Source organism: Roseomonas sp. CECT 9278, assembly GCF_918698155.1.
Classification (GTDB): Bacteria; Pseudomonadota; Alphaproteobacteria; order Acetobacterales; family Acetobacteraceae; genus Neoroseomonas.
Genome location: NZ_CAKKLX010000006.1, coordinates 55,119 through 110,478 on the forward strand (window position 1 = coordinate 55,119; position 55,360 = coordinate 110,478).

Genomic DNA, 55,360 nt, shown 5'->3' on the forward strand with positions numbered 1-55,360 from the left:
GACGCGCGCGCCGGCGAGCAGTTCATCCGGGCTGCGGCCGGACAGCTTGCCGTAGTCGGGGAAGGAGGCGACGGCGAACAGCACATGGCCGTCCGCCGCATAGGCGTGGCCGTTGGCGATGAGGCGTTCGATCAGCGCGATCATCTCGGCGATATGGCCGGTGGCGCGCGGTTCGACGTCCGGTGGCAGGGCGCCGATGGCTTCCATGTCGGCGTGGAAATCGGCGGTGGTGCGGGCGGTGATGGCGGCGATCGGCTCGCCCGATTCCCGGGCGCGCGCGTTGATCTTGTCGTCCACGTCGGTGATGTTCCGCACGTAGCTGACGCGCGGGAAGATCCGCCGCAGCAGCCGCGCCAGCACGTCGAACACCACGACCGGGCGCGCGTTTCCAAGGTGGGCGAGGTCGTAGACCGTCGGGCCGCAGACATACATCCGCACATGGGTCGGGTCGATCGGCACGAAGCGGCGCTTTTCGCGCGCGGCGCTGTCGTGGAGGAAGATGTCTGTCATGGCGGTCCGTCAGCGGCGATAGGTCGGGGGCGTGGCGCAGGCGCGCGGGGAAGGACCTTCCCCGCAAGGGCGGTTCAGCGACAGAGCGCGGACGCGAGGAGCCTGGACGCGGACATGGATTGCTTTGTGCGCCGAACGGGCGCGCGGTTCAAGCGCCCGATGACAAACGCAGGCGCAGCGCCGCGCGGTCGCGCCCGATCAGCGGCAGCAGGGTGGCCAGGTCCGGGCCGTGTTCCTCGCCGGTCAGGGCCAGGCGCAGCGGCAGGAACAGCCCCTTGCCCTTGCGCCCGGTGCTGGCCTTGAGCGCGCCGGTCCAGCCGCCCCAGGTGGTGCCATCCCAGGGTTCGGGCGGCAGGGCAGCGAGCGCGGCGGCGAGGAAATCCCCCTCCCCGTCCTGCACCGGCGGCACGATGCTGCCGCGCACGATGTCGAACCAGGGCCGCGCCTCGCGCAGCAGATCGAGGTTGCCGCGGATGGCCAGCCACCAGGCCTCGTCCGCGCCCTCGGGCAGGCGGTCGCGCATGCCGTCGAACGGCGCCTCGTGCAGCACGCGGCGGTTCAGCGCCAGCATCTGGCGCGTGTCGAAGCGCGCGGTGGCGTGGGAGACGCGGGTGATGTCCCATTGCGGCGCGAGGGCCGCCGGCAGGCCCGGCACCGGGTCGGTCGATGTGCCGAGCGCGGCCAGGTATCCGGCCAGCGCGGCCGGCTCGATCCCGTCCTTGCGAAGGTGGCGCAGCGAGATCGACCCCAGGCGCTTGGACAGCGCGCCGCCATCCTGGTCGGTCAGCAGCGGCAGGTGCGCGAAGTTCAGGTGCATCGTGTTGCCGCCGAGCGCGGCATACAGGTCGAGCTGGATGCCGGTATTGGTGACATGGTCCTCGCCGCGGATGACATGCGTGATGGCCATGTCGAGGTCATCGACCACGCTGGTGAAGGTATAGAGCGGCGACCCATCCGCGCGCACCAGCACGGGGTCGGAGATCGCGCTCAGCTTCACGCTGCGCTCGCCCAGCACCAGGTCGTGCCAGGCGACCGTGCGCGGCGCGAGCTTGAAGCGCCAATAGGGCTGCTTGCCGTTGGCGATGGCGCGCTCGATCTGGTCGGGCGTCATGCGGAGCGCCTCGCGGTCGTAGAGCGGCGGCTTGCCCTCACGCCGGCGGCGTTCGCGCTTGTAGGCGAGTTCTTCCTCGGTCTCGAAGCAGGGATACAGGCGGCCGGCGGCCTTCAGGGTTTCGGCGGCGGCGGCGTAGCGGTCGAGCCGGTCCGACTGCGCCACACGCTCATCCCAGTCGAGGCCGAGCCAGCGCAGATCCTCCTCGATCGCCGCGGCGAATTCGGGCTTGGAGCGTTCGAGGTCGGTGTCGTCCAGCCGCAGGATGAACGCCCCGCCATGCCGGCGCGCATGCAGCCAATTGGCGAGGGCCACGCGCGCATTGCCGACATGCAGCAGCCCGGTGGGAGACGGCGCGAAGCGGAGTTTCATCGGTTGGGATCGATCGCCTGGTAGTCGGTGTCGGCACGCCTGGTGGCCGGGGTGGCGATGCAATGCGCCAGCCAGGCCTGCAGGTCGAATCCCGGCGCGATGGCGTATTCGCCGAAGGACAGGAAGGCGTCGCGCAGGGCGTCAGGGGTGGCGTATTCGGCGCGCAGTGCCTCGACCTGGTCGCGCACGAAGCGGCGGGCGTATTCGGCGGCGGCCTCGGCGGTGGCGAAGCCGTCGATGGACCATTCCTCGTCGGGGTCCTGATAGTGGGCGAAGTCGCCGCAGAGCACGCTGTGGCTCACGCCTCGTCCTCGTCGGCGTCGTCGTCCTCGTCGCGGCGGGGGTCGAGCGCGCGCCAGTCGCGGTCCTCGGCATCGCGCACGGGCTGATCGGCAAAGTCCTTCAGTTCCGACCGGCTGACCCAGCCATCATCGCCCGCACCCAGCACCTCGGCGTCCTCGCCAAAGGCGAACCAGGCGTCGAGCACGGCCTTGGCATCCAGGCCCGGGGCGCGGCAGCGTTCGACGGAATCGCGCACGTAGCGGCGGGCGAAGGCGTTGGCGTGCTCGATGTCCTCGAAGCCGGTGACGGTCTCGACCGGGTCGGAGCCGTTCGCCCCCGACATGTCCATGATCTGCACGGCGAGGTCGCCATCGCCGGCCGGCGCATCGCCGCTCACGACACCAGCGCCGTGAAGCCGTTGGTGATGGGATGACACCCGGCCCGGGCCGCGGGCCTCGGGCCAGTCTGACACAGAGACGACACGAGATTACCCCTCGGGGTCGCGGAATGCGCCGCGCCATGCGCGTCGCGCATGGCGGCCATGCGCGGGACGCAGGGACCACTCAGGACCCGAGGGATTGACAAAAGGCCGCAGTGGATGGTAGGATGGTGGGGCCGGGCGGCCCAACCACCACCCGGGGAAAGAGGAGAGACCACCTTGGACACCGCAACGCTCACCGTGCCCCGCACGCAGCCTGACCCGCAGGAGGCCCTGAACACGCTCATGGAGGATAACGACCTCATTCCCATCGAGGCGTTCATGGCCTTGGCCGGCTTGGCGCGCAAGACCTTGAGCAATTCTCCCGGCCGCTACCCTCGGCAGGTGCGCCTCGCGAATTCCTTCTTCATGCGGCGTTCCGAAGTGGACCGCTGGGTCAAGGCGCACATGGCGAAGGGCAAGTCGTGATGGACGTGCACGCCCCCACCCGAGTTCCGGCTTCTCTGCACGCCTTGGCCGTGAACCTCATGGCCCCCGTGCGCGACCTGGGTTCCGAAGCGCAAGTCGCGAGGCTGTCGGACAAGGACGCCGCGGCTATCGCCCTGGCCGTGGCCAACATGGCCAGGGTCCTGGCGCGCATCACGGACCAGGAGCCGGCGTCGTGAGCGCGCGCAAGAAGACCAGCGCCCCCGTCTGCCCGTGGTCGCTCATTCATCCCGCCCTGGCCGGCGCGCGCGCGCTGCAGACCGGCGAGGTGCCGGCCGGGTTCTACTGCTACGCCTACGTCATCGGGACCGTGCCGGTCTATGTGGGCAAAGGCACGGGTCCGCGATGCTGGGCGCACGCCCGGTGGTGTGAGGAAGGCAAGAGCGCTGCCGACTACGGCAACCCCACCTTCATGGCCGCGCTGATTGACGCGGACATTGAGCCGGTCGTGCTTGTCCTGCGAGAGGGTTTCGCGCACGAGGCGGCGTGCGAACTCGAGAAGGCCATCATCAAGGCCATCGGTAAGCGCATCGACGGAACGGGGCCGCTGTTGAACGTGCTGGACGGCGGGGATGGGTTCACACCGGAAGATGCGGCAGCGTTTGGGCGGAAGACCGGGCCGGCGAACGGGCGGAGGTCTGGTCGTCTCACCGTCGAACGCGGCACCGGTATTCACGTCCCTGGCGCGGCATCACAAGCCGGTGTTGCCGGCGGGCGCGCCACGGGCAGGCGCAATGCCGACGCTAAACTGGCAGCATCGGGCAACAGCAACGCGGACCGTGTTCGCGCCCTTCGTCTTTACGCCAACGGGTCCACGGTCGAACAGGCACGGCTGTCATTCACGGGCGAGCCGACCACCCGCCAATCCTTGATTTTGGCCCTCGACGAACTGCTATGGCCCCTTACCTGGGTCGAAGTAACACCCACTGAACGGTCTGCCATCCGCAAGCGCCGGCTGGTCGAGCGCAAGGCACCATTTGACAGCGAAGCGACCTACGACAAATGGCGCGCGGCGTTCGTTGTTACCAAGCGCGAGAAAAATGCGGCCAGGATGGCCCGCGCCCGCGTTGAGGGTCGAACGTGGGGCCAGCGCAACCCCGAGGCCCTGCGTGATATCAAGCGCAGGGGTGAACACAAGCGCTACACTCGCAAGCGCGCCGAGCGCGACGCGCAGCACGCCGCCGAGGGTCAGCAGCCGTGACCTGGGCCACCGACAACCCTCAAGACTTCCACACCCGCGCGCGCTGCGAGGTCTGCATGTTCTTTGCAGATGTCAGCCACGTCAACGACCGTGGTGAGTGTAGGCGCTCGCCCCCCGTAACCTACGTGGTCGAGGCCGTTGCGGAAGATGCATTCCCCACAGTTGGTCCCAGACAGCGCTGCGGTGAATTCTACCCATCACCCGAAGACTGGGACGGCGGGTCGTGACCGAAGTCGAGTTCCAGGCCGCGGCGTTACGCGCCTACGCGGCCGGTGGGCAGGTCAAACTCATAAGCCTGGCTATTCCCGGACGCCCCATTAGCAGCCGTGCCGCACGGTTGGTCCTGGATGGCGCTCTGTGGAGGCCGGCCTGGGCGTTGCTGACCGACGCCGAGCGCGAAGCCATCATGGCAAGGCGCGCAGCCGCCCGCGGCCTCACGCTAGATGACTACTCCGAGTGGCTCGCGCGGTGGCGGGGTCGCCTGCGCGCGAAGGGCGTCATCATGAGCAAGAACAGGAGGGCGCGCATCAAAGCAGAGCAAGCAGCATCCCAACACGCTTGAGGCCGCAGAGGTTACCCCCTGCGGCCTTCTATTCACGCAACCGGTTGGGCGCCAACCCCACCAGCAAGGAAACTACCGATGACAGACGATAGCAGGCCCGACGACGACGGGCAAGAGCCGAGCGAGAAGGTCACGCCCGGGAAGCCGCCCCGAATGAGCAAGGCCAAGGCGCTAGCGGCGCGCGACAACGAGTTGCGCACGAACAAGGAAGGCAACGCCATCCCCTGCGCACACAACGACAACATCATGGTCGCGCTCAAGATAAACGCGCGCTACCGCTACAACGAACACACCAACACCATCGAGTTGCTGGGCCTCAAGGGCAAGATTGGCACGCTCGACATCGGCGCAGCCTGGGCGTCGGTCAGGGACGGCATCGTTGCCACCATCGTGGGCGCGGTGTCCACGCTGTTCAACTACACCATCACGGTGGAGAAGGTTTGGCGCGCGATGGCGCAGGCGGCCGAGGCAAACAAGTTCGACCCGGTCAAGGAGTGGCTACGCTCGCTGCCACCGTGGGACGGCGAGGACCGCATTCCAGGGCTGCTCACGGCCCTAAAGGTCGAGCGCACGCCCCTAGACGAAGCCATGGCGCGGGCGTGGTTCTGCGGTCTGGCCGCACGGGCCTTCAAGCCGGGCACCAAGTTTGACGGGGTCATCATTCTGGTCGGGCGCGAGGGCGGGGGTAAGTCCACCTTCTTCGCGTCGCTCGTGCCCTACAAGGAGTGGTTCACGGACAGCATGAGCGTGAAGCAGTTGGAGAACCCCAAAGAGGCCGGCATGTGCGGCGCGGGCTGTCTGGTCGTGGAACTGGCCGAACTATCGGGCATGCGCATAGCGGAGGCTGAGGCTCTCAAGTCCGCCATCACCCGCACGTCCGACAAGTTCCGGTTTCCGTGGGGACGCACCTTCATGGACGTGCCCCGCTACTGGGTCCTTGCCGGCACCACCAACAGTGAAGAATACCTTCGCGACACGGGCGGCAACAGGCGGTTTTGGGGTCTCAAGACCGCGTCGCACACCACGAACCTGATCGACATTCCGTGGGTGGTCGAAAACCGCGACCAGTTGTGGGCGCAGTCCCTGCACCGCTACCAGGAACTTGGTCACGAGGCCCTGGTCCTGCCCACCGAGTTGGTCACGGCGCAGCAGGAGCGCGCCGCGGACGCCGTGGTCACGACAGCCTGGGATGACCAAGTGGCGGAGTGGCTGGGGTTCCTCGACGCGCTTGAATGCAAGGACGGGTCGGGTCCTGTCGGTCACGATGCCTGGATTTCGAACGGCAAACTGCTCGAGTTCCTCAAGATCGAGCGGGGCCAGGGCTTTCCGGATAACGAGGTGTTCCGGGTGAAGGCCGCGCTGTCACGGGCCGGGTTCAAGCCCCTGCGCCCCACGTCCGTTACCAAGGAGGTGCAGGCTTTCACGGGGGCCGAGAAGCCTCGCGTTCTGGTCCGGGGCGACGCGCGCACGGCCCGGCTGCTCGACCTCCAAAACATTCCGGTGGGGGGTAATTCGGGCACGGACCCGAACGGCAAGGCGACGGTCAGCACCCTTCACGGAATGCGCCTCCGGAAAGGCGAGTGAGGGGCTTGTGGAGGGGGCGGAGCGCGGGGGCTGTTATCCCGGAGCGGGGGGGCGGAGCGGGGCCTGTTAGACCGGAGCGGGGGGGGCCGGGGCGGCGGCCACGGTTCCCCCACGACACCAGCGCCGGGGGTGCACGTCCCCCGGCCGCTCCGATCCCGCTCCGGCCCCGCTCCACCATAACCGGCTGGCCAGAGGCGGCCACGGAGGCCGGCCCTCCGACCGCTCCGACCACTCCGACCTCTCTCTCTCAGAGGGGGGGAGAGAAGAACGAGAGGGCGGTCCGCGTCGCCCCCGGGGGACGATCGGGCGCGCGAGGGCGGAGCGTCGGAGCGGTCGGGCCGTGCGCGCAGCCTCTTCCAGCCGTGCAGCGCCTCCTCTATACCGTGCGCGCAGCCTCTTCCAACCGTGCAGCGCGCTGGCCTGGGTGCGTGCGGCGGCCCGGGACCCTGCCGTCGCCGGCCTCCTGGGGGTCTCCCGCGGCGCGCGGCGCCCGCCCGCCCCCTCGCCGCCCGGCGACCGGAAAAGGCCGTCCGTCCCCCGTCCCGCGCGAGCGACGACCCCGCCGGTCAGAGGCCGACCACCTCCTCCCCCCGGCGCACCTTGCCCCGCAGGACGTTCCCGAGGTTCATCCGGAACTGGCCGGTCTTGAGGTGCGCCCACCTCCCCGCGTCGATCGCATTCCGCGCCGCGAGGTCTTCCAGGGCTGCCCTCAGTTCCGGCCCGGCGAGGTTCTGGCAAACCCGGCCGAGAGCCAGGGCGACCTCGTCCCCGTTGGACGTGCGACCGGTCTCGTCCTTCACATACCTGGCCCTGAACTTCGCCATCTGACGGGCAAGGGCTGACTGGCCACCCTCCTCCTCCTCGGGTTCCGGGTCTTCCAGGTCGCCGGGCTGCCCGCCCTCGTGTTCGCCGTTCTGCTCAAGGTCCGAGGCGAGGTCGTTGTATTCCTCATAGCCGGCCTCCTCGAGCATGTCGGCCGCCGCTTGCAGCGCGGCCTTCGGGTTCTCCGCGGCCGTGATGATGACGTCCTCGAAACGGACGACCACCTGCCCGGCCTCCTCGGTCAGGGTCAGGCCGAGACGTGCGGCGCGGGCTGCGGTGGCGTGATGGATGGCCATTGGTGTTGCTCCTGGTCGGCGTGATTGCCGTGCCAGTATAAAACCACGCCGGAACCTCCCGCATAAGTTCTCGCACTCAGTGTTACTTGCAGACTGACCTTGCGTTCTGCGCAACCTTGCGTTCGAAACTTGAGGGGGGAATGTTCGAAGCGGTGACCCCCCTATCCCCAAACCACCGGCCCCTAAGACTTGTGTAGGCTGTCACCCGGGGCACTCGAACTATAGTTCGCGTTACTCGACACAACTCGCCCTATTCTGCGCGCCATCTTGACACACTCAAAGAACTGTGCTAGACTGTCATGCCGGTCCCACGGACCTGCGCGAACATCATCCGGCGGGTGCTTAGTGGCCTCCCTGGCTAAGCGCCCGCCGGATGGCCGCAACAGGGAACCCCTCGCAATGTCAGCCTCCCAGACTGCAACCGCCGCCCCCCGCCCGGCCCCTATCTCGGAGTCGGAATGGTTCTCGAGGCAGGGTTTTCCGCCGCTTGATGCGGATAGCGCCGCGCGCACGGCCGTCCTGTTCCGCAAGTGCAGCGAAGCCGGGGTCGTGCCGCAGCCCTTGCAGACGGGCGGTGCCCACCATTCCGGCGCAGGCCCCTTGGGCGCTTCGCCCAGAATTGGAATCATCCTTCCGGCCACCGCCACCCGGCCGCAGACCCCAATTCTGTGCCTGTTCGCCTACCGGACGAACCGGCCCATTCCGGGGAGCAAGGAGGCGCAGGTGACCTCGGCCGAAGCCTCGATGGTGCTTACGCATATCGACGCGCAGCGCGTCTATGACTTCGATGATGCGTGTGCCCACCTCGACGAGGCAATCGCAGCGGGCGCCCGACCGATCGACCTCCCGCCCGTGCCGCGGGGCACCATCCTGTCGGCGCCGGTCACGCCGCCAACCATTATCACGCTGCTGGCCTCGCTGCTCGAGGAACAGCGTGCCGGCAGCACCCTCCTGCGGCAGGTGCTGGCGCAACTCCAATGGAATGCCGGCGCTCCACAGCCCGGCGACACGGACGAGGAGTTCAACTGATGTCCGACATCTTCCGTGCGCCGGGCAAGGCGAAGCCGCACGTCAAGCACACCTCGGCGCAGGTGCAGCGGTCCGTGTCGTTCACCGACCTCGACCGCTTCCGTGATGGCTTCCTTATGTTCCTCAAGCAGATGAACACGGAGAAGGCTGCCCTTGAGCGGGCGCAGCACACCATCATCACGGGCCGGATCGCCGCGCTGGAACGCGAGGTCGCAGAACTCAAGGCGAGGAGCAAGTAACGATGACGATGGAATACACGCGCGGTGCGGGGGGTCTGCTCGCGAAGGCCGCTTCCCTGTTCGCGAAGGAACCGCCCACGCCCACGCCGACCCCGCCGGGTCTTGTGAGCCGTGAGCGCGCCGTGCGCCTCCGTGATGCCGCCGCGATGAAGGTGGGCAGCATTCGTGAAATGCAGGCCAAGTTCGCCAAGTCGCTGGCCACCGCGGAAGCCGACCTCTGCAACGCGCAGATGCACCTGGACCGGCTGGACGAACACGAGGCCGCGGCCCGTGTCACCGCCCGGGCCGTGGTGCCGGCGCCGTGACCGACGACCCCGGTGGCACCGACATCGTTGTCGATGTCAGGCCCATACTCACGCTGATCACCGAGGGCTTCTTGCGCACCGAGCGCCAGAGCCGTGACGAGGCCGCCGCCGCCACGGCGCACCTGCCCGCGGACGTGCGCGCGGCCGTCGAGCATCACCGCCGCCAAGTCATGGACGCCATCGTGGCCGACGCCTTCAAGCACGTGGTCAAGGCCCTGGTGACGTTCAGAGAGACCGGCGCCCCGCCCACGCAGCCCGTGCTGCCCAACCCGCCTATCCCGGACCCGCCGCCCGGCAGTTCCATCAACTGAGGAGCGCGACCTATGGCCACCGCAGACCTCGTCATTGCCTTCGACGCCCGCATCGGGAACCTGGAAGCAGCGCTCAAGCGAACCGAGAGCGCGCTGCGTCGCACCGAGCGCACGTCCGAGAACGCCAGCCGCGCAATCGGCAACAGCATGTCGAGCGCCACCAGCCGTGCGAGCGCCGCGTTGGCCGGCCTGGGTCGCAACCTCCTAGCGGTCACAGCAGGCTACATTGCCCTCGACAAGGCCATCGGGGCCATCAGCAACGCCATCAGCCAGACCACGGCCCTGGCCAACGCCAGCCAGTCGCTGGGCGTCAGTGCGCGCGATCTGCTAGCCTTGCAAGGTGCCTTCCAGGCCGTGGGCGCCGACGCCGACAAGGCCACCGATGTGCTAGGCGAATTCCGCCTTGCGGTTGCCGAGGCCAGCCGCGGCGACGAGGCGAAGAACAACATCTTCGCGACGCTGGGCGTCGCGTTCCGCAACATCGACGGTTCGGCCCGTGACACCTCGCTTATCTTCGACGACCTGTCGTCGGCATTTCGCGAAATGTCCAGCGACACCGAGCGCCTGGGCGTGGCGATGCAACTCTTCGGAGAAGACAACGCGCGCGTCGCCATTGCCGCGATGGCGCAACTCGGAGACACGCTGGCTTCCACGCAGACGAGGTCGGAGAGGTTCGGCGTCTCCCTCGCCACCGATGCCGTGGACAGCGTTCGGCGCCTGAGCCTCGCGTGGGACGACCTGGGCTCCGTCATCAACACCGCCATAACGAATGCCATCGCGTTCGTCACGCCCGTGATTGCGACCTTCCTCGACTACATCACGAATGCCATCGCGTTCGTCATCAACAGAATTGAGGACATCGTCGGCACCTTCCGGTTGGTGGGCCAACTGTTCAACATCATCCCCACCTCGCCACTCGAGGCCGCGACCCGGCGCGTCACGCAACTCGACAACGCGATGCAGGGCCTGTTGCAGCAGGAACGGCGCCTGCTTGAGGCCCAACAGAACGCCAGCAGGGACCCGGACTCGTTCGCCGCGCAGCAGAACGCGGTGCTTCTGGCAGACGTCCAGGCCCGTGCGCAGGCCACGACCAACGAACTGGCCACCGCGCGGCGCGAACTCGCCGGGCTGCGCCGCGACGCCTCCCTGCCCCTACCACCCAACGCGCCGCAGACGCCCACGGCCATCGGCGGAGGCGGAGGTAGCGCGTCGCGCGCCGTGGATGAACTGGCAGCCGCCGCGCAGCGCCTGTATGACCAGACCAGGAACCCGTTGGAGAACTTTAACGCTTCCATCGCGCGAACCTTCGAACTGTTTAGCAGCGGCCGGCTTTCGGCCCTCGGCGGCATCGAGACCGTCACCCGGGCCGTGGAAACCTACGCCACGACGCTCAGCACGTCGCTCACGCAGGGTGGCGCCAGCGCCGAGCAGGCCCGCGCGAAGGTGGATGCCGCCCTGGCCGCGATGGGAGAGAGCCTCGCGGGTAGCGGCCTGTCATTTGAGCAGTGGCAAGCAATCGCGAAGCGCGCCACGGATGCCGTGGCGAGCGGTGCGCAGTCCACGGCGACCGCGCTGCAGAAGGCGAGCGACAGCGCCGCGGAAGCAATCGACGGGCAGTTCAGCGCCACGCTGGCCGCACTTGGCACCGGGGCCGTGTCATTCGAAGATGCATGGAAGAAGACCCTCTCAAGCATCCTGAGTTCGGTCATCGACTTCGTCTACAAGATGACCATCCAGGCGGCCATCCTACAGACGCTCAAGGCAGCCTTCAATGCGTTCGGTGGGGCCATCGGCACGCCACCGCCGGGCAGCGGGGGCAGCACGGGCCAGGGCCGCGCCTTCGCGGGCTTCCCTGCGGAGGGTGGCGACGGCGGCGGGGGCGTGGCGCGCGCGCTGTCCTTCGGAAGCGAGGGCGGCACCATCGGGCGCGGGCTGGTAATCCCGGACCCGCAGGCCCGCGGCGGTGGCGACGTGAACATCGTCGTGAACAACACGGCACCAAACACCAGGGCGACCGCAACCGAGCGGACGAACAGCCTGGGGGGCCGCGAGATTGAAATCGCCGTGGTGGCCCTTGTCCAAGATGCGATGGCCAAGGGCCAGATGGACGGCGTCATGCGGCAGTCATTCGGCGTTGCGCGCCGGGGGGCTATCTAGCCCCCCATCCTCTCCGTGAGCGCGGCCAGCACTTCGGCCTCATTCACCCGGCTATAGACGCGCAGCGTGGTGCTGGTGTTCCCCGTATGGCCGCTGAACCTCTGCACGACAGGCAGGGGCACCGAATTCATAAGCCATTCCGTGATGACCATGGCGCGCAGGTCATGTGCGGTGTTCTCAAGCCCGAGCCGATCGAACAGACGCCGGATGCGCATGCTATAGACCAGCGTGCGATGCGGCCATGCCCGGCCCCCGCCCGCGTCGATGCGCCTGTTGACCAACTCCGCAAGGTCCAGGCCCCGGATGACGGGCAGGGGGATGATGGCCGCCTTCGGGCCTCGCGGGTCTTTTCTCCGGACCGCCTGCGCGCGGCCGTCCGGACCGTGCCGCGTCTCCGCCGAAAACTGCAGAGCCTCCCCCATGCGCAGAGGGAGGTGCGCGAGCAGGGTTATCAGGTCCCTTGTCTCGTCGTCCCGGGCCGCCGCCGCCGCTTCCATAGCCTGCGCGAAGGTTATCCGGGCCGTGCGCACCTTGGACCGACCTATCAGGCCCATCCCGGTTGCCGTGGACCGCGCCTCCTCGAGGGCGTTCACATTGACAGGTAGGTTGCGGGCGTCCTTCGCCCCGCGCATGGCCGCGGTCAGATAGGACAGGAACGACGCCCGGGTCGCAGGTCCCCGACCTTCCATGTCCTTCAACCAGGCTATTACCCTGGTCTTGCTCAGGTCGCGCAGCGGAACGAGGCCAATCTCGCGCCGGATGACGGCGAGGGTGTTCTCCTTATTCTGACCCCATGCCTTGCTGTCCGCGAAGTCTGCAACATAGCCGTCGATGGCGTCTGCCACCGTGCGCGCCGGCCCTGCACGCCCGACAACCTCACCTCTGCGAATGCCGGCTTCTGTCGCCGTTATCCACGCCTGAGCGTCTGCCTTCGTGCTGAAAGTTCTAAACTGCGACTGCCCGTCGCGGCGCACAGCCGCGGTCCAGGCCCCCGACCTCTGCCTCAGACTTCCCATGCCTTGCCCCTCCTGCCCGGCGCCGACCCCTGTGTCGTGACACGCCCCGGACACAAAAGACCCGGGCGTGTCAGGGCACAAGTGGGTCAGGCGAGGACGCGTCGGGAGGAGGCGTTACCCCAGCGAGTGTTCGGAAACCCTTGATGGCGGGCCGTGCCGGGCGTGTCAAGGCCGCGACGGGCACGGGCAGGAGGTCAGCGAACGAGAGCGGTGAAGCCGTTGGTGATCGGATACCGCCGGTCGCGGCCAAACGCGCGTGCGGTGATCTTCACCCCCGGCGGCGCCTGGCGGCGCTTGTACTCGGCGCGGTCCAGCAGCTTCCACACGCGCAGCACCAACGCGCGGTCATGGCCGTCGGCCACCAGCGCATCGACGGATTTCTCGCCCTCGATCAGCCCTTCCAGGATGGCGTCCAGCACCTCATAGGGCGGCAGGCTGTCCTGGTCCTTCTGGTCGGGGCGCAGTTCGGCGGACGGCGGCTTGGTGATGACGCGATCTGGCATCACCAGCCCGGCGGGGCCAAGCCCGCCTGCCGGCACATGCGCGTTGCGCCAACGGCACAGCGCGAAGACCATGGTCTTGTAGACATCCTTCAGCACCGAATAGCCGCCCGCCATGTCGCCATAGATGGTGGCGTAGCCGGTGCTCATCTCGGACTTGTTGCCGGTGGTCAGCAGCATCGATCCGAACTTGTTCGACAGCGCCATCAGCGTGACGCCGCGGATGCGCGACTGGATGTTTTCCTCGGTGATGTCGGCCGGACGGTTGCCGAAGGCCGGCGCCAGCATGGCCCCGAAGGCCTCCATCGCCGGGCCGATGCCGATGGTGTCGTAGCGGATGCCGAGCAGGCGGGCGCATTCCGCCGCGTCCTCCAGGCTGTCGGCGCTGGTATAGGGCGATGGCATCATCACCGCATGGACGCGGTCCGCCCCCAGCGCATCGACCGCCACAGCGGCCGAGATGGCAGAATCGATGCCGCCGGACAGCCCCAGCACCACGCCGGGAAAGCCGTTCTTGTTCACATAGTCCCGCAGGCCGAGTGTCATCGCGCCATAGACCTGCCCGAGGCTATCGGGCGTGCGCGTGATCTCGCCCGGCGTGCAGACCAGGCGATCGCCCTCGCGCCGCCATTCGGTCACTACCACGCGTTCCTCAAACATCGGCAGCAGCTGCGCCAGCGACCGGTCGGGGTTCAGCACGAAGGACGCGCCGTCGAACACGATCTCGTCCTGCGCGCCCACCTGGCCGAGGAAGACGAAGGGCAGCCCGGTCTCGACCACGCGCGAGACCGCCAGCGGCAGGCGCTGGCAGTCGTGCTTGTCGGCTTCGAAGGGGGAACCGTTGACCGAGAGCAGGATCTCGGCGCCGGTCTCGCACAGCGTCTCCGCCACGGTCGGCAGCCACCAATCCTCGCAGACCATCAGCCCGATCCGGAAGCCTCGGAAGGGAACGGGGCCGGGCACCGGGCCGGCGTCGAACACACGCTTTTCGTCGAACACGCCGTAGTTGGGCAGTTCGTGCTTGGCGCGGCGCGCGGCGATCCGTCCGCCATCGAGCAGGAAGGCGGCGTTGAACAGCTTCCCGCCATCCTGCCAGGGGCCGCCGACGATCAGTCCCGGCCCGCCATCCGCGGTCTCGGCGGCCAGTTCGGCGATGACCTCCGCGCAGGCGGCGACATAGGCCGGCTTGCGGACCAGGTCCTCGGGCAGATACCCGCCCACCGAGAATTCCGGCGTGACCACCAGGTCGGCGCCCAGCCGCGCCCCCTCGGCCCGCGCGGCGCGGATGCGGTCGGCATTGGCGCGCAGCGCGCCCACATGCGTGGTGTTGATCTGCGCGAGGGCGATCTTCAGCGTGTCGGCCATGATGGCGGATAGATAGAGCAACCCGCGCGCCCGCGTCAGGGGGGACGCCGCCCGATCCCCACCAACATGCCGGCCGAGACCATCAGCACCGCCAGGATGCCGACCGGCGGCAGCACCTCCCCCAGCAGCGGCCAGGCGGTCAGCGCGACCAGGGCGGGCACCGCCGCGCCGATCATGGTCGTCGCGGTCGGCCCCAGCGCCGCGACCGATCGCGTGTAGAGGATGCCCGCCAGCACCGAGGCCCCTGCCCCCTGGAACGCCGCCTGCGTCAGGATCACCGTCCAGGATGCCTGCGCCAGGCCCGAGGGCAGGAACAACCACCAGATCGGCAGGAAGATCGGTGCGGCCAGCAGCCCGATCGCGATGGTGGTATCGAGCGCCGGCAATGCCCAGCGTTGCACGAGCAGCGTATAGACCGCCCAGCTCGACACCGCCGCCAGGAACAGCAGGTCGCCCCGCCAGGCACCCTCCCAGGCGCCGCTCGTGGTCCAGGCCAGCAACACGCTGCCCAGGCAGATGACGCCGAGCCCCGCCACCCGCCGCAGCGTCAGCCGCGACTGACCGAGCGCGGCGCCGAGCAGCGCGGTGACGGCAGGCAGGCCAGCCGCCATCACCGTCGCGCCATGCGCTGCCGGCGCCAGCTGGTACCCGGCATAGGCGCAGAGCGGGAAGCCAAAGCCGGCGAAGACCAGCACCGCCGGCAGCCGGCGCGGCGCGATCCGCGGCCGGCCATGCAGGGCCAGCAGCGGCAGCACGCAGACGAAGGCGCCGAGGTAGCGCAGCATCGCCACATCCCAGGGCGTCAGCCCGTCGCGGACGATGAAGCGCGAGACCAGGTGGAAGCTCGCCCAGACCAGCAGCAGCAACCCGGCGCAGAGCCAGCCGATGCGCCGTTCGCGCGCGCTGTCGGTCTGGCTTGGCGAGGTTCAGCCCTCGACGCGCGGGCCGGCTGGGGCGACGGATGCGCCGCAGGGCGCCGGCCCGGCGCGGCGCACCACCCTCATGCGTGGCCGCCGTTCTTCCGCCGCGCCTCGCCATGGCGCAGCAGGAACTCGCGGCCGACCTTCACGCGCGCGGCGCCGTCATAGTCGACGATGTCGGCGGTGGCGTAGGTCTCGCTCCAGACATCGGGAATGAAGGACCCGGTGCCGACCACGTCGATCGGCGCGCGGGCCTCGTGCATGACGCGGCACTTGCCCACGCCGAAGCCGGAGGAGGCGACGATCCGCACCTTGGGGAAGCCCGCTTCGTCCAGCGCCTCGCGCATCCGCCACACCGCAGCGGCGGAGACACCGGTGCCGACCAGGTGCCGCAGCTCCGTCTCGCTGCGGTAGCGGCGGATCGCACCGGGCGCGTGGCGTTCCAGCACGGCGTAGGATTCCGCCGGGTCGAGCCCTTCCAGGAACCGCCCGCCATGGGTGTCGAGCCGCATCGCGAGCCGGCCTTCCGCGGCGAGCGCGGGAAAACGGTGCGCCACCGCGAGCCCGTCGGTCACCTCCCGCCCGAAGTAATCCACCAGCACCGTCAAGGCCTCGGTCGGGAAGGCCTCGTGGAACATCTCGGCGGCCCGCACGGTGGACCCGGCATAGCCGATCAGCGCATGCGGCATGGTACCGCGCCCGGCATTCTGGCCGAACCAGTGCGCGGTGGCGTCGTTGGCATTGCCGATGAAGCCGCGGGCGCCCTCGGCCTGGGCCGCGCGGGACCCGACGGCGGCGGCATAGGCCATCATCTCCTGCATCTCGGCGCCGGCGCAGTGCCGCGCCTCCATGGCCAGGAACGCCACGCCCGGCAGTTCCAGGCACATCTGGTAGGCGTTGTGCGCGGCGACGCAGGCCGCGCCCAGCTTCTGCAGCAGGATGGTCTCGAGGTCCGCCAGCGCCACGAAGGACCCGGTCACATACAGCAGCGGGTCGCCCGCGCCGACCCACTGCCCTTCCTCGTGCATCAATTCGATGTCGATGTCGGCGCCGCGCGCCTTGGCCACCGCGCGCAGCCAATCCAGCATCAGCCGTGGTGCGGAGACCACCGGCCGGCGCAGGAACACCGCATAGGTCACGCGCGCATCGCCGAAGCGCTGCACGATCGCCTTGGTGCGGTTGAAGTAGGAATCGGTCCGCGCGGCGATCACCGCATCGGCGGTATCGGCCGCCGGCGCATCGGGCGCCGCGCGCCGCGGCACCCCGGTGGCCAGCGCGGCACCGAGCGGGGTGCCGCCCAGCGGTGGCGGCTTGTTCACTGCGCGGCCTGGGCCGGCGCCGCCTGCCCGGCCGACCTGCGCGCCTTCAATTCCTCCGCGATCAGGAAGGCCAGTTCCAGCGACTGCTCGGCATTCAGCCGCGGGTCGCAGAAGGTCGCGTAGTTGGCGGACAGGTCGGTCTCGGACAGCCGGTGCGCACCGCCCAGGCATTCGGTCACGTCGGAGCCGGTCATCTCGACATGCACGCCGCCGGCGATGGTGCCCTCGGCCTCGTGCACGTCGAAGAAGCCGCGCACCTCTGCCAGGATGGAATCGAAGACGCGGGTCTTGTAGCCGGCGACCGTCGTGGTGTTGCCGTGCATCGGGTCGCACAGCCAGGTGACGTTGCGCCCGGCCTTCTGGACCGCGCGCACCAGCGGCGCCAGCTTGGCCTCGACCTTGTCGTGACCCATGCGGGAGATCAGGGTCAGCCGGCCCTTCTCGTTCACCGGGTTCAGGATTTCGGTCAGGCGCACCAGCTCGTCCGCATCCATGGACGGGCCGACCTTCATGCCGATCGGGTTCTTCACGCCGCGCAGGAATTCCACATGCGCGCCGTCCGGCTGGCGGGTGCGGTCGCCGATCCACAGGAAGTGGGCCGAACAGGCATAGGCATCGCCGGTGGTGGAATCCACGCGGGTCAGCGCCTGCTCATAGGGCAGCAGCAGGCTTTCGTGGCTGGTGTAGAAATCCGTCTCGCGCACCTGCGGCAGGTCGGACATGCCACACGCCTGCATGAAGTTCAGCGTCTGGTCGATGCGCGTGGCCAGGTCCGCATAGCGGCTGGCCAGCGGGCTGCGCTCGACGAAGCCGAGGTTCCAGCGGTGCACATGGTGCAGGTCCGCATACCCACCCGTCGCGAAGGCGCGCAGCAGGTTCATCGTGCCGGCCGACTGCATGTAGGCGAATTCCATGCGCGACGGGTCGGGGATGCGCGCCTCGGGCGTGAAGTCGGGGCCGTTGACGATGTCGCCACGATAGGATGGCAGGGAGACGCCGTTCTGGGTCTCAGTGTCGCTGCTGCGCGGCTTGGCGAACTGCCCCGCCATGCGCCCGAGCTTCACCACCGGCACCTGGCCGCCGAAGGTCAGCACCACGGCCATCTGCAGCAGCACGCGGAAGGTGTCGCGGATGACGTTGGCGGTGAAGTCGCCGAAGCTCTCGGCGCAGTCCCCGCCCTGCAGCACGAAGGCCTGTCCATCGCCGGCGCGCGCGAGCGCCGCCCGGAGGCGCCGGGCCTCGCCTGCAAAAACCAGCGGGGGAAATCGCGCGATCTTCCCTTCCATCGCGGCAAGCGCCGCCTGGTCCGGGTAGTCCGGCACCTGCCGGATCGGCATCGCCCGCCATGATTCGGGGCTCCAGCCTCGCGCGGTCATTGTCTGGCACTCTCCTCCATGAAAGCCCGCCACCTTAGCCGCGCGGCCGGGGATGGGGGAAGTGCGGCGTCCGTGCGAGGCTTGCGGGGCCGCCATGAGAGGACGCCATGGACCACAACGACGCTGTCGCAATCCTGATGCAGGGGGCCGTGCAGGCCGGCGAGATCCCGGGGGTGGTGGTCGCCGCCGGCGGGCGGGACGAAGCGGGCTTCGTCGCCGGGTATGGCCTCCGCCGGCTGGGCACGGACGATGCCATGGCAGGGGATACGGTGTTCTGGATCGCCTCCATGACCAAGGCGATCACCGCGACCGCGGCGATGCGCCTGGTCGAGGCCGGGCGGCTGTCGCTCGATGCCCCGGCGGCGGAGGTGCTGCCGGCGCTCGGCGCCGTGCAGGTGCTGGAGGGCTTCGACGCCGCCGGCCAGCCGGTGCTGCGCGCGCCCCGGCGCCCGGTCACGCTGCGGCACCTGCTGACCCATACCTCCGGCTTCGCCTACGACATGTGGAGCGCGGAGATCCTGCGCTTCCGCAAGGCCACCGGCACGCCATCCATGAGCACCTGCCGCAACGCCGCACTGAACCTGCCGCTGCTGTTCGACCCCGGCGAGGGCTGGCACTACGGCATCGGCCTCGACTGGGCGGGCAAGATGGTCGAGGCGGTGACCGGCCAGCGGCTCGGCACGCATATGGCGGAGACCATCTTTGGCCCGCTCGGCATGACCGACACGGCCTTCAAGCTGCGACCCGACATGCGCGCCCGCCTGGCGGGCATGCATGTGCGCGCCGCCGATGGCGCCCTGGCGCCGATCCCCTTCGAGACCGAGCAGGACCCGGAATTCGATACCGGCGGCGGCGGGCTGTATTCCACCGCCGCCGACTACATGGCCTTCGCGAGGATGATCCTGAATGGCGGGCGGCATGGGCGGGAGCGGTTGCTGAAGGCCACGACGGTCGCCGAGATGGCGCGCGACCAGATCGCGCCGCTATCGGTGCAGCCCATGGTCAGCGCGCTGCCCGCCGCAACCCATGACGCGGATTTCTTCCCCGGCCTGTCCTGCGGCTGGGGCCTGTCGTTCCTGGTCAACCGCGCGCAGTCGCCGCAGGGCCGCGCGGCGGGCGGGCTGGCCTGGGCGGGGCTGGGCAATACCTTCTACTGGATCGACCATGGGCGCGGCACGGCGGGGGTCTTCCTCAGCCAGATCCTGCCCTTCTTCGACGCCAAGGCGGTCGGCCTGTTCCGCGGCTTCGAGGCACGGATCAACGGCCTGGCGTGAGGCGCCGATGCGGCGGGCGGCGGCTACTGCGCCGCCTGAACCACGCCGGCCTCGCGCGTGCGGGTGCGCAGCGTGACGAATTCCTCGGCGGCGGTCGGGTGGATGCCGATGGTGCGGTCGAAATCCTGCTTCGTCGCGCCCATCGCGATGGCGATGCCGATGCCCTGCATGATCTCGGCGGAATCCTCGCCGAGCATATGTGCGCCCAGCACCTTCTGCGTGCGCTGGCAGACCACCAGCTTCATCAGCGTGCGCCGTCCTTCCCGCTTGCTGATGGTGTGGCGCATCGGCGTGAAGCGCGTGGCGTAGATGTCCACCGGGCCGATCCGCGCCGCGTCGGTCTCCGTCAGGCCGACCGTCGCGATGGGGGGCGACATGAACACGGCGGTGGGCACGTTCTCGTAGCTGGCGCGGCGCGGGTTGTTGCCGAACAGCGTATCGGCCAGGGCGTGGCCGACGGCGGTGGCCATCGGCGTCAGGTTCACCCGGTCGATCACATCGCCGATGGCGTAGATGTGCGGCACCGATGTGCGGTGTTCGTCATCCACCGTGACCGCGCCCGCTTCGTTCGTCGCCACGCCGGCGGCGTCCAGGCCAAGCCCCGCGGTGTTCGGCGCGCGGCCGGTGCAGAAGAACACCGCATCGGCCTCGCGCATGAAGTTGTTGGACATTGACACCATCAGGTGGCCGTCGACCTCGGCGATGCGCGTCGGCGCGACATCGGGGTTCAGGCGCATGCCCTGCGCGGCCAGCGCCTCGGCGGCCGCGCCGCGGACATCCTCGTCGAAGCCGCGCAGCGGCAGGGGGGCGCGGTACATCAGGTCCACCTCGGAGCCCAGCCCCTGCAGGATTGTGGCGAATTCCACCGCGATGTAGCCCGCCCCGATGACGATGCTGCGCCTGGGCAGCGCCTTCAGCGTGAACAGGTCGTCCGAGACCAGGCCGAGCTCCGCGCCCGGGATGTCGAGGCGCAGCGGGGTGCCGCCGGTCGCGATGACGATGCGTTCCGCCGTGACGCGCTGGCCGCCGACATCGAGCGTGTGTGCGTCGATGAAGGTCGCGCGCGCATCGAAGGAGGTGACGCCCGCGCCCGCCAGCAGCTTGCCGTAGATGCCCGACAGGCGCGCGACCTCGGCATCGCGCGCGGCGGCAAGCTTGCCCCAGTCGTGGCCGGCGACCGTGATGTCCCAGCCGAAGGCCGCTGCATCCTGCGCCCAGGCGCCGTATTCGGCGGCGTTCACCATGATCTTCTTGGGCACGCAGCCGACATTGACGCAGGTGCCGCCCCAGAAGCGTTGCTCGGCCACCGCCACGCGCGCCCCGTGCCCCGCGGCAATGCGCCCGCAGCGCACGCCGGCCGAGCCGCCGCCGATGACAAAAAGGTCGAAATCATAGGCGGCCATGGTGCGCTCCGTGTCTTGCAGGGCAGGATATCGGCAGGATGGGGCGGAAGGCCAATGGGGCGCCCGGCATGGCTGCCGCGCCAGGCGTGCGGACCGACACATTCGCGCCACGCCCTTTGGTTCAGACTGGCCCGACCATCGACCGGAGACCCACGATGCGCCGCCTGCCCGCCCTTGCTGCCCTGATGGCCTTTGGCGCCGGGCCGGCGCTCGCCTGCGCCGTGCCGACCAGCATCGAGATCCGCAACGAGACGCGCCAGCCGGTACACCGCCTCTGGATCAGTGACGACACGCAGGCTGGCTGGACCGATCCGGGCGGGAACCGCCTTCCCCCGGCCGGGCTGGCGCCGGGGGCCTCGGTGACGCTGGCCATGCCGTCCTGCATGGGGCTCTATGTGCTGACCGCCACCTTCGCCGACGGCACGCAGCAGCGCCACCCGGGCCTGGACGCGCGCCGCATCCGCGCGCTGTCGCTGCGCTGAGGATCAGCCGGCGGGCCGGCGCGGCACCACGATGCGGACGGTGAAGACCTGCACCTCCTCGCCATGCTGGTTCAGGGTGCGGTTGCGCGTCAGCACCGCGCCGCGGTCGGGGCGGGAGCGGGACGGCAGCACCTCCAGCACCTCGATGTCGACGCTCAGCCGGTCGCCCGGCCGCGTCGGGCGCGGCCATTGCAGGTCACCGCCGCCGCCGATGATGCCGCCGGCGATGGTGCCCATCGCCTCGGTCACCAGGCGCATGGTCATGGCCGCCGTGTGCCAGCCGCTGGCGGCATGGCCCTGGAACAGCGGATGCGCCTTCGCGGCCTCGGGATCGGTGTGGAAGGGCTGCGGGTCGTAGCGGCGGGCGAAGTCGATGACCTCGGCCGCGTCCACCGTGACCGGGCCGGCGGTGAAGCGCCGGCCCGGGGTGAAGTCCTCGAGGTAGAGCGCCTCGTTCACGTCCCGATGCCACCCAGCGCCAGGTACTTCACCTCGAGATACTCCTCGATGCCCATGTGGCTGCCCTCGCGCCCGAGGCCGGACTGCTTGAAGCCGCCGAAGGGCACCTCGGCGGTCGAGATGATGCCCTCGTTGATGCCGATGATCCCGTATTCCAGCGCCTCGGCCACGCGGAAGATGCGGCCCACGTCGCGCGCGTAGAAATACGAAGCCAGCCCGAACTCGGTGTCGTTGGCGAGCTGGATGGCTTCTTCCTCGGTCTTGAAGCGGAACAGCGGCGCGACCGGGCCGAAGGTTTCTTCCCCGAAGATCTTGGCGCCACGCGGCACGTTCGCCAGCACGGTCGGTTCGAAGAAATTGCCGCCGCGGGCATGGCGATGGCCGCCGGTCACGATGGTCGCACCCAGCGCCAGCGCATCGGCGATGTGTTCCTCGACCTTCGCCACCGCATCGGCGTTGATCAGCGGGCCCTGGGTGACGCCGTGCTCCATCCCCGGGCCGACCTTCAGCTGTTCCACCGCGGTCTTCAGCTTCGCGGCGAAGGCATCGTAGACGCCGTCCTGCACCAGGATGCGATTGGCGCACACACAGGTCTGCCCGGTGTTGCGGTACTTCGACGCCATGGCGCCCAGCACCGCCTGGTCGAGGTCGGCGTCGTCGAACACGATGAAGGGCGCATTGCCGCCCAGTTCCATCGAGGTCTTCTTGATCGTCTCGGCGCATTGCGCGAGCAGCACGCGGCCCACTTCCGTCGATCCGGTGAAGGACAGCTTGCGGATGATGGGGTTGGCGGTGAGCTCGCGGCCGGTCTCGCCCGACGGCCCGGTGATGACGTTGCACACGCCGGCCGGCATGCCCGCGCGCTCGGCCAGCACGGCGATCGCCAGGGCGGAGAACGGCGTCTGGCTCGCCGGACGGATCACGCCCGTGCAGCCCGCGGCCCAGCCTGGGCCGGCCTTGCGGGTGATCATCGCACTCGGAAAATTCCACGGCGTGATCGCGGCGAAGACGCCGATCGGTTCCTTCATCACCAGGATGCGGCGGCCCTTGGCGTTCTGCGGGATGGTCTCGCCATAGACGCGCCGGCCTTCGTCCGCGAACCACTCGATGAAGGACGCGGCGTAGACCACCTCCCCCTTCGCTTCCGCGAGCGGCTTGCCCTGTTCGGCCGTCATGATGGCGGCGAGGTCGTCGGCATTGGCATGCATCAGCGCCGCGAGCTTGTGCAGGATGACCGCGCGGTCCTTCGCCAGCATGGCGCGCCAGGCCGGCCAGGCGGCATTCGCGGCCTCGATGGCGCGGCGCGTCTCGGCGCGGCCCATGGCGGGGACGCTGCCGATCACCTCCCCGCTGGCGGGGTTGCGCACGGCGATGGTCTTGCCGCTGTCGGCCTGCACCCAGGCGCCGCCGATGTGGTTCGCCTGGCGGAAAAGATCGGGATCCTTCAACGGGATCTTCGCGATGGCGTCGAGCATGGCTGGCCCTCCTTCGATTGCCCCGAGGATAGGCCGCGCGGGGGGCGGTGTCAGCCTCGCCGCCTTGCGCGCCACGCCGGCGCGGTCATGATCGCCGAAATCCAGGAGGAAACGCCGATGGCGGGTCGCGATGCGACACATGATCCCGCACTGCGCAGCTGGGTGGCTTCGGCCCAGGCGCCGGGGATCGACTTCCCCATCCAGAACCTGCCGCTCGGCGTGTTCGGCACGGATGGCGGCGCCGCGCGTTGCGGGGTGGCGATCGGCGATGCCATCCTGGACCTGAGGGCGGCGCATGCGGCGGGGCTCGTCGCCACGCCGGCGGCGGCGGCGGATACGCTGGGCCCGCTGATGCGCGAGGGGCGCGGCGCATCAGCCGCGCTGCGCGCCGCGGTGTCGGCGCTGCTGCGCGATGGCGCGCCACCGCGCCCCGAACTGCTGGTGCCGATGGCCGCGGTGCGAATGCACCTGCCGACCACGGTGCGCAACTTCTCCGACTTCATGGCGAGCTACGACCATTGCGCGCGCCTGGGCGTGCGGCGCGACCCGAAGAACCCGCTGCCGCCGGCCTTCCGGCATTTGCCCGTGGCGTATCATTCGCGCGCCTCCTCGGTGCGCGTCTCCGGCGAGGACGTGGTCCGCCCGCATGGCCAGTGGCAGCGCCAGGATGGCAGCGTCCATTTCGGACCGACCGAGGCGATGGACTACGAACTCGAAATGGCCGTCTGGATCGCCGGGGAGAATGCGCTGGGCGAACCCGTCACGATGGCCGCCGCGCCCGACCGCATCTTCGGCTATGGGCTGCTCAACGACTGGTCGGTGCGCGACGTGCAGCGGTGGGAAATGCCGCCGCTCGGCCCGTTCCTCGGCAAGTCGGTGTCCACGTCGGTGTCGCCCTGGATCGTGACGGCGGAGGCGCTGGCCCCCTTCGAGACCGCCGCGCCCGTGCAGGACCCGCCCGCCCTTCCCTACCTCGACAGCGCGTGGAACCGGTCGAACGGCGCGCTGTCCGTGCGGATGACGGCGGCGATCGTGACGCCGCGGATGCGTGCCGAGGGCACCGCGCCCTTCATCCTGACCGACACGCAATTCGCCGCCATGTACTGGACCGCGGCGACCATGGTCGCGCACCACGCGACCAATGGCTGCAACCTTCTGGCCGGCGACCTGCTGGGCAGCGGCACCGTCTCCGGCCCCGAGGAGACGGCGCGCGCCTGCCTGGCCGAGATCGGCCTGACCGGACCCGTCACGCTGCCGAATGGCGAAACGCGCAAATGGATCCAGGATGGCGACGAGATCGTCTTCCGCGCCCGCGCCGAGGCCCCCGGCGCCGTGCCGATCGGCTTCGGCGAATGCCGCGGGATGTTGCTGCCCGCCATCGCCTGGCCGGCGTAATCAACAAAGGGAAACGTCACCCATGGCCCGTGGCATCGTCGACATTTCCGTCGCGCTGAAATCCGGCATCGCATCGGACCCGCCGCGTTCATTGCCGGAGATCGAATACCTCGACCACAGGATGACCGCGCCCGGCATGGCGCAGGAATTCGGCATCCGGGAGGACGAGCTGCCCGAAGGCAACTACGCCGCGGTCGAGAAGGTGAAGCTCAGCACCCACAACGGCACGCACCTCGACGCGCCCTACCACTTCTTCCCGCGCATGAACGAACGCACCGTGCCCGGCGGCGAACCATCCTGGCGGATCGACGAGATCCCGCTCGACTGGTGCTTCCAGCCAGGCGTGAAGCTCGACTTCCGGCATTTCGACCACGGCTATGTCGCGACACCCGGCGACGTGCAGGCGGAATTGAAGCGCATCGGCCACACGCTGGCCCCGCTCGAGATCGTGGTGGTGAACACCGCGGCCGGCGCCCGCTACGGGGAGGATGACTACATCCACTCCGGCTGCGGCATGGGCAAGGCGGCCACGCTGTGGCTGCTGGAACAGGGCGTGCGCGTGACGGGCACGGATGGCTGGTCCTGGGATGCGCCCTTCTCGCTGACGAAGAAGAAGGTGCAGGCCACCGGCGATGCCGGGCTGATCTGGGAAGGCCACCGCGCCGGGCGCGAGATCGGCTATTGCCACATCGAGAAGCTGTCGAAGCTGGAAACGCTTCCCGCGGACGGCTTCATGATCGCGTGCTTCCCCGTGAAGATCCATCGCGCCTCGGCGGGTTGGACGCGCGCCGTCGCGATCATCGAGGAGTGAGAGACATGCGCCGCAGCCTGCTCGCCCTCGCCCTGCTCGCGCCCTTCGCCGCCGGCGCGCAGACATTCCCGGACCGGCCGATCACCATCGTCCTGCCCTATGCGCCCGGCAGCGCGTCGGACGCCTATGGCCGTGCGCTGGGCGAACACTTCACGCGGCTGATGGGCCAGCCGGTGGTGCTGACCAACCGCGACGGCGCCTCGGGCGTGGTGGGCATGCGCTTCGTCGCGCAGTCGGCGCCGGACGGCCACACGCTGGGCCTCACGCCGGTCACGCCGGTGGTGGTGCAGCCGCACATGGTGCGCAACCTCGGCATCGGCCCCGACAGTTTCGCGCCGGTCTGCGGCACGAACGAGAACATCATCGGCGCCGTGGTGCGCGCCGACAGCCCGATCCGAGACCTGGCAGGCCTGGTGGCGGAAGGGCGGCGGCGGTCGCTGACCTTCGGCAGCCCCGGGCCGAATTCGCTGCCGCAGCTGGCTATGGTGCGCGTGACGCGCGCGACGGGCGTGGAGTTCAGCCATATCCCGTTCCGTGGCGACCCGCCGCACCTGAATGAATTGCTGGCGGGCCGCCTGGATTTCTCGGCGGCGGGCGTCGCCTCGGCCAGCGGGCTGATCGAGGGCGACCGGCTGCGGCTGATCGCGGTGTTCTCCGCGCGCCGCCATCCCGACTACCCCAACGTGCCGACGGCGCGTGAACAGGGCATCGACGCGCAGCAGCTGAGCCAGGTCGGCATCTATGCGCCGCGCGGCACGCCCGAGCCGGTGATGGCGCGGCTGGAGGAAGCCTGCCGCACCGGCACGCAGGACGAGGCCTTCCGCCGCGTGGCGGCAACCCGCCGCGTCCCGGTGAACTTCATGTCCCGCGCCGATTTCACCGCGATGGTGCAGTCGGAATACGAAGCCTATGGCCGCATCCTGCGCGACCTCGGCGTCCAGCCCGAGTAACGGCGAAAAATAGAAGGGGGTCCGGGGGAATTCACTTTCCCCCGGCCTTTCCATTTCTATTCGACGGTCACGCTCTTGGCGAGGTTCCGTGGCTGATCCACGTCGGTCCCCTTCAGCACCGCGACGTGGTAGGCGAGCAGCTGCACCGGGATGGTGTACAGGATCGGCGCGGCGAAATCGCCGGCGTTGGGCAGCGTCACCACCCGTTCGGCGAAGCGTGACAGCGGCGCGGCGCCGGCCTCGTCGGTGAAGACCATCACGCGTCCGCCGCGCGCGGCGGCTTCCTGCAGGTTGGATGCGGTCTTCTCGAAGAGCGGCCCGGACTGGCACAGCGCGATGACCGGCACGTCCTTGTCGATCAGGGCGATGGGGCCGTGCTTCATCTCGCCCGCCGCGTAGCCCTCGGCGTGGATGTAGCTGATCTCCTTCAGCTTCAGCGCGCCTTCCATGGCGATCGGGAACAGCGCGCCGCGCCCGAGGAACAGCACGTCGCGCGCCTGCGCCACCTGTTCGGCCATGGCGCGGATCTCGGCGTCGCGTTCCAGCACGGCGGCGGCCTTGGCGGGGACTTCGAGAAGTTCGGCGGTGAGCTCGGCCTCGGCGGCCGCCGACAGCGTGCCGCGCGCGCGCCCGAGCCCGATCGCGAGACACGCCAGCACCGCGAGCTGCGCGGTGATCGCCTTGGTGGACGCGACCGAGATCTCCGGCCCGGCCACGGTCAGCACGGTTGCGTCGCTCTCGCGCGCCATGCTGCTTTCGGGGACGTTCACGATCGACAGGATCTTCTGGCCGCGCTCGCGCAGCATCTTCATCGCCGCCAGGTTGTCGGCGGTCTCGCCGCTCTGGCTGATCATGATGGCCGCGCCGCCCTCGGGCAGCGGCGGGTCGCGGTAGCGCAGTTCGCTGGCGACATCCGCATCGACAGGGATGCGCGCCACCTGCTCGATCCAGTAGCGCCCGACCAGGCCGGCCAGGAAGGCGCTGCCGCAGGCGCTGATGGTCAGCCGCGGCACGCGCGCCGCATCGAAGGGCAGCGCGGGCAACGACACCGATCGGGTCGAGGGTTCGAGATACTGCTGCAGCGTGTCGCCGAGCACGACGGGGTGCTCGTGCAGTTCCTTCTCCATGAAGTGGCGATAGTTGCCCTTGCCGACGGCCGCACCCGACACCGCGGTCAGCTTCACGACGCGTTCCACCACCGCGCCGCCGGCATCATGGAAGACCGCGCCGGTGTCGCTCACCACCGCCCAGTCGCCTTCGTCGAGATAGGCGATGCGGCGCGTGAGCGGGGCCAGCGCCAGCGCGTCGGAGCCCACGAACATCTCGCCCTCGCCAAAGCCGACCGCCAGCGGCGCGCCCTGCCGCGCGCAGATCAGCTTGCGCGGATGCCCGGCGAAGACCATGGCCAGCGCGAAGGCGCCATGCACGCGCGACAGCGCGGCGGCAGCGGCGTCCTCGGGGGTCGCACCCTGCCGGAGATGCCAGTCCACCAGGCGGGCGAAGGTCTCGGTGTCGGTCTCGGTCTCGAAGACCTGGCCCTTGGCTTCCAGCTCGTCGCGCAACTCGGCGTGGTTCTCGATGATGCCGTTGTGGACGACCGACACGCGCGCGGTGCCGTGCGGATGCGCGTTGCGTTCCACGGGTGCGCCATGCGTGGCCCAGCGGGTATGGCCGATGCCGGTGGTGCCGGTCAGCGGGCTGGCATCGAGCACGGCCGCGAGGTTCGACAGCTTGCCCTCGGCGCGGCGGCGGTCGATGTGGCCATTCACCAGCGTGGCGATGCCGGCGCTGTCATAGCCGCGGTATTCAAGGCGGCGCAGCGCCTCCAGGATGCGCGGTGCAGCCGCTTCGCGCCCAACGACGCCGACGATGCCGCACATCAGTTCTGCTCCTTCGCCGCCGCGGTCCGCTCCGCACCGTCGCTGCGTTCATCCGGCCGCGCCGGCCCCTTGCCCTTGAACCCGCGCCCCGCGAACACCGCCTGCCGGCCGCGTGCGATCGCCAGCGCATCGTCAGGCACGTTCGAGGTGATGACGCTGCCCGCACCCACCAGCGCGCGCGCGCCGACCTTCACGGGTGCGACCAGCGCGGTGTCGGAGCCGATGAAGGCACCCTCGCCGATCTCGGTGCGGTGCTTGTTCACGCCGTCGTAGTTGCAGGTGATGGTGCCGGCGCCGATGTTCGCCCCGGCGCCGATCGTCGCGTCGCCCAGATAGGCCAGGTGGTTCGCCTTCGCGCCCGCGCCGAGCGTGGTCGCCTTCAGCTCCACGAAGTTGCCGACATGGGCGCCGGGTTCCACCACCGTGCCCGGGCGCAGCCGCGCATAGGGGCCGATGACGGCGTCGCGCCGCACCACGCAGCCTTCCAGGTGGCTGAAGGCGCGGATGACCGCGCCGTCCTCGATGCTCACGCCGGGGCCGAAGACGACGTGCGGTTCCAGCGTCACGTCCGGGCCGAAGCGGGTGTCGTGCGAAAGGAACACCGTCTCGGGCGCCATCATCGTCACGCCGGCGTCCATCGCCGCGGCGCGCAGCCGCGCCTGCAGGGTCGCCTCGGCGGCGGCGAGTTCGGCGCGGCTGTTGATGCCGCGCAGCTCGGCTTCCGGGGCCTCGACGGCACGCACGCGCTTGCCCTCGGCGCGCGCCAGGGCGATCACGTCGGTCAGGTAGTATTCGCCCTTGGCATTGTCGGGACGCACGGCCGCCAGCCAGCGCGCCATGTCGGCCGCTGCGGCGCAGACCACGCCCGCGTTGCACAGGCCGATGGCGCGCTCGGCCTCGGTCGCATCGGCCCATTCGACGATGCGTTCCACCATGCCGTCGGCGCGCGTCACGACCCGGCCGTAGCGCCCTGGGTCGGTGGGGCGCATGCCCAGCAGCACCAGTTCGGCCTCGGCACGCGCCGCCAGCAGGCGGCCCAGCGTCGCCGCGCTGACCAGCGGATTGTCGCCATACAGCACCGCGACATCGCCATCATGCCCGTCCAGCAGCGGCACGGCCTGCAGGGCGGCATGCGCGGTGCCCAGGCGTTCGCGCTGCACCGCCACGCCATGCGGCGCGACCGCGGCCTCGAGATCGGGCATCTGGGGCCCGACCACCACCACGACGCGCCCGAAGCGCGCCTCGACCGCCGCCAGCAGGTGGCGGATCATCGGCCGCCCGCCCAGCGGATGCATGACCTTCGGGCGGCTGGAGCGCATCCGGGTCCCGAGACCCGCGGCGAGGATGATGGCGGCGGCAGTCATGCCCCTCCGGTAACGCGTCGCGCCGCGCCGCGTCCAGCGCCGCGGCGGTCAACATGCTTTGCCGCATGTGTCCGGGGCGGTTCCCAGCGCGCCCATTCGGCGCTACGCCCGGCCCATGACGAAGATCGCCGTGTTCGACCTCGATGGCACGCTGGTGGACAGCGCCGCCGACATCCATGCCGCGCTGGACCGGCTGGTGGCCGCGCGCGGACTGCCGGGCTTCACCCGCCCCGATGTGATCGGGATGATCGGCGATGGCGTGCGCGTGCTGGTCACGCGGGCGCTGGCGGCGCGCGGCCAGGCCTTCGAGGAAGCGGCGCTGGCCAGCTTCATGGCCGACTACGAGGCCGAGGCCGCCGTGCTGACCAGGCCCTTCGAGGGCATCCCGGCGGTGCTCGATTCGCTCGCCGCCGACGGCTGGCGCCTCGCGGTCTGCACCAACAAGCCGGAGGCCGCGGCGCGCAGGCTGCTCGATGCGCTGGACCTGTCAGCCCGCTTCGCCGCGCTGGGCGGGGGCGATTCCTTCCCGGTCCGCAAGCCGGACCCGGGGCACCTGCGCGCCACCCTGGCCGCTGCCGGCGCCGGGCACGACCGCGCCGTGATGATCGGTGACCACCACAACGATGTCCGTGCCGCCGCGGGCTGCGGCGTGCCCTGCATCTTCGCCGGCTGGGGCTACGGCGCCGCCCACATGGCCGAAGGCGCGCCCGTCGCGGCCACGCCCGCCGACCTGCCCGCGATCATGGCGACCTTGGCGCGCTGACCCGGTCCGGCACCGGCGCGGGCACCACGGCACCGACGCGCTGCAGGTCGAGCCGAAACGCGCCGAGGAAGGTCGAGGGGAATTCGACCCGCAGCGGCAGCGGCGGCTGGCCCGCGCCGAGCACGGCCAGCCAGGCCTCCGCCTGCCGCGGCCGGCCCGCCGAGGCGGGATCGTCGCCGCGGCGGAACCCCGCCACCAGGCGGCTTTCCAGCGCGCAGTGCAGTGCCTCGCCGGAAATGCCGCGCATCGGCGGCGCGGCCACGCCGATGGTGCGCGAGGTCCATTCCAGCTTGCGCCGCCCATCGAAGATCGCGCCCTGGATGTCGCAGCGCCCGGTTGCCGCCACGTCGCGCGACAGCCGCAGCAGCGCCGACAGGCCGTCGATCGTGCCGGCGGCCTGTTCGGCGCTGACGGCGATCCGGTCGGGGCCCTCGGGGGGTTCCAGCAGCGCCAGGCGCGGCGTCCCGGCCAGGTATTCCATGACCGTGCGGCGCGGCGTGCCGCGCCATTCGCCATCGGTGCGATAGCGGGCGGGCAGCACCTGCGGGCCGCGCAGCCCGCCCTCGGCCTCGGCGATCTGCTCGCGCGGCAGGAACAGCCGCCCGATGCCGCGCGCGCGCGACACCGCGGCCAACCGATACCGGTCGCCCGCCTGGTCGATGGTGATGCGGATGTCCATCACCGGCACGCCCATCTGGCTGACGACGTAGTCCGCCGCGATCGGATTCGCGCGTGCCGGTGCAGCGACCGGCACCAGCCCGGCAAGGACAGCGAGGATGAGTTTGCGGACCATGCCGGGAGATTGGCGTGCGCGGCGCGCCAGGCAAGGGCCTGCGCTTGACACCCGCCCCCCTGCGCCCCTATTCCGCGCTCCCCGGTCGGGCGCGTAGCTCAGCGGTAGAGCATTCGCTTCACACGCGAAGGGTCACAGGTTCAATCCCTGTCGCGCCCACCAACTTTCCTTGTTCCCTCAGACGCCGGGCGGCCCGCATCCGCGGGGGTATGGCTTGTTCCCTCAGGCGCCGGGCGGCCCGCATCCGCGGGCCTTGGCTTCGCGCCGCTTGATGGCGTATGGGCGGCGACTGGTGGGTTGGGCGCGGTCGCGCCGTGCGCTCCCGGCCCGAGGCAGGCCTCGGGCCGCTGGGGTTTCGGCGCGCGCACGTCCCTTCCCACAACACACGGCCCGGGACAGGCCCGGGCCGTGGTAGATCTCCGCGGTGCCGTGCGGCGTCAGCGCGCGGGCTGGGCCGGGGCGCCGGGCTGGCCGGGCTGGCCGGGCATCGGGCGGTCGCCGCGGCCTTCCGGGCCGGAACGGCGCAGCTCGTTCCGCTCCAGCGCGCCGTCGGCGTTGCGGTCGGCGGCGCGGAAGGCGGCCTCGGCCATCGGGCGCAGTTCCTCGAAGGTGACGCGGCCATCGCCGTTCACATCGATGAAGCGGAACATCGCCGCGCCGCGTTCCTGCATGCGCTCGCGCATGGCCTCGGGCGGGCCACGGCGGCCGGCCGGCCGCTGCGCCTCGTAATAGGCGCGCACCTCCTCGATCGTGACGCCGCCATCGCGGTTGGCGTCCATCTCGGTGAAGCGGGCCTGCAGCCAGATCACGCCTTCCTCGCGCGTCACGCGGCCATCGGCATTGGTGTCGGCGCGGGCGAAGGCCTCGCCCATCGCGAAGCCGCCGCCGCGCGGGCCGCGATGATGATGGCCGGGGCCGCCATCGCGCCCCACGCCCGGGCCGCCGGGGGGCGGGCCACCGGGGGCCGGCTGCGCCATGGAGACACCCGCCGTGCCGGCGGCCAGCGCCGCGGCCAGGGCCATCATCGTCGTCGTCTTGCGCATGATCTGCGTTCCTCTCGTTCCACGCGGCCAGTCGCCGCTGAGGGGGAACATGCGCGGTTACTGTAACAGCGGCATTGCCCCCCGGGTCGCGGGGGGTGAGGAAGAGTAACGCCCCCTGCCCGCTACGGCGTGCCGGCGTCGCCCAGATCCCACCACATGCCGGCGAAGGCCAGGATGCCCTCGCGCGCCGGGGCGATCAGCAGGTGTTCGTCCGGCCCGTGCTGCTTGCAGCCATTGTAGGAATGCGGGACCCAGACCAGCGGCACGCCGAGGTGATCCACGAACACATCCCCCGGCAGCCCGCCCGAGGCATTCGGGATGATCTGCACAGGCTTGCCGAGCGTCCGTGCCATCGACGCCTGCGCCCAGCGCACCCAGGGATGGTCCGGATCGGTGCGCGAGGCCGACATGCGCGTGAAGCTGGTCTCGACCGCGACATCCTGGAAGCCGTGTGCGTCCAGGTGGTCGCGCACCGCCTGCGCGAAGGTGAAGGGGTCGCTGTCCACGGTGTAGCGGATCTGGCAATGCGCGCGCGCATCGGGCGCCACCGCATTCACCGGGTTCTCCGGCCGGCCCGAGATCATGGACAGCACGATCAGGCTGTTCCAGCCGTAGATCTTCTCCGCGCTGGTCAGACCGGGTTCGCCCCAGCCTTCGTCGATGGTGGCGGCGTCGCCGCCGCCGCCGACCGGGCAGCCGGCCAGCACCGCGCGCACCGAATTCGGCATCGTCGGCGGCAGGATGCCGCGCACCAGCACGCGCCCGTTGCGATCCATCATGGAGGTCAGCGCATGCGCCAGGATGATCGCCGGGTCGCGCGTGAGCCCGCCCCAATGCCCGGAATGCACCCCGCCCGGCCGCAGCTTGATCACCAGGTCGAAATGGAAGGTGCCGCGTGTGCCGGTGGCGATGGTCGGCACGCCAGGCTCCACGCGCGGACCGTCGGAGGCGATCAGCACGTCGGCGGCCAGTTCATCGGCATGCGCGGCGACGAAATCACGCAGGCCCTTCGACCCACGCTCCTCCGCCATCTCCAGCACCACCTTCACGTTGAAGCCGAGCCTGCCGCCGCGTTCGGCGATCACCGCTTCAAGTGCTGCGATGTTCAGCGCGTGCTGCCCCTTGTTGTCGGCGGTGCCGCGGCCGTACCACTGGCCGTCCTCCTCGGTCAGCACCCAGGGCGTGAGGCCGGCGCGCCACTGGTCCTCCAGCCCGCGCACCGTGTCGCCATGCCCGTACAGCAGCACGGTCGGGCGCGAGGGATCCTCGATGCGCGTGGCGGTCAGGATCGGGCCGAAGCCCTCCAGCGGGTTCGGCCGCACCTGGACGGCGAAGCCGAGGCGTTCGAGCCAGGGCCCGATCGCGCCATTGAGGTAGCGGTCGAGATCGGCGGCGTGCTTGTCCTCCTGCGCGGTGGAGGGGATCGCGACCAGGTCGGTCAGCAGGGCCTTGAAGCCGCCATTGTCGAAGAAGGTGGCGGCGCGCGACAGGGCGCCTTCGCGGGTGGGCATGGGGCGGCTTCCTCAGACGATCTGGTTCACCAGCGCGCTCTCGCCGCGCTGCAGCCGGGCGATGTTCTCGACCATGAAGTCGAGCACATTGTCCTCGTACATATGCGTCTCGCCGCCGGTATGCGGCGTGACCAGCACGTTCGGCATGGCCCAGAGCGGGCTGTCGGGCGGCAGCGGCTCGTCCGCCGTCACGTCCAGCGCGGCGCCGACGATCCGGCCTGCCTGCAAGGCCGCGATCAGCGCCGGTTCGTCCACCACGCGCCCGCGCGCCACGTTGATCACCTGCGCGGTGGGCTTCATCGCCGCCAGCGCGCCGGCATCCACCAGCCCGCGCGTCTCCTCGGTCAGCGGGCAGGCCAGGATCAGGAAATCCGCGCGCGGCAGCAGGCCCTTCAGATCGCGGAAGGAATGCACCTCGTCGGCGCCCTCGGCGCCGCCCGCGACATTCTGCCGCACGCCGATCACCTTCATCCCGAAGGCCTTGCACAGCCGCGCGATGCGCCCGCCGATGCGCCCCAGCCCGACCACCACCACGGTCTTGCCGCCGGCCTCGTCCTCGCGCTTGGCGAAATCGCCCTGCATGCCGCGCCAGATGCGCTTCGCCTGGTTGTCGCGCGCCTCCGGGATGCGCCGCAGCAGCGCCAGCATCAACGCGACGGCGTGTTCGGACACCGCATTGGCATTGATGCCCTGCCCGCTCGCGAGGCGAATGCCGGCCGCCTTCAGCACCTCGCGGTCATACTGGTCGGTGCCGGCCGAGCAGGACTGCACGAAGCGAAGCCTAGGCGCGATCGTCGGCAGGTCGTTGCGCCACATGCCCGAACACACCAGCACGTCGGCCTGCGCGATGGTGGCGTCCAGTTCGTCTCGCGAGCGTGCCTCGATGAAGCGGATACCCGTGTTGCGCGGCGCGAAGCGGTCCCCGAAGCGATAGGCGACATGGGCGAAGCAGACGGTCAGTTGGTCGCTCGGCGGCAGCATCTCGGCGGGTCTCCCGGGGGTCGTGGTCGGGCGCGACCCTGACCCCGGGCGGGATGCGGCGCAAGGGGCCGGCGGCGTGGCTCAGCGCGTCCGGCTGGTGGCCGCCGTGGTCGATCCGCCGCCGCTGCCCCCGCCGCCCGATCCACCCCCCAGCACGACGGCCAGCGCCGCCGCGCCGGCCAGCCCGACCGCGGCGGCGATGCTCGGCCCGGTCAGCGTATCGCCCTGCGGGGTCGCGACGACGAAGCGCTGCTGCGGGCGCGCCGGCGGCGCCAGGGTCGATCGCGGTATTGCCTGGCTGCGCGGGCCGATCACCACGCCCGACCCGCCCGGCACCACCACGGTCTGGGTCTGCGCCGCCACGGGAAGGGGCGCGAGGAGCATCAGGCCGAGCGGGGGTGCGTATCGCCACATGGTTGAAAAACAGTAAAGCATCACGCGCGATCGGCGCAATGGCGTCGGTCAGCTGCTCCGCGGAAAGGCGTGCCACACCCCTTCGCGGGCGCGGTCGGCCACTTCCTGCGCCAGCAGGCCGAGCACCGCTTCGGTCGCCCGGCCGGGCGCACGGTCCGGTGGCAGCGCGAGCACGACCTGGCGGCGGATACCCGGCCGTACCAGCGGCGCCACGGCGATGCGCCCTTCCCGTTCCTCCCGCGCGATCGCCGAGCGCGGCAGGATCGCGAAGCCCAGGCCGCATTCCACCAGGTCCTTCAGCACCAGGAAGGAATCGGCCTCGTGCCGCAGGTTGAGCGGGATGCGCGCGCGGGTCGCCGCGGCCTCGACGATGGCGCGCAGCCCATGCGGGCGGGAGGGCAGCACCAGAGGCCGCCGCGCCGCCGCCGCCAGCCCGACCGGCGTGTCGGGCGCCAGCCCGCTGCCCGGCGGGCCCGCCAGCACCAGCGATTCCACGAAAAGGTCGCGCACCGGCAGGTGCAGGTCCGCCGCGGTGCCGTACAGCAGCGTCGCATCCGTGGCACCGCGCTGCACCCATTCGATGAGGTGGCCGGTATAGCCCTCGACGATGCGCAGCGAGACCTCGGGATGCGCTTGGGCGACGCGGCGCGTCAGCGGGCCCGCCAGCACCGCCGCGACCGTCGGCATCATGCCGAGCGCGACCTGCCCCGCCACCGCGCCGGACAGCGCGCGCAGCTCGCCGATCGCGCGTTCGAGCTGTCGCATCGGCCCGCCAATGCGCGCGAGCAGCTCACGCCCCGCCTCCGTGAGGTCCATGCCGCGGCCATGGCGGGTGAACAGCGCGAGGCCCGCCTCGGCCTCCAGCAGCCGGATCTGTCGCGACAGGGCGGGCTGGGCCAGGCGCAGGCGGTCGGCGGCGCGGCTGAGCGAGCCGGCCTCGGCGATCTCCCGGAAGGACCGCAACTGCCGCAGATCCATCATCGTCCCCCTTCGCAGATTGCGATGGATGCTATCGCCGCTTGCGAATTCCGCGAAGGCCATCGCGCTGCCACAACCCAGGCCATCGAAGCGGGCGGGAGGAGGAATTTCCATGGATGGCGACACCGCGGCGGGTCTGGTGGCCTGGCCGGATGCGATCTTCGCGGAGCTGCGCCGCTGGCAGGTGCGCCAGGTGGCCTATGTGCCCGATGGCGGCCATGCCCGGCTGATCCGCGCCGTGCATGCGGACCCAGCCATGCGCGCCATCCCGCTGACCACCGAGGAGGAAGGCATCGCCGTGCTGGCCGGCGCGGCGCTCGGCGGCGATCGCGGCGTGCTGCTGATGCAGTCCTCCGGCGTCGGCAACTGCGTGAACATGCTCTCGCTGGTGAAGCAGTGCCGCTTCCCGCTGCTGGCGCTGGTGACGATGCGCGGCGAATGGGGCGAGTTCAACCCGTGGCAAGTGCCCATGGGATCGACCACCGAGGCGGCCCTGCGGTTGATGGATGTCGAAGTCCGCCGCGCCGACCGCGCGGAGGAGGTGGCCGAGACGGTCGCCGCCGCGGCGCGGATGGTCTTCGAGGGCGGCAGCGCGGTGGCGGTGCTGCTCGGCCAGCGGCTGGTCGGCGCGAAGGTATTCTGAGGGAGATGACGATGCTCGACAGGCGGGATGTGGTGGCGCGGCTGCTGGCCGATCGTGGCGCGGCGCTGGTGGTGACCGGGCTCGGCGCCGCGACCTATGACGTGGCGGCGGCGGGCGATGATGCGCGCAATTTCTACCTCTGGGGCGCGATGGGTGGTGCGGCGCTGGTGGGGCTTGGCCTGGCCTGCGCGCAGCCGGATCGGCCGGTGGTGGTGGTGACCGGGGATGGCGAGCAGCTGATGGGCCTTGGCGCCTTCGCGACCATCGCCGTGCAGGCGCCGGCGAACCTGACCGTCGTGGTGCTGGACAACGGGCTCTATGGCGAGACCGGCGGGCAGCGGAGCCATACCGGGCGCGGCGCCGACCTGGTGGCCGTGGCGCGCGGCTGCGGCATCGCTGACGCGACGCGCATCGACGACATGGCGGGCGTCGAGGCCCTAGCCGCCGCGATCCGGGCCGTTGGTGCGGCGCCGCGCGTCGCGGTGATCGGCATCGACCCGGCCGAGGCGCCGCGCGTGCTGCCGACGCGCGACGGCGGGCTGCTGCGCACGCGCATGCAGGCGGCGCTCGGCGTCGCCGCCTGAGCGCCTTGCAAGGCGGGCGACCGAAGCCTAATCCCTCGGAGACGGGAGAGAACCCATGGACATGCACATGCCGACCGACGATCACGCCGAGATCCGCGAGGAGGTGCGCAAGCTCTGCAGCCGCTTCCCCGGCGAATACTGGCGTGAGCTCGATGCCCGGCGCGGCTACCCCACCGAATTCGTGCAGGCGCTGACCGAGGCCGGCTGGCTCTCGGCGCTGATCCCCGAGGAATATGGCGGCTCCGGCCTGCCGCTCTCGGCCGCCGCCGCGATCCTCGAGGAAATCCACGCGGCCGGCTGCAACGCCGCCGCCTGCCACGCGCAGATGTACATCATGGGCACCATCCTCAAGCACGGCAGCGCCGAGCAGAAGGCGAAGTACCTGCCGCGCATCGCCACCGGCGAGCTGCGCCTGCAGGCCTTCGGCGTGACGGAACCCACGTCTGGCACCGACACCACCTCGCTGCGCACCTTCGCCAAGCGCGAAGGCGACAAGTACATCGTCAACGGCCAGAAGATCTGGACCTCGCGCGCCGAGCACTCCGACCTGATGCTGCTGCTGGCCCGCACCACGCCCAAGGACCAGGTGGCCAAGCGCACCGAGGGCCTGTCCACCTTCATCGTCGACATGAAGGCCGCGCTGGGCAACGGGCTCACCATCCGGCCGATCCGCACGATGATGAACCACAATTCCTGCGAGGTCTTCTTCGACAACATGGAAGTGCCGGCCGAGAACCTGGTCGGCGTCGAGGGCAAGGGCTTCCGCTACATCCTCGATGGCATGAACGCAGAGCGCCTGCTGATCGCGAGCGAAAGCATCGGCGACGCCAAGTGGTTCATCAACAAGTCGGTGGAATACTCCAAGCAGCGCGTGCTGTTCGGCCGCCCGATCGGCCAGAACCAGGGCGTGCAGTTCCCCATCGCCAAGGCCTATGCCCAGATGCGCGCCGCCGAGGCGCTGATCCAGAAAGGCCTGCAGAAGTTCGAGGCGCACCTGCCCTGCGGCGAGGAAGCCAACATGGGCAAGATGCTCGGCGCCGATGCGGCCTGGGCGGCGGCGGAAGCCTGCGTGCAGACCCATGGCGGCTTCGGCTTCGCCGAGGAATACGACGTCGAGCGCAAGTTCCGCGAGGCACGGCTGTACCAGGTGGCGCCGATCAGCACGAACCTGGTGCTGTCTTACATCGGCGAGCACGTGCTGGGGATGCCCAGGAGCTACTGAGATGGCGGGCCTGCCCGTCGCCATCGCCTACGATTTCGACGGCACGCTGGCGCCGGGGAACATGCAGGAGCACGTCTTCCTGCCGCAGCTCGGCCTCGACAAGCGCGCCTTCTGGGCGCGCGCCAACGCGCTGGCCGAGGAGCAGCAGGGCGACCCGATCCTGACCTACATGCACCGCATGCTGGTCGAGGCGAATGCCCATGACATCCCGATGCGGCGCGCGGACTGGGCGGCGCATGGCGCGGGCATCACGCTGTTCCCCGGCGTCGAGACCTGGTTCGATCGGGTGAACGCCGCCGGTGCGGCGCGCGGGCTGGCGGTCGAGCACTACGTGGTCTCCTCCGGCCTGCGCGAGCTGGTGGACGGCACGGCGATCCGCCGGCATTTCCGCGCGGTCTTCGCCTCGGGCTTCCTCTATTCCGCCTCGGGCGTGGCGGTCGCGCCGGCCATCGCGGTGAACTACACCACCAAGACGCAGTACCTGTTCCGCATCAACAAGGATGCGCTGGACCTTGCCGACAATGCGGCGGTGAATGCCTTCGTGCCGCAGGGCCAGCGTCGCGTGCCCTTCCCGAACATGATCTTCGTCGGCGATGGCGACACCGACATCCCCTGCTTCCGCACGGTGAAGGAACAGGGCGGGCATTCGATCGCGGTGTTCCCCGAAGGCGATGACGGCCGCGCAGCACGCACGCGCAAGCTGATCGACGAAGGGCGCGTGCACTGCGCGGTGCCGGCGGACTACCGCGAGGGCGGGGACCTTGAGCGGCGAGTCCTCGCCGTGCTCGACCTGCTGGCCGCGCGCGAGCGGGTGCGCGGGGCATGATGCGCGCCGCGCCGGCGCCGGCCGCGCCCGCCCGCGCGCAGGATTGCGCCAGGGCACCGGCCGCTGCCGAGGCGCATCGCAGCATCGCGGCCGCCGGCACGCGCGCCCCGGCGCCGTCTCCGCGCGGCACTCCGGCCCGCGCGGCGCGCCGCGTCACCGACCCTGGCGATACCTTTCCCCATCCCTGGCCCGACACGCTGCTGCCGCTGGCCGCCGCCCGCGAGGGCACCTGCCCCACAGAGAGCCAACGCCCATGACCGCCAACCTGCCCCTCAAGGGCCTCCTCGTCGTCGCCATGGACCAGGCCGTGGCCGCGCCGTATTGCGCCTCGCGCCTGGCGGATGCCGGCGCGCGGGTCATCAAGATCGAACGGCCCGAGGGCGATTTCGCCCGCGGCTACGACAGCGTGGCGAATGGGCTGTCCTCCTATTTCGTCTGGCTGAATCGCGGCAAGGAAAGTGTGTGCCTCGACATCAAGGCGCCCGACGACAAGGCGCTGCTGGAACGGCTGATCGGCAAGGCGGATGTGTTCATCCAGAACCTCGCCCCCGGGGCGATGAAGCGCGCGGGCTTCGGCAGCGCGGAATTGCGCGCGAAGCATCCGCGCCTGATCACCGTCGACATCTCCGGCTATGGCGAGGAAGGCGACTACGCCAGCATGAAGGCCTACGACCTGCTGGTGCAGGCGGAATCCGGGCTGGCCTTCGTCACCGGCCGCGCCGAGGGGCCGGGCCGCGTCGGCGTCTCGGCCTGCGACATCGCCTGCGGCATGCATGCCTATTCCGCCGTGCTCGAGGCGCTGCTGTCGCGCGCCATCACCGGCCAGGGGCGCGGCATCGCCGTCTCCCTGTTCGATGGCATGGCGGATTGGATGTCGGTGCCGCTGCTGCAATACGAGGGCACCGGCCGCAACCCGCCGCGCATCGGCCTGGCACACCCTTCCATCTGCCCCTACGGCGCCTTCACGACGAAGGACGGGCACGAGGTGCTGATCGCCATCCAGAACGAGCGCGAATGGGCGTCCTTCTGCGCGAACTTCCTCGACGAACCCGACCTGCCCAAGACCCCCGGCTTCACGGTAAACAACGACCGCGTGGCGCATCGCCCGATGGTGGACGCGCATATCGCGCGGATGTTCGCCGGCCTGACGCGCGACGAATGCGCGGCCAAGCTGCGGCGGGCGAATACCGCCTATGGCTTCGTGAATGATTGCGGTGGCCTGCAGAAGCACCCCGCGTTGCAGCGCGCCCCGGTGCAGACCGAAAAGGGCCCGGTGCAGATCGCCCTGCCGCCGGCGCGGCTGTCGGATGGCGCGCGGCCGCTCGGCGCCGTCCCGTCGCTCGGCCAGCACACCGCGGCGGTGCGGGCCGAATTCGCCGCCTGATCAGCCCGATCGCCGGAAGAAGGCGAAGGGGCCGCGCGGCGGCGGGATGTTCACCGCCGGCTGCGGCGCCGGCGCCGGGGCGACCGGCCGCCCGACCATGATGATCGGCGCCTGGCGATAGGCGTCGAGCCCACGCCCCTGCCCTGCCCCCCCGCCACCCGCCGGCAGCGGGATGATGCGCGCGCGGTCGCCGCCATTCGCCAGGCCGGTCGCGCCGCGCGCGGCGGTCAGCGCGGCCAGGGCCATGGCCTCGGCCGCCGGGTCGCCGCCGGGGCCCCGCTGTTCCTGCGCCCAGGCGGCCAGGACGCGGGCGCGATAGGGCTCGGCGCGCTCCGGCGTCTGGGAATGATAGTGCCCGGCGGCGCGCGCCCAATCCTGCCGGGTCGCTTGAAGTTCGCCCAGGAAGCGGGCGGCATAGCGGGCATTGGTCACGGGATCGAAGGCCTGTTCCAGGCTGGGAAAGGCGTTCGGGTGGTGGTGCAGGTTCACCTGCATGCAGCCGACATCGATGATCCGCACGCCGCGGGACTGGAGTTGCCGCACCTCGGCAATCGCTGCCTCGCGCGTGGGGAAATACATGCCGCGGCCCTCGGCGTTGATGGTCCAGGGCCAGGGGGCGTAGCGGCCGGTGACCGGGTCGCGGCGGCCGGATTCCACGCGGCCGATGGCCTGGAGCAGCCCGGCGGGGATGCCGGCCTCGCGTTCCGCCACGCCGATCGCGGCGCGGCAGGCCAGGCCCGGGTCCGGCGCGACGGCGGGGTTCGCGGCAGCCGTCGCCGGCGCCAGCAGCATGGCGGCCGCCGCGATGCGGCGCAGCGCGGCACGAATGCGGCACCGGCCGCGCGCCCCGGGCAGGTCGATGAATCGGGTGGTGGCAGGGCTTCCGGCAGGCGGCTGGGGGCGACGCATGGATGCGGTAGGGCAATGGGCGTGCCACGCAACAAACATGCGTGGGCATAGGCTGGATCGCTTTTATGCTGCGCTGCAAAAAACCTCTTGCGGCGCCTCCGGCGCCCACCTATTTTCCCTGAGGCAGCGGTGAGGCCTTGCCTCCCTCTGCTTTTCTTGGACGTTTCCTCCCTAAACTTGGCGGTGCCTTCGGGCACCGCCTTCTTTTTTTCCGGGTCATGGGAGCATGGGTTTCTCCGCCCATGCTGCACTGCATCACGGACGCAGGAAGGCCCAGTCCGTCTTCGCCAGCGCCCCGATCAGGCCGGTCATGTTGCGCGTGAGGGGCATCAGCCCGGCGGCGCGCTCGATCCGTCCCTCATCCATGTAGAGCGCGCGGGCGATCTCGATCTGCAGGGCGTGCGTGCCCTCGCGCGGGCGGCCGTAGTGGCGTGTGACATACCCGCCGGCATAGGGATCGTTGCGCCGCACCCGATAGCCGAGCCCGCCCAGGATTTCCTCCACCAGGCGGGTCGCGCGCGGGGCGCAGGCGGTGCCATGCGCGTCGCCCAGCACCATGTCGGGCGGGTTCGCCGCCTGGGCCGGGTGGGCGGGCATGGAATGGCAATCGACCAGCAGGCAGACGCCGAACCGCGCGCGGGTCTCGGCGATCAGGGCGCCCAGCGCGGCGTGATAGGGCTCCCAGCAGGCGCGGATGCGGGCCTCGGCCTCGGCGAAGGACAGGCGGCGGCGATACACCGTCTCCCCGGTCGCGACGATGCGCGGGATCGTGCCGAGCCCGGCGCCGACCCGCGGGCTGGACGTGTTCACCCAGGGCGGCAGCGGCCCGTCGAACATGCCGGGGTCGAGCTCCCAGGGTTCGCGGTTCACGTCGCACCAGACGCGCGGGAAGGTCGCGGCGATCAGCGGCGCGCCATGGGCGGGGGCCGCGGCGAACAGCTCATCGACGAAACTGTCCTCGCTGCGGCGCAGCGCCAGCGGCGCCAGGCGCGCCTCCGCCACCAGCTGCGCCGGGTAGTCCTGGCCCGAATGCGGGGAGGCGAAGACCACAGGCATCGTCTGCCGCGCCGGGCGGGTGATGACGATCGGCTCCGGCGCGGGGGACAGGGTCTGGGCAGGCAGGTCCATCGGCTTCCGACCAAACCATAGCGCCCGCGCCGTGTCACGCGGCACGCGCCGGGGGCGCCCCCGGCGGGGTTAGCGAAATAGTCAGCAGCGCCTGCCACCTTGCGCGCGATGTCCGGCAAGACACGAGGCGGAAAGGGCGGCGGCACGATCGTGATCCGCCGCGAGGAAAGCGGCGAGGGCGGTCACCATGGTGGCGCCTGGAAGGTCGCCTATGCCGACTTCGTCACGGCCATGATGGCGTTCTTCCTGCTGATGTGGCTGCTCAACGCCACCACCGAGGAACAGCGCCGGGGCCTCGCGGATTATTTCGCGCCGACCAACCTGCTGGCGCGGTCGGTCTCGGGTTCCGGCCAGCCCTTCGGCGGGCAGACCCCCAATGACAGCGGCAACGTCACCTCGACCACCGGCGCCACCACGCTGCAGCCAGGCCAGGTGCCCGTGGTGATGGACATCGAGGAAGACGACACCGACACGCCCGCCCGCCCCATGCCGCGGCGCGAAGGCCCCGAGGCGCGCGAGGATGCCGAGGACCCGCGCCTGGTGGTGCAGACGCCGCCCGGCGCCCATGCCGGCCCCGAACAGCCGCGCGGTGGCCCCGCCGAGACGCCCGCCCCCGAAGCCCGCCCGGAATCGGTGGGCGAGGCCGAACTGCGCCGCGAACTCGCGAGGCGCGAACGCGAAGCCTTCGAACAGGCCGCCGAGCAGATCCGCGAGGCGATCGCCGCCGACCCTGCCCTGGCCGACCTCGCGCGGCAGATGCTGGTCGAACAGACCCCCGAAGGGCTGCGGATCCAGCTGGTCGATGCCGAGCGCCAGCCGATGTTCGCGCTGGGCGGTGCCGCGCCGAACGACCGTGCGCGGGCGCTGCTGGCCCGCGTCGCGCAGGTCGCCGCGCGGCTGCCCAACCCGATCGCCGTCGCCGGCCATACCGACGCCACGCCCTTCCGCGGCGGGGGCGAGCGCAGCAACTGGGACCTCTCGGCCGAACGCGCCAATACCACGCGCAGGCTGCTGCTCGATGGCGGGCTGCCCGAAGCGCGGATCCGCTCCGTCACCGGCAATGCCGACCGCGACCTGCTGCTGCCCGACCAGCCCAACGCCGCGGCCAATCGCCGCGTCTCCATCACCCTGCTGCGCCTGAACCGGGAAGAACCCGCACGATGACAACCATCATCGGCATCGTCGTGCTCTTCGTCATGGTGTTCGGCGGCTACCTGCTGGCCGGCGGAAAGTTCGACATCATCATCAAGGCGCTGCCCTTCGAGATGATGATGATCGGCGGCGCGGCGGTGGGTGCCTTCCTGTCGTCGAACTCGATGCACGACGTGAAGCACACGGTCGGCGGCTTCGGGAAAATCATCAAGGGCGCGCGCTTCCACAAATCCGACTACGCCGAGATCCTGTCGCTGCTCTATTTCCTGGTCCGCCTGGCGCAGACCAAGGGGCCGATGGCGCTGGAGCCGCATATCGAAAAGCCCGAGGAAAGCGCCGCCTTCCAGAAATTCCCCAAGATCGCGGCCAACCATCATGTGGTGATGATGATCTGCGACTACCTGCGCATGGTCGGCATGAACGCCGACGACCCCCACCAGATCGAGGATGTGATGGGCCGTGAGCTGAAGAAGGTGAAGGAGGAGGAGATGCACCCCTCCCACGCCTTGCAGGGGGTGGCGGATGCGCTGCCGGCGCTGGGCATCGTCGCGGCCGTGCTCGGCGTCATCAAGACCATGGCGTCGATCAGCGAACCGCCGGCGGTGCTGGGCAAGATGATCGGCGGCGCGCTGGTCGGCACCTTCCTCGGCGTCTTCCTGGCCTATGGCATCGTCGGGCCGATGGCCACGCGCCTGAAGGGCGTGGTGGACGAGGAAGCCCGCTACTTCGACGTCATCAAGGCGGTGATCGTGGCGCATCTGCACGGCAATGCGCCGCAGGTGGCGGTCGAGACGGGGCGCAAGCTGGTGCCCTCCGCCTATATGCCGACCTTCCAGGAACTGGAGCAGTCGCTGCAGGAACTCCAGATCGCCTGAGGATCAGCGTAGCGGCACCTCGGCCGTCTTGTCGGCGTGGTCCTGCTGCGGGTCGATGCCGAGCAGCATCTTCACGCCGGCAAAGACGTTGTTCTCGTTCAGCCAGATCTCCGCGCGCTCGGCATCGAGGCGCAGCAGCACCAGGTTCGGGTCGTCCTTGCCGCCTTCGAACCAGGCGGCGATGAAGCGGTTCCACAGCCGGTCGATCACCGCCCGGTCGTTGTCGACCGCCAGGCTGCCATGCACCGTCGCGAACAGGTCATGGCCCTTCGACACGAAGGTCGCGATCGCGCGGTCGCCGCGGCCCAGCGCCTGCACAACGCCGTTATCCTTCGACGCGAAGAACCAGATCGGCCCCTGCGGGCCTTCGATCTGCGCGGTCATGGGGCGCGCATGCCCGTCCTCGACGCCATCGAGGCCGATCATCATCGTCATGTCGGAACCGAGGCTGTCCCAGAACTTGGCGCGAAGCTCGGCAGGGGTGGGCATGGGCGCGGTCTCCGGATTGTGTGGGGCTGAAACACGCCGGGCAGGGCCAAAGTTGCGCGCCCCCACGACAACCCGGGGTTGCGGAATGCCGCGCGGGGCGTAGCCTCGCCCGCGCAGGCGGAATGCCGCCGCAGATCGGAGGAAACGATGTCAGGACCCATCCCGACCCGCCGCGCGGCCGTCGCCGCGGGGCTTTCGCTGGCTGCGCTCGTCACCCCCGCCGCGGCGCAGCCTGCCGCGCGCGCCGCCGCCCCCGCGCAGCGCCGCCCCGCCGGGCCGGACCTGGTGCGCGGCTTCTCCCGCGCCCGCCTCGCCGCCTTCAACGAGGCGCTGCTGGCCGAGGGGCAACGGGGCTCCTACCCCGGCTGCGTCGCCGCCATCAGCCGCAATGGGGAGATCATCCACCTCGAGGCCTATGGCCACCTGGATGCCGCGCGCACCAGGCCGATGACGCGCGACGCGATCTTCCTCCAGGCGTCGATGACCAAGCCGATCACCTCGGTCGCCGCGATGATGCTGGTCGAGCAGGGGAGGATGAAGCTGTCCGACCCGGTCGCGATGTTCCTGCCGGAGCTCGCGAACGTGAAGGTGGAATTGCGCCGCGAGGGTCAGCCGAACGAGGAAGTGGCGCCCACGCGCCCGATGACCGTGCAGGACCTGCTGCGCCATTCCGCCGGCTTCGTGTACCCCGACAGCGCGACATCGCCCCGCATGCGGGAGATGTACACCGAGGGCAACATCACCGCCTCCAGCGGCCCGATCACCGGCGACGAGATGCTGCGCCGGCTCGGCACCATCCCGCTGGCGCACCAGCCGGGCACCATGTTCCTCTATTCCATCGCGACCGACGTGCTGGGGCTGGTGGTGGAACGCGTGGCCGGCCAGCCGCTCGACCGCGTGTTCGTGGAGCGCATCACCGGGCCGCTGGGGATGCGCGACACCACCTGGTTCGTCGATGCCGCGCGGCGCCCGCGCATCGCCGAGGCGCTGGACAGCGACCCGCTCAAGGCCGGCATGTGGCGGTCGTACCGCATCCTGGAGAACGAAGCCGGTCGGTCGTATTTCAAGGGCGGCGCCGGGCTGGTCTCGACCGCGGCGGACTACATCCGGTTCTCGACCATGCTGGCGAATGGCGGCGTGTTCGAAGGGCGGCGGTATCTCTCCGCGCCGGTGGTGAACTACATGATGTCGAACCACATCCAGGGCATGGGCGGATCGCCGACGGCCTCCACCGGGCCGGGCTACGGCTTCGGCCTGGGCTTCGGCGTGCGGCTGCAGGATGGCGTGGGCGTCGCGCCCGGCAGCACGGGGGATGCGATGTGGGCCGGCGCCTGGGGCACGTCGTTTACCATCGACCGGGCGGAGGGGTTGGCCGCGGTGTTCATGGCGCAGGGCCCGTCGCGGCGCGGCCAGACGCGGATGCTGTTCAAGAACCTGGTCTATGGGGCGATGGTCGAGAGCCAGCGCCGGTAGCGCGCGCGGCGGGGAGGGTTCGCGCCCTCCCCGCCTGTTTCATTTCACGCCGTAGACGGTGCGCGCGGCCTCGGGGCTGACCAGCCCGTCCTCGACATCGCGCTGCACCAGCGCGGGGTCGCGGTCCTGCGGGCGGCCCATGCCGCCGCCGCCGGGCAGCTTCAGCAGCAGGCGCCGACCCTTCGGGATGACCTGGAAGCCCTTGGTGCGCAGCACCGTGCCGTTGGCGTCGTTCATGCCGACCCAGCCGGCCGCGCCCTCGCCGCCGCCCTCGCGGCCCTTGGGCGCATTCGCGACGCGGTCGAAGATGGCGTTCACGGCGAATTCGGCATCGCCCTTCGCACCGATCTCCATCACCTGGCCAAAGCCGCCGCGCGTGCGGCCGGCGCCGGCCGAATCAGGGCGCAGCTGCTTCTGCCAGAAGATCACCGGCGCGACATTCTCGGTCGCCTCCACCGGCATGGTCCGCACGCCCGAGGGGAAGGCCGTGCCGTCCAGCCCGTCCTTGCCCGGCCGCGCGCCGGTACCGCCGGAATTGAAGGTGATGATCTCGAAATCCTCGGTCTCCGCCGCCTGGCCGGAGACCTGCGAACCCCCGCGCAAAGGCGGGTTCCACAGCGCGGAGGAGCCTTCCGCATTCACCCGCCCCGGCACCGCCTGGTGCAGGCAGCCCATCATCAGGTCGGGCAGCAGCTGGCCCACCACATGCCGCACGCTGACCGGATAGGGCCGCGGCGCGTTCAGGATGCAGCCTTCCGGGATGATCATGTGGAAGGGCGAGAGCGAAGCCCAGTTGTTCGGGATCTCGGGCGCGACCACGCACTTGATCCCGAAGCAGGAATAGGCGCGGCAATAGGCCGGCGGGACATTGATGCCGCGGTTCGACAGGCCGGATGTGCCGGCGTAGTCGACCTCGATCCGGTCGGCGTGGATGGTCATCGCGGCCTGCAGCGTGACCGGCGCCTCGTAGCCGTCGGACTTGATCGACCCGCTGAAGGTGCCGCGCGGCAGCTTGGCGATCTCCGCCAGCGTCGCGCGCAGGCTGGCATCGAAGATGTACTGCGCCAGGTCATCGAGCGTGGACATCTCATACTCGTCCATCATCTCGACCAGCCGCTTCGCCCCCGCGTCGTTGCAGGCGCACAGGGAGTAGATGTCGCCTTCCAGTTCCACCGGCGTGCGCGAGCCCGCGCGGATGAAATCGAAGAAGGTCTCGTTCGGCACGTTGCGGTCGAAGCACTTCACGATGGGGATATAGAGGCCTTCCTCGAAGACCGACCGCCCCTCCGGCCCCATGCCGAGCCCGCCGATGTCGATGATATGCGCCGTGTTCGCGAACAGCCCGACGATCTTGCCCTTGCGGAAGGCGGGCGTGACGACCGTGAGGTCATGCAGGTGCCCGGTGCCGAGCCACGGGTCGTTGGTGATGTAGTGGTCGCCCGGCTGCATGGTGTGCGCGGGGAACTTCGCGAGGAAGTGACCCACGCTTTCCATCATGGAGTTCACATGGCCGGGCGTGCCGGTCACCGCCTGCGCCAGCATCCGCCCCTGCAGGTCGAAGATGCCGGCCGACAGGTCGCCCGCCTCGCGCACCGTGGTGCTGAAGGCGGTGCGGATCATGGTCTGCGCCTGTTCCTCGACCACGGCGATCAGGCGGTTCCACTGGATCTGCCGCTGGATCTGCGCCAGCGCGCCGGTTTCCTTCATCGTGCGATCTCCTGCGTCAGTTCCAGGTAGCCCAGCCCGTCCATCCGGCAATTCCAGCCAGGCCCGACCAGCGTGCTGGTCTCGGCCTCGGCCACGATCGCCGGGCCATGGATGGCCGACCCCGGGACGAAGCCGTCGCGATCATAGACCGGCCATTCCGCCACTTCGCCGGTCGCGGTGTCGCGCACCGTGTGATGGCGCACGGGCTTCGGCGCGGGTGCCGACTGCACCGGCGCGGCGGGTTCGACGGCGGCTTCCACCGTGCGGACGGTGACCGCGAAGGACAGGATCTCGACATCCGATCCCGGCACCGGGCGGTCGTAGAAGCGGGTGTATTCCGCATCGTAATGCGCGCGGATCTCCGCCACGTCGTCATGCGTCAGCGCGCGCGTGGGCAACGGGACGGAAATCTCGTGGCCCTGGCCGACGTAGCGCATGTAGGCCAGGCGCGTTTCCTCGATGGCCGCACCGTAGGAGCCCTTCGCGACCACCTCCGTCGCCTCCGCCGACATCGACGACAGCAGCCCGTTCACCGCCGCGACATCGAAGGTCCCGAAGCGCTGATACAGCGACTTCACCACCTCATAGGCCACCGGCGCGCGCAGGAAGCCGATGGCGGAGCCGACGCCGGCGCCAGAAGGCACCAGCATGCGCTTCACGCCGACCTTCTCCGCCACGCGATAGCCATGCACCGGCCCGCCGCCGCCGAAGGCGATGATGACGCGGCCCTCATAGCCCTTGCCGCTCTCGATGGCATGGACGCGGGCGGCATTGGCCATGTTCTCGTCGACCATCTCGACCACGCCGAGCGCCGCCATGTCGGCCGACAGGCCCAACTTGCCGCCGACATGTTCGGCAAGTGCGGCGCGCGACTGCACCGGATGCAGGCGCAGGGAGCCACCGGCGAACAGGTCCGGCTCATAGCGGCCGAGCGCGAGGTTGGCATCGGTCACCGCCGGATGCGTGCCGCCGCGGCCATAGCAGGCCGGCCCCGGATCGGCGCCGGCGGATTCCGGCCCGACCTGGATGCGGCCCATGCTGTCGACCTGCGCGATCGACCCGCCACCGGCGCCGATCTCCACCATCTCGATCACCGGGATGCGCAGCGGCAGGCCCGAGCCCTTCTTGAAGCGGCCGACGCGCGCGACCTCGAAGGTGCGCGATGCCTGGGGTTCGAATTCGTCGATCAGGCAGACCTTGGCGGTGGTGCCGCCCATGTCGAAGGAAAGCACCTTGTCGAAGCCGCGCTGCTTGGCGACGAAGGCCGAGAAGATGGCGCCACCCGCCGGCCCGGATTCCACCAGGCGGATCGGGAAGCGCGACGCGGTCTCGATGGTGGTGAGCCCGCCGCCCGACAGCATCAGGAACAGCGGACAGGCCACGCCCGCCGCACGCAGCCCGGTCTCGAGCCGGCCGAGATAGGTCGCCATCAGCGGCTGCACATAGGCATTGGCCACGGTGGTGCTGAACCGTTCCCATTCGCGCATCTCGGGCGAAACCTCGGAGGACAGCGAGACCGCCATGCCCGGCCACATCTCGCGCACGATCTCGGCGGCGCGGCGTTCATGCGCCGGGTTCACGAAGGCATGGAGGAAGCCGATCGCCAGGCTCTCGATCCCCTCGCCCCTCAGGAATTCCACCTGCGCGCGCAACGCGGCCTCGTCCAACGGCACCAGCACCTTGCCGGTATTGTCGAGCCGCTCCGGCACGCCCACGCGCCAGCGCCGGCGCACCAGGGGCTGCGGCAGGTCGATGTTGAGGTCGTACTGGTCGTAGCGCGCCTCATTCGCCAGCGCGAGCACGTCGCGGAAACCATCCGTCGTCAGAAGCGCGGTGCGGGCACCCTTGCGCTCGATGATGGCGTTGGTCGCGAGCGTCGTGCCGTGGATGACCAGCGAGAGATCCGCCGGCGCCATGCCGGCCTTGGCCAGCACCTGGGCGACGCCTTCCAGCACGCCCTTCTCGGGTGCCGCGGGCGTGGTCAGCACCTTGGTGGTCCAGCGCTGGTCGCCGAGTTCGATCGCGAGGTCGGTGAAGGTGCCGCCGATATCGACGGCCAGGCGTGCTTTGGACATGTCGGAGGTCATGCTTCCTGAGAAAGGGCCTGCGCGCCATGCACGGCGCGCGCCAAGGGAGGTTCAGACGAGGCGGACCGGCAGGTCGGTCAGCAGCATGCAGCGCGGCGCATGGGTCATGCAAAGGGCGGCATCGTCACCGCTGCAACGGCCTGGGGCGGGGCAGGCCGAGGACAGTGGCGGCTCGTCCCCGGCGACCGCGACGACGCCGCAGGCCTGCACCCATCGGAAGCCGCGGGCGATGCTACTGCGCGGCCTGCGCCGCCCACTTCTGCACCACGGCGCAGGCGGCCGCGAAATCCTCCATGCGCATATCCTCCTTCGGGTTGTGGCTGCCGTGCTGGTTGCGCACGAAGATCATGCTCGACGGCACGCGCGCCTCGGCAAAGGCGGCCGCGTCGTGGCCGGCGCCCGAGCCGATGTCCAGGTGGCGGATGCCCAGGCCATCGGCCGCGCGCTTCAGCCCGGCGCGGATGCCCTCGTCCATGATGGCGGCGCGCGAGCCGGTCTCTTGGCCACAGTCGAAGCGCACGCCGTGGCGCGCCTCGATCTCGGCGATGAAGCGGTGCAGCGCCTCGAACATCAGGTCGCAGGCGCGCGGGCTGACGCTGCGCACATCCAGCGAGAAGGTCGCCTCGCCGGCGATCTTGGTGAAGCCGGCCTCGGCCGTGGTGGCCATGGTGCAGAAGGTGCAGACCAGCACATGGCCGAGCGCGTCGAGCCGGCACCATTCCTCATCCATGCGGTGCACGAGTTCCGCCAGGGCGGCGGCGGCGTCGCGGCGGTATTTCCGCGGCGTGGCGCCCGAATGGTTGTATTCGCCGACCACCCGCGCGGCGCGCAGCCGGCGGCTGCCGGGAATGCCGGTGACGATGCCGATCGGCACCTGCTCGGTATCGAGCACCGGCCCCTGTTCGATATGCAGTTCCAGGAAGGCGGCGACGTTGTGCGGGCCGATCGCGTGCTCGCCGCGCGCCACCGCATCGGGGTCGAAGCCTTCCTCGCGCATGTGGTCGGCGAGCGACCGCCCGGAATCCTGCCGCGCGATCGCCAGGCCATCCGGCTTCATCAGCCCCAGCGACATGCGCGACCCGGGATAGGAGACCGGGAACCAGGCGCCCGCTTCCTCCGCGCGGATCGCCATGACCGTGATGTCGCGCCCGGGGGTGAAGCCCGCGCGCTTCATCCCCGCCACCGTCGCCATGCCCGCCAGCACGCCCGCCGCGCCATCGTAGTTGCCGCCCTGGCGCACGGAATCGAGGTGACTGCCGATGATGACGCGCTTGGCGGCGCGATCCGCGCCCGGCAGCGTCATGTACATGTTGCCCGCGACATCGACGCTGCTCTCGAGCCCGATGCGGTCGGCCGCCGCGCGCACCAGCGCATGGGCCATGCGCTCGCCGGGGCCATAGGCCTCGCGCGTCACGCCCTCCCCGTCGCGGCTGCCGGCGCGCAGGCCGTCGAACAGCTCGGCGGCCAGGTCCATGTCGGGGGTCAGGTTCGGCAGCATCGGGATCACCCTTCGCAGGAAAGCCGTGCGCGACGGTCGCGCACGGCCGGCCGGACTCTCAGAGCATGCTCCGCACGCGCCCGCCATCCACGCGCACCATCGTGCCGGTGATGTAGGCACCCGTGGTGCCGGCCAGGAAGGCTCCCATCGGGCCGTATTCGCCGGGTTCGCCGACGCGCCCGATCGGCACTTCCTTGCCCGCGCGCGCGATCTCGGCATCGACCGAGGTGCCGGCCTTCTCGGCGCGCACCGCGGCGGTCTGGGTGATGCGGTCGGTGCGGATCGACCCGGGTGCGAGGATGTTCATCGTCACGCCATCCGCCGCCACTTCGGCCGACAGCGTCTTGAGCCAGGCCCAGATCGACGCGCGCAGCGTGTTCGACAGCGCCAGCGTCGGGATCGGGTGATGCATGCCCGACGACCCCACCACGATCACGCGGCCGAACTTCTGCGCGCGCATCGCCGGCATCAGCTTCATGGTGATGCGGATCGGCGAGACGACGATGTTCTGGAACCACTTGACCAGGTTCTCCTCCGTCATTTCGGAGGCGGTGCAGACCGGCGGGCCGCCATGGTTCAGCACCAGGATGTCGACGCCGCCCATCGCCTTCACGGCGGCATCGGCCAGCTTGTCCATCTCGGCGCTGGAGGACACATCGGCGGCGACCGTCATCACGCCCTGCGCGCCCAGTGCCTTGAGCTCGCCGGCGGCTTTCTCCATCGCCGCCACGTCGCGCCCGCTGATGGTCAGCACCGCGCCCTCGGCCGCGAGCGCATCCGCGATCGACCGCCCGAGGCCCTTGGCCCCGCCCATCACCAATGCGCGCTTGCCCTTCAGACCAAGATCCATCTGCCCGTTTCCTCAATTGCCGTGGAACCGGGCCGGACCCTGCCCCCTCGGTCGCCCCCTGGCAAGACGCGGCGGGCCGCGCTACCACCGCCCGGCCCCAACGAGATCATGCAGGAAGCGTTCCATGGCAAAGCCGGTCGTCCTCGTCACCCGCAAGCTGCCCGATGAGATCGAGGCGCGCCTGGCATCGCTGTTCGATGCGCGGCTGAACACGGCCGACGACCCGTGGTTCCGCGACGGCGCCGAGATCGCGCGCCGCGCGACGGAAGCGGGCGCCGCCGGCGTGCTCTGCGCCGCCGGCGACCCGATTAATCCGACCACCATCGCCGCGCTGCCCGACAGCGTGAAGATCGTCACGACCTTCTCCGTCGGCACCGACCACATCGCGCTGGATGCGTGCAAGGCGCGCGGCATCGCCGTGACCCACACGCCCGAGGTGCTGTCCTTCGCCACCGCCGAGACCGCCTTCACGCTCATGCTCATGGCTGCGCGCCGCGCCGGCGAGGGCGAGCGCATGGTGCGCGCCGGGAAGTGGGAGGGCTGGGCGCCCACGCAGCTCATGGGCGTGACCTTGCAGGGCAAGACGCTCGGCGTGCTGGGCTTCGGGCGCATCGGGCGCGAGCTGGCCGACATGGCGCGCGGCATGCAGATGACCATCCACTACCATGACGTCCAGCGCGCCGCGCCCGAACTGGAAAAGGGCGCGACCTTCCACGCGAGCGAGGACAGCTTCCTGCCGGCGATCGACGTCATCTCCATGCACGTCCCGGGCGGCGAGGCCACGCGCAAATGGCTGAACGCCGCGCGCATCGCCAAGATGAAGAAGGGGGCCATCGTCATCAACACTGGCCGCGGGCCGTCGGTGGATGACGAGGCGCTGGTCGCGGCACTGACGTCCGGCCACATCCGCGCCGCCGGCCTCGATGTCTATACTGCCGAACCCAAGGTCGATCCCGGCTACTTCGCCCTGGAGAACGTGGCGCTGCTGCCGCATCTCGGCTCCGCCACCATCGAGACGCGCGCCGCCATGGGCGAACGCTGCATCGTCAACCTCGACGCCTTGCTCAACAAGGGCACCAACCCGCCGCACCGCGCCGCCTGAAGGACAACGCCACCATGCTGTTCGACTTCGACAAGATCCCGCACGACCAGGCCTACAAGCTGTGCGTCGCCTCGGTCGTGCCGCGCCCGGTCGCCTGGGTGGTCAGCCAGGACCGCGACGGCGTGGTCAACGCCGCGCCCTATTCCTTCTTCAACGTCTTCTCCGACAACCCGGTGGTGGTGGCGATCGGCTGCGCCGCGCGCAAGCCTGGCACGCCCAAGGACACGCTCGCGAACATCGAGGCGACCGGGCAGTTCGTGGTGAACCTGGTCTCGGCCGCCACGGTCGATGCCATGAACATCACCGCGGTGGATTTCCCCCCCGGCATCAGCGAGATCACGGAAGCGGGCCTCACCGCCGTGCCCTCGACGCGCGTGGCCGTGCCGCGCATCGCCGAAAGCCCGATCGCGCTGGAATGCGAGATCTTTCAGTTCGTCCCCACGCGCGGCCACACCATCGTGCTCGGCCGCGTGCTGGCCATGGATATCCGCGACGACTGCGTGCTGGATGCCGCGAAGTACTACGTGGACACGCCGAAGCTCGACCTGGTGGGCCGCATGCATGGCCGCGGCTGGTACGCCCGCACCACCGACCGCATCGAGGTGCCGCGCATGTCCGAGGCGGAGTGGGCGGCGAGGAAGGCCGCGCGGTAGCGCTGTCGCCGCGCGCCCCTTCGCCCGACCGGCTGCGCCCAGCCGATCGGGACCTGCCCTGGACCAGGTCGGCGCCGGCGGCACCCTGCGGGGCTGGGGCGGTGTGGCGCGTCATCTGCCGGCAGGGCTGGACAGCCCCGCCCGTCGCCGCCAGCCTGCCGGCCAATGCGCCGCGCCGGGACGCGACGGCGCCACGAAGGGAACGTCCATGACCCAGTTCCGCCCCGGCCGCCGGGCCGTCCTCGCGCTCGCCGCCGTCCTGCCGCTGCCCGCCCTGGCCCAGGCCTTCCCAGACCGCCCGCTGCGCCTGGTCATCCCGTGGCCGCCGGGCGGCACGAACGACATCGTCGGGCGCCTCATCGCCGAGGGCATGGGCCAGCGGCTGGGCCAATCCGTGGTCATCGAGAATCGCGGCGGCGCCGGCGGCGCGCTGGGCGCCGAGGTCGTCGCGAAGGCCACGCCCGATGGCTATACGCTGCTGCTGGGCGGCTCCGGCAGCCTGACCATCAACCAGCTGGTCCGCCGCCGCCTGCCCTACGACCCCGCCACCGCCTTCGCGCCGATCGGCATGGTCGGCAGCGGCGCGAATGTCATCATCGT

The 55,360-nt window shown here is 70.3% G+C and carries 55 protein-coding genes and 1 tRNA gene (2 of these 56 only partly in view); 28 read left to right on the forward strand and 28 right to left on the reverse strand.

The genetic code is table 11. The features are described 5' to 3' along the window. The 4 genes from cysS to LQ222_RS05835 form a co-directional block, all read right to left on the reverse strand. On the reverse strand, positions 1–510 hold the start of the coding sequence (gene cysS, locus LQ222_RS05820) for a cysteine--tRNA ligase (protein WP_230165091.1). Its footprint begins 912 nt before the window's first position; only the first 510 of its 1,422 coding nucleotides appear in the window; its start codon is at positions 508–510; its stop codon lies beyond the left edge, outside the window. Positions 511–658: 148 nt separating this feature from the next. Further along, entirely contained in the window at positions 659–1,993 is a 1,335-nt protein-coding gene (gene gltX, locus LQ222_RS05825) for a glutamate--tRNA ligase (protein ID WP_230165092.1), read from the reverse strand. Beyond that, positions 1,990–2,295, reverse strand: coding sequence for a hypothetical protein (locus LQ222_RS05830; protein ID WP_230165093.1), 306 nt, complete (start codon positions 2,293–2,295; stop codon positions 1,990–1,992). Before LQ222_RS05830 ends, gltX begins: the two co-directional genes overlap by 4 nt. Next, complete coding sequence (locus LQ222_RS05835; protein WP_230165233.1) at positions 2,292–2,624, reverse strand: hypothetical protein; 333 nt, start codon at positions 2,622–2,624, stop codon at positions 2,292–2,294. Before LQ222_RS05835 ends, LQ222_RS05830 begins: the two co-directional genes overlap by 4 nt. A gap of 309 nt (positions 2,625–2,933) precedes the next feature. Here LQ222_RS05835 and LQ222_RS05840 point away from each other — a divergent pair, with 309 nt between their 5' ends. The 5 genes from LQ222_RS05840 (at position 2,934) to LQ222_RS05860 (ending at position 6,547) form a co-directional block, all read left to right on the forward strand. Beyond that, on the forward strand, positions 2,934–3,182 hold the full coding sequence (locus LQ222_RS05840) for a hypothetical protein (RefSeq protein WP_230165094.1): 249 nt from the start codon (positions 2,934–2,936) through the stop codon (positions 3,180–3,182). Further along, a complete protein-coding gene (locus tag LQ222_RS05845; RefSeq protein ID WP_230165095.1) occupies positions 3,182–3,379 on the forward strand; it encodes a hypothetical protein in 198 nt (65 codons plus the stop codon). The genes LQ222_RS05840 and LQ222_RS05845 overlap by 1 nt, the downstream gene beginning before the upstream one ends. Further along, entirely contained in the window at positions 3,376–4,401 is a 1,026-nt protein-coding gene (locus tag LQ222_RS05850) for a hypothetical protein (RefSeq protein ID WP_230165096.1), read from the forward strand. The genes LQ222_RS05845 and LQ222_RS05850 overlap by 4 nt, the downstream gene beginning before the upstream one ends. Before the next feature lie 223 nt (positions 4,402–4,624). Continuing rightward, the gene (locus LQ222_RS05855; RefSeq protein ID WP_230165097.1) at positions 4,625–4,963 is read left to right on the forward strand and encodes a hypothetical protein; all 339 of its coding nucleotides are present in this window, start codon (positions 4,625–4,627) and stop codon (positions 4,961–4,963) included. A 153-nt stretch (positions 4,964–5,116) separates the two neighbouring features. Beyond that, on the forward strand, positions 5,117–6,547 hold the full coding sequence (locus LQ222_RS05860) for a virulence-associated E family protein (RefSeq protein ID WP_230165099.1): 1,431 nt from the start codon (positions 5,117–5,119) through the stop codon (positions 6,545–6,547). 566 nt (positions 6,548–7,113) lie between these two features. On the opposite strand, the gene LQ222_RS05865 is transcribed toward LQ222_RS05860, so the two are convergent. After that, on the reverse strand, positions 7,114–7,665 hold the full coding sequence (locus LQ222_RS05865; RefSeq protein WP_230165100.1) for a hypothetical protein: 552 nt from the start codon (positions 7,663–7,665) through the stop codon (positions 7,114–7,116). Between the two features lie 399 nt (positions 7,666–8,064). Between LQ222_RS05865 and LQ222_RS05870 the strand changes: the two genes are divergently transcribed. The 5 genes from LQ222_RS05870 to LQ222_RS05890 are packed head-to-tail and all read left to right on the forward strand — an operon-like array spanning position 8,065 to position 11,706. Then, the gene (locus tag LQ222_RS05870) at positions 8,065–8,694 is read left to right on the forward strand and encodes a hypothetical protein (protein WP_230165101.1); all 630 of its coding nucleotides are present in this window, start codon (positions 8,065–8,067) and stop codon (positions 8,692–8,694) included. Then, positions 8,694–8,933 (forward strand): hypothetical protein, encoded by a 240-nt coding sequence (locus LQ222_RS05875; protein ID WP_230165102.1) that lies wholly within the window; start codon positions 8,694–8,696, stop codon positions 8,931–8,933. Before LQ222_RS05870 ends, LQ222_RS05875 begins: the two co-directional genes overlap by 1 nt. A gap of 2 nt (positions 8,934–8,935) precedes the next feature. After that, a complete protein-coding gene (locus tag LQ222_RS05880; RefSeq protein ID WP_230165103.1) occupies positions 8,936–9,238 on the forward strand; it encodes a hypothetical protein in 303 nt (100 codons plus the stop codon). Continuing rightward, positions 9,235–9,549, forward strand: coding sequence for a hypothetical protein (locus LQ222_RS05885; RefSeq protein WP_230165104.1), 315 nt, complete (start codon positions 9,235–9,237; stop codon positions 9,547–9,549). The genes LQ222_RS05880 and LQ222_RS05885 overlap by 4 nt, the downstream gene beginning before the upstream one ends. 12 nt (positions 9,550–9,561) lie before the next feature. Then, the gene (locus LQ222_RS05890; protein ID WP_230165105.1) at positions 9,562–11,706 is read left to right on the forward strand and encodes a phage tail tape measure protein; all 2,145 of its coding nucleotides are present in this window, start codon (positions 9,562–9,564) and stop codon (positions 11,704–11,706) included. On the opposite strand, the gene LQ222_RS05895 is transcribed toward LQ222_RS05890, so the two are convergent. From LQ222_RS05895 to LQ222_RS05915, 5 genes are all read right to left on the reverse strand, one after another. After that, the gene (locus LQ222_RS05895) at positions 11,703–12,551 is read right to left on the reverse strand and encodes a hypothetical protein (RefSeq protein WP_230165106.1); all 849 of its coding nucleotides are present in this window, start codon (positions 12,549–12,551) and stop codon (positions 11,703–11,705) included. The two genes, LQ222_RS05890 and LQ222_RS05895, sit on opposite strands and share 4 nt — an antisense overlap. Before the next feature lie 365 nt (positions 12,552–12,916). After that, positions 12,917–14,587 (reverse strand): NAD+ synthase, encoded by a 1,671-nt coding sequence (locus LQ222_RS05900; RefSeq protein ID WP_230165235.1) that lies wholly within the window; start codon positions 14,585–14,587, stop codon positions 12,917–12,919. Positions 14,588–14,622: 35 nt separating this feature from the next. After that, positions 14,623–15,474: a DMT family transporter gene (locus LQ222_RS05905; protein ID WP_256444004.1), complete on the reverse strand. Its 852-nt coding sequence runs from the start codon at positions 15,472–15,474 to the stop codon at positions 14,623–14,625. A 113-nt stretch (positions 15,475–15,587) separates the two neighbouring features. Beyond that, positions 15,588–16,769, reverse strand: coding sequence for a nicotinate phosphoribosyltransferase (locus LQ222_RS05910; protein ID WP_374202156.1), 1,182 nt, complete (start codon positions 16,767–16,769; stop codon positions 15,588–15,590). Between the two features lie 53 nt (positions 16,770–16,822). Further along, the gene (locus LQ222_RS05915) at positions 16,823–18,202 is read right to left on the reverse strand and encodes a class II 3-deoxy-7-phosphoheptulonate synthase (protein WP_230165109.1); all 1,380 of its coding nucleotides are present in this window, start codon (positions 18,200–18,202) and stop codon (positions 16,823–16,825) included. A 107-nt stretch (positions 18,203–18,309) separates the two neighbouring features. Between LQ222_RS05915 and LQ222_RS05920 the strand changes: the two genes are divergently transcribed. Then, entirely contained in the window at positions 18,310–19,476 is a 1,167-nt protein-coding gene (locus LQ222_RS05920; protein WP_230165110.1) for a serine hydrolase, read from the forward strand. Between the two features lie 23 nt (positions 19,477–19,499). Here the strand turns inward: LQ222_RS05920 and gorA are convergent, their stop codons facing one another. After that, positions 19,500–20,879, reverse strand: coding sequence for a glutathione-disulfide reductase (gene gorA, locus LQ222_RS05925; protein ID WP_230165111.1), 1,380 nt, complete (start codon positions 20,877–20,879; stop codon positions 19,500–19,502). Between the two features lie 155 nt (positions 20,880–21,034). Here gorA and LQ222_RS05930 point away from each other — a divergent pair, with 155 nt between their 5' ends. Further along, positions 21,035–21,361: a hypothetical protein gene (locus LQ222_RS05930; protein ID WP_230165112.1), complete on the forward strand. Its 327-nt coding sequence runs from the start codon at positions 21,035–21,037 to the stop codon at positions 21,359–21,361. Between the two features lie 3 nt (positions 21,362–21,364). Here the strand turns inward: LQ222_RS05930 and LQ222_RS05935 are convergent, their stop codons facing one another. Continuing rightward, entirely contained in the window at positions 21,365–21,820 is a 456-nt protein-coding gene (locus LQ222_RS05935) for a MaoC family dehydratase (protein WP_230165113.1), read from the reverse strand. Then, positions 21,817–23,295: an NAD-dependent succinate-semialdehyde dehydrogenase gene (locus tag LQ222_RS05940; protein WP_253074021.1), complete on the reverse strand. Its 1,479-nt coding sequence runs from the start codon at positions 23,293–23,295 to the stop codon at positions 21,817–21,819. The genes LQ222_RS05935 and LQ222_RS05940 overlap by 4 nt, the downstream gene beginning before the upstream one ends. Positions 23,296–23,412: 117 nt before the next feature. Here LQ222_RS05940 and fahA point away from each other — a divergent pair, with 117 nt between their 5' ends. Genes fahA through LQ222_RS05955 form a run of 3 tightly spaced genes read left to right on the forward strand, consistent with a single transcriptional unit; the run spans position 23,413 to position 26,451 of the window. Beyond that, on the forward strand, positions 23,413–24,690 hold the full coding sequence (fahA, locus tag LQ222_RS05945) for a fumarylacetoacetase (protein ID WP_230165114.1): 1,278 nt from the start codon (positions 23,413–23,415) through the stop codon (positions 24,688–24,690). 22 nt (positions 24,691–24,712) lie between these two features. After that, entirely contained in the window at positions 24,713–25,501 is a 789-nt protein-coding gene (locus tag LQ222_RS05950; protein ID WP_230165115.1) for a cyclase family protein, read from the forward strand. A gap of 5 nt (positions 25,502–25,506) precedes the next feature. Beyond that, on the forward strand, positions 25,507–26,451 hold the full coding sequence (locus tag LQ222_RS05955; protein WP_230165116.1) for a tripartite tricarboxylate transporter substrate binding protein: 945 nt from the start codon (positions 25,507–25,509) through the stop codon (positions 26,449–26,451). A gap of 56 nt (positions 26,452–26,507) precedes the next feature. On the opposite strand, the gene glmS is transcribed toward LQ222_RS05955, so the two are convergent. Together glmS and glmU are read right to left on the reverse strand one after the other, a co-directional pair. Then, positions 26,508–28,331: a glutamine--fructose-6-phosphate transaminase (isomerizing) gene (gene glmS / locus LQ222_RS05960; protein ID WP_230165117.1), complete on the reverse strand. Its 1,824-nt coding sequence runs from the start codon at positions 28,329–28,331 to the stop codon at positions 26,508–26,510. Then, positions 28,331–29,695: a bifunctional UDP-N-acetylglucosamine diphosphorylase/glucosamine-1-phosphate N-acetyltransferase GlmU gene (glmU, locus tag LQ222_RS05965; RefSeq protein WP_230165119.1), complete on the reverse strand. Its 1,365-nt coding sequence runs from the start codon at positions 29,693–29,695 to the stop codon at positions 28,331–28,333. The genes glmS and glmU overlap by 1 nt, the downstream gene beginning before the upstream one ends. A 115-nt stretch (positions 29,696–29,810) precedes the next feature. Between glmU and gph the strand changes: the two genes are divergently transcribed. Next, positions 29,811–30,458, forward strand: a complete 648-nt coding sequence (gene gph, locus LQ222_RS05970) for a phosphoglycolate phosphatase (RefSeq protein WP_230165122.1) — start codon at positions 29,811–29,813, stop codon at positions 30,456–30,458. On the opposite strand, the gene LQ222_RS05975 is transcribed toward gph, so the two are convergent. Then, positions 30,436–31,251 (reverse strand): DUF3108 domain-containing protein, encoded by an 816-nt coding sequence (locus LQ222_RS05975; RefSeq protein WP_230165123.1) that lies wholly within the window; start codon positions 31,249–31,251, stop codon positions 30,436–30,438. The genes gph and LQ222_RS05975 overlap by 23 nt on opposite strands. An 87-nt stretch (positions 31,252–31,338) precedes the next feature. Between LQ222_RS05975 and LQ222_RS05980 the strand changes: the two genes are divergently transcribed. Then, a tRNA-Val gene (locus tag LQ222_RS05980) sits at positions 31,339–31,413 on the forward strand. A 275-nt stretch (positions 31,414–31,688) separates the two neighbouring features. Here LQ222_RS05980 and LQ222_RS05985 read toward each other — a convergent pair. From LQ222_RS05985 to LQ222_RS06005, 5 genes are all read right to left on the reverse strand, one after another. Next, on the reverse strand, positions 31,689–32,294 hold the full coding sequence (locus tag LQ222_RS05985; RefSeq protein WP_230165125.1) for an EF-hand domain-containing protein: 606 nt from the start codon (positions 32,292–32,294) through the stop codon (positions 31,689–31,691). Between the two features lie 122 nt (positions 32,295–32,416). Next, positions 32,417–33,805, reverse strand: coding sequence for a M20 family metallopeptidase (locus tag LQ222_RS05990; protein ID WP_230165126.1), 1,389 nt, complete (start codon positions 33,803–33,805; stop codon positions 32,417–32,419). A 12-nt stretch (positions 33,806–33,817) separates the two neighbouring features. Then, positions 33,818–34,786 carry a D-2-hydroxyacid dehydrogenase gene (locus LQ222_RS05995; protein ID WP_230165127.1) on the reverse strand — a complete coding sequence of 323 codons (969 nt, stop codon included), beginning with the start codon at positions 34,784–34,786 and terminating at the stop codon, positions 33,818–33,820. Positions 34,787–34,867: 81 nt separating this feature from the next. Beyond that, complete coding sequence (locus LQ222_RS06000; protein ID WP_230165128.1) at positions 34,868–35,170, reverse strand: hypothetical protein; 303 nt, start codon at positions 35,168–35,170, stop codon at positions 34,868–34,870. Positions 35,171–35,248: 78 nt separating this feature from the next. Continuing rightward, on the reverse strand, positions 35,249–36,181 hold the full coding sequence (locus tag LQ222_RS06005; protein ID WP_230165129.1) for a LysR substrate-binding domain-containing protein: 933 nt from the start codon (positions 36,179–36,181) through the stop codon (positions 35,249–35,251). Positions 36,182–36,290: 109 nt separating this feature from the next. On the opposite strand from LQ222_RS06005, the gene LQ222_RS06010 reads away from it, so the two are divergent. The 5 genes from LQ222_RS06010 (at position 36,291) to LQ222_RS06030 (ending at position 40,837) form a co-directional block, all read left to right on the forward strand. Then, entirely contained in the window at positions 36,291–36,821 is a 531-nt protein-coding gene (locus LQ222_RS06010) for a thiamine pyrophosphate-binding protein (protein ID WP_230165130.1), read from the forward strand. Between the two features lie 11 nt (positions 36,822–36,832). Further along, entirely contained in the window at positions 36,833–37,405 is a 573-nt protein-coding gene (locus tag LQ222_RS06015) for a thiamine pyrophosphate-dependent enzyme (RefSeq protein ID WP_230165131.1), read from the forward strand. A 55-nt stretch (positions 37,406–37,460) separates the two neighbouring features. Continuing rightward, on the forward strand, positions 37,461–38,627 hold the full coding sequence (locus tag LQ222_RS06020) for an acyl-CoA dehydrogenase family protein (protein WP_230165132.1): 1,167 nt from the start codon (positions 37,461–37,463) through the stop codon (positions 38,625–38,627). Between the two features lies 1 nt (position 38,628). Then, entirely contained in the window at positions 38,629–39,453 is an 825-nt protein-coding gene (locus LQ222_RS06025; RefSeq protein WP_230165133.1) for an HAD family hydrolase, read from the forward strand. Between the two features lie 253 nt (positions 39,454–39,706). Further along, a complete protein-coding gene (locus tag LQ222_RS06030; protein ID WP_230165135.1) occupies positions 39,707–40,837 on the forward strand; it encodes a CaiB/BaiF CoA-transferase family protein in 1,131 nt (376 codons plus the stop codon). Here the strand turns inward: LQ222_RS06030 and LQ222_RS06035 are convergent, their stop codons facing one another. After that, positions 40,838–41,629 carry a transglycosylase SLT domain-containing protein gene (locus tag LQ222_RS06035; protein ID WP_230165136.1) on the reverse strand — a complete coding sequence of 264 codons (792 nt, stop codon included), beginning with the start codon at positions 41,627–41,629 and terminating at the stop codon, positions 40,838–40,840. It abuts the gene before it with no gap. A gap of 372 nt (positions 41,630–42,001) precedes the next feature. Further along, the gene (locus LQ222_RS06040; protein WP_230165138.1) at positions 42,002–42,874 is read right to left on the reverse strand and encodes an N-formylglutamate amidohydrolase; all 873 of its coding nucleotides are present in this window, start codon (positions 42,872–42,874) and stop codon (positions 42,002–42,004) included. Between the two features lie 150 nt (positions 42,875–43,024). Here LQ222_RS06040 and LQ222_RS06045 point away from each other — a divergent pair, with 150 nt between their 5' ends. Both LQ222_RS06045 and motA read left to right on the forward strand, forming a co-directional pair. Continuing rightward, the gene (locus tag LQ222_RS06045) at positions 43,025–44,038 is read left to right on the forward strand and encodes a flagellar motor protein MotB (RefSeq protein ID WP_230165140.1); all 1,014 of its coding nucleotides are present in this window, start codon (positions 43,025–43,027) and stop codon (positions 44,036–44,038) included. Beyond that, on the forward strand, positions 44,035–44,901 hold the full coding sequence (motA, locus tag LQ222_RS06050) for a flagellar motor stator protein MotA (RefSeq protein WP_230165141.1): 867 nt from the start codon (positions 44,035–44,037) through the stop codon (positions 44,899–44,901). Before LQ222_RS06045 ends, motA begins: the two co-directional genes overlap by 4 nt. 3 nt (positions 44,902–44,904) lie before the next feature. On the opposite strand, the gene LQ222_RS06055 is transcribed toward motA, so the two are convergent. Beyond that, the gene (locus LQ222_RS06055; protein ID WP_230165142.1) at positions 44,905–45,390 is read right to left on the reverse strand and encodes a pyridoxamine 5'-phosphate oxidase family protein; all 486 of its coding nucleotides are present in this window, start codon (positions 45,388–45,390) and stop codon (positions 44,905–44,907) included. A 147-nt stretch (positions 45,391–45,537) separates the two neighbouring features. Between LQ222_RS06055 and LQ222_RS06060 the strand changes: the two genes are divergently transcribed. Continuing rightward, positions 45,538–46,863, forward strand: coding sequence for a serine hydrolase (locus LQ222_RS06060; protein WP_230165143.1), 1,326 nt, complete (start codon positions 45,538–45,540; stop codon positions 46,861–46,863). A 39-nt stretch (positions 46,864–46,902) separates the two neighbouring features. Here the strand turns inward: LQ222_RS06060 and LQ222_RS06065 are convergent, their stop codons facing one another. From LQ222_RS06065 to LQ222_RS06080, 4 genes are all read right to left on the reverse strand, one after another. Further along, a complete protein-coding gene (locus tag LQ222_RS06065) occupies positions 46,903–48,570 on the reverse strand; it encodes a hydantoinase B/oxoprolinase family protein (protein ID WP_230165144.1) in 1,668 nt (555 codons plus the stop codon). Continuing rightward, positions 48,567–50,645 carry a hydantoinase/oxoprolinase family protein gene (locus LQ222_RS06070; RefSeq protein WP_230165145.1) on the reverse strand — a complete coding sequence of 693 codons (2,079 nt, stop codon included), beginning with the start codon at positions 50,643–50,645 and terminating at the stop codon, positions 48,567–48,569. The genes LQ222_RS06065 and LQ222_RS06070 overlap by 4 nt, the downstream gene beginning before the upstream one ends. A 244-nt stretch (positions 50,646–50,889) precedes the next feature. Then, positions 50,890–52,155 (reverse strand): Zn-dependent hydrolase, encoded by a 1,266-nt coding sequence (locus tag LQ222_RS06075; RefSeq protein ID WP_230165146.1) that lies wholly within the window; start codon positions 52,153–52,155, stop codon positions 50,890–50,892. 58 nt (positions 52,156–52,213) lie between these two features. After that, a complete protein-coding gene (locus LQ222_RS06080) occupies positions 52,214–53,005 on the reverse strand; it encodes an SDR family oxidoreductase (RefSeq protein ID WP_230165147.1) in 792 nt (263 codons plus the stop codon). 124 nt (positions 53,006–53,129) lie between these two features. On the opposite strand from LQ222_RS06080, the gene LQ222_RS06085 reads away from it, so the two are divergent. The 3 genes from LQ222_RS06085 to LQ222_RS06095 all read left to right on the forward strand — a co-directional run. Continuing rightward, the gene (locus tag LQ222_RS06085; RefSeq protein WP_230165148.1) at positions 53,130–54,107 is read left to right on the forward strand and encodes a D-glycerate dehydrogenase; all 978 of its coding nucleotides are present in this window, start codon (positions 53,130–53,132) and stop codon (positions 54,105–54,107) included. A 14-nt stretch (positions 54,108–54,121) separates the two neighbouring features. Next, positions 54,122–54,760 carry a flavin reductase family protein gene (locus LQ222_RS06090; RefSeq protein WP_230165149.1) on the forward strand — a complete coding sequence of 213 codons (639 nt, stop codon included), beginning with the start codon at positions 54,122–54,124 and terminating at the stop codon, positions 54,758–54,760. A gap of 208 nt (positions 54,761–54,968) precedes the next feature. Beyond that, positions 54,969–55,360: the 5' end (the start) of a tripartite tricarboxylate transporter substrate binding protein gene (locus LQ222_RS06095; RefSeq protein WP_230165150.1), read on the forward strand. The gene runs 586 nt beyond the window's last position; the window shows 392 of its 978 coding nt (coding positions 1–392); its start codon is at positions 54,969–54,971; the stop codon falls past the right edge of the window.

Excerpts from the sequence above, each read along its gene's own strand:
- glmS (WP_230165117.1), bottom strand. The coding sequence starts at position 28,331 with ATGTGCGGCATCGTCGGCGTCGTTGGGCGCGAAGCGGCTGCACCGCGC.
- LQ222_RS06005 (WP_230165129.1), bottom strand. The coding sequence starts at position 36,181 with ATGATGGATCTGCGGCAGTTGCGGTCCTTCCGGGAGATCGCCGAGGCC.
- LQ222_RS05930 (WP_230165112.1), top strand. The coding sequence starts at position 21,035 with ATGCGCCGCCTGCCCGCCCTTGCTGCCCTGATGGCCTTTGGCGCCGGG.
- LQ222_RS06065 (WP_230165144.1), bottom strand. The coding sequence starts at position 48,570 with ATGAAGGAAACCGGCGCGCTGGCGCAGATCCAGCGGCAGATCCAGTGG.
- LQ222_RS06060 (WP_230165143.1), top strand. The coding sequence starts at position 45,538 with ATGTCAGGACCCATCCCGACCCGCCGCGCGGCCGTCGCCGCGGGGCTT.
- LQ222_RS05890 (WP_230165105.1), top strand. The coding sequence starts at position 9,562 with ATGGCCACCGCAGACCTCGTCATTGCCTTCGACGCCCGCATCGGGAAC.
- LQ222_RS06080 (WP_230165147.1), bottom strand. The coding sequence starts at position 53,005 with ATGGATCTTGGTCTGAAGGGCAAGCGCGCATTGGTGATGGGCGGGGCC.
- LQ222_RS05915 (WP_230165109.1), bottom strand. The coding sequence starts at position 18,202 with ATGACCGCGCGAGGCTGGAGCCCCGAATCATGGCGGGCGATGCCGATC.
- LQ222_RS06030 (WP_230165135.1), top strand. The coding sequence starts at position 39,707 with ATGACCGCCAACCTGCCCCTCAAGGGCCTCCTCGTCGTCGCCATGGAC.
- LQ222_RS05995 (WP_230165127.1), bottom strand. The coding sequence starts at position 34,786 with ATGCTGCCGCCGAGCGACCAACTGACCGTCTGCTTCGCCCATGTCGCC.
- gorA (WP_230165111.1), bottom strand. The coding sequence starts at position 20,879 with ATGGCCGCCTATGATTTCGACCTTTTTGTCATCGGCGGCGGCTCGGCC.
- LQ222_RS05845 (WP_230165095.1), top strand. The coding sequence starts at position 3,182 with ATGGACGTGCACGCCCCCACCCGAGTTCCGGCTTCTCTGCACGCCTTG.
- LQ222_RS06010 (WP_230165130.1), top strand. The coding sequence starts at position 36,291 with ATGGATGGCGACACCGCGGCGGGTCTGGTGGCCTGGCCGGATGCGATC.
- LQ222_RS06025 (WP_230165133.1), top strand. The coding sequence starts at position 38,629 with ATGGCGGGCCTGCCCGTCGCCATCGCCTACGATTTCGACGGCACGCTG.
- LQ222_RS05920 (WP_230165110.1), top strand. The coding sequence starts at position 18,310 with ATGGACCACAACGACGCTGTCGCAATCCTGATGCAGGGGGCCGTGCAG.
- fahA (WP_230165114.1), top strand. The coding sequence starts at position 23,413 with ATGGCGGGTCGCGATGCGACACATGATCCCGCACTGCGCAGCTGGGTG.
- gph (WP_230165122.1), top strand. The coding sequence starts at position 29,811 with ATGACGAAGATCGCCGTGTTCGACCTCGATGGCACGCTGGTGGACAGC.
- LQ222_RS05870 (WP_230165101.1), top strand. The coding sequence starts at position 8,065 with ATGTCAGCCTCCCAGACTGCAACCGCCGCCCCCCGCCCGGCCCCTATC.
- LQ222_RS06020 (WP_230165132.1), top strand. The coding sequence starts at position 37,461 with ATGGACATGCACATGCCGACCGACGATCACGCCGAGATCCGCGAGGAG.
- LQ222_RS05860 (WP_230165099.1), top strand. The coding sequence starts at position 5,117 with ATGAGCAAGGCCAAGGCGCTAGCGGCGCGCGACAACGAGTTGCGCACG.
- LQ222_RS05865 (WP_230165100.1), bottom strand. The coding sequence starts at position 7,665 with ATGGCCATCCATCACGCCACCGCAGCCCGCGCCGCACGTCTCGGCCTG.
- LQ222_RS05835 (WP_230165233.1), bottom strand. The coding sequence starts at position 2,624 with ATGGACATGTCGGGGGCGAACGGCTCCGACCCGGTCGAGACCGTCACC.
- LQ222_RS06000 (WP_230165128.1), bottom strand. The coding sequence starts at position 35,170 with ATGCTCCTCGCGCCCCTTCCCGTGGCGGCGCAGACCCAGACCGTGGTG.
- LQ222_RS05985 (WP_230165125.1), bottom strand. The coding sequence starts at position 32,294 with ATGCGCAAGACGACGACGATGATGGCCCTGGCCGCGGCGCTGGCCGCC.
- LQ222_RS06090 (WP_230165149.1), top strand. The coding sequence starts at position 54,122 with ATGCTGTTCGACTTCGACAAGATCCCGCACGACCAGGCCTACAAGCTG.
- LQ222_RS06070 (WP_230165145.1), bottom strand. The coding sequence starts at position 50,645 with ATGTCCAAAGCACGCCTGGCCGTCGATATCGGCGGCACCTTCACCGAC.
- glmU (WP_230165119.1), bottom strand. The coding sequence starts at position 29,695 with ATGACTGCCGCCGCCATCATCCTCGCCGCGGGTCTCGGGACCCGGATG.
- motA (WP_230165141.1), top strand. The coding sequence starts at position 44,035 with ATGACAACCATCATCGGCATCGTCGTGCTCTTCGTCATGGTGTTCGGC.
- LQ222_RS05950 (WP_230165115.1), top strand. The coding sequence starts at position 24,713 with ATGGCCCGTGGCATCGTCGACATTTCCGTCGCGCTGAAATCCGGCATC.
- gltX (WP_230165092.1), bottom strand. The coding sequence starts at position 1,993 with ATGAAACTCCGCTTCGCGCCGTCTCCCACCGGGCTGCTGCATGTCGGC.
- LQ222_RS06040 (WP_230165138.1), bottom strand. The coding sequence starts at position 42,874 with ATGGACCTGCCTGCCCAGACCCTGTCCCCCGCGCCGGAGCCGATCGTC.
- LQ222_RS05955 (WP_230165116.1), top strand. The coding sequence starts at position 25,507 with ATGCGCCGCAGCCTGCTCGCCCTCGCCCTGCTCGCGCCCTTCGCCGCC.
- LQ222_RS06015 (WP_230165131.1), top strand. The coding sequence starts at position 36,833 with ATGCTCGACAGGCGGGATGTGGTGGCGCGGCTGCTGGCCGATCGTGGC.
- LQ222_RS05975 (WP_230165123.1), bottom strand. The coding sequence starts at position 31,251 with ATGGTCCGCAAACTCATCCTCGCTGTCCTTGCCGGGCTGGTGCCGGTC.
- LQ222_RS05875 (WP_230165102.1), top strand. The coding sequence starts at position 8,694 with ATGTCCGACATCTTCCGTGCGCCGGGCAAGGCGAAGCCGCACGTCAAG.
- LQ222_RS05940 (WP_253074021.1), bottom strand. The coding sequence starts at position 23,295 with ATGCTCGACGCCATCGCGAAGATCCCGTTGAAGGATCCCGATCTTTTC.
- LQ222_RS06055 (WP_230165142.1), bottom strand. The coding sequence starts at position 45,390 with ATGCCCACCCCTGCCGAGCTTCGCGCCAAGTTCTGGGACAGCCTCGGT.
- LQ222_RS06085 (WP_230165148.1), top strand. The coding sequence starts at position 53,130 with ATGGCAAAGCCGGTCGTCCTCGTCACCCGCAAGCTGCCCGATGAGATC.
- LQ222_RS05880 (WP_230165103.1), top strand. The coding sequence starts at position 8,936 with ATGACGATGGAATACACGCGCGGTGCGGGGGGTCTGCTCGCGAAGGCC.
- LQ222_RS05900 (WP_230165235.1), bottom strand. The coding sequence starts at position 14,587 with ATGGCCGACACGCTGAAGATCGCCCTCGCGCAGATCAACACCACGCAT.
- LQ222_RS05990 (WP_230165126.1), bottom strand. The coding sequence starts at position 33,805 with ATGCCCACCCGCGAAGGCGCCCTGTCGCGCGCCGCCACCTTCTTCGAC.
- LQ222_RS06035 (WP_230165136.1), bottom strand. The coding sequence starts at position 41,629 with ATGCTGCTGGCGCCGGCGACGGCTGCCGCGAACCCCGCCGTCGCGCCG.
- LQ222_RS06075 (WP_230165146.1), bottom strand. The coding sequence starts at position 52,155 with ATGCTGCCGAACCTGACCCCCGACATGGACCTGGCCGCCGAGCTGTTC.